This is a genomic window from Rhizobium sp. BK619, from assembly GCF_014195245.1.
Lineage (GTDB): Bacteria > Pseudomonadota > Alphaproteobacteria > Rhizobiales > Rhizobiaceae > Rhizobium > Rhizobium acidisoli.
Genome location: NZ_JACIBH010000002.1, coordinates 397,729 through 451,312 on the forward strand (window position 1 = coordinate 397,729; position 53,584 = coordinate 451,312).

Sequence of the window (53,584 nt, forward strand, 5' to 3'; positions counted from 1 at the left end):
TACACTGCTTTGTGATCTGCGCTCTCTACGGTCTGTCCACGGCACTTGCGCTTTCGGTGATGACCGTTCCGTATGGCATTCTTGTGAGTGTTGCGAAGCCGAAGCCAGGATGGATGGTGCTCGCGATGCCTCCATTGGACTCGCGATAGCAGTACTAGCCGCATTCGTTATGATGGGGGTCGCAGGGTCTGCTAATGGTGGGGTTTCTGCACGACTATCGACCTTAGGCCCACCGCCCGCTCATTGATCGGCGCGGGCACCAGCCTGGGCGATAATCTCAGTATTATGCTGATGTCAGCTGGGGATTCCAAAACGGCCGCCACCATGTTATAGTGGCGGCCGATGATGATGGAGCGCCCGACAGGATTCGAACCTGCGACCCACCCGCTAGCAACGGAATGCTCTATCCTCTGAGCTACGAGCGCAATGCGTTCGTCAGCCTAAGCCGCCTCCAATGGCTTTGGGGGCGGCTTTATTTTTTGTGGCCTCGATCGTCGGCTTGTTTAACGTCGAGGCCTGCAACTCTTCTCGTCATGCTTGACTCCGTGATTCGTACCAGTAGCCTAGCATGGATCAGGTATGGAGCAAGAAAAAAATTAGGTATGGAGTTAGAGTGTATCTTGTGGTTTCGGAGGAATGGCTTTAGGTTCTGATAAAGGAGATTGGACCGATGTCAGAGAATGATTCTAAGCCACGCTTTCGTAGTCCCCCCTATCCGGCCATAGACCTAAGCAAGGCCATCGAACGAGCGAAGCAACTCTATTCGAAAGCGATGCATCATCCCGCAGGCACTGCAGTGCTCGCCGAGGCATGGGGTTATGGTGAGAAGAGTAGCGGGCTCTGGGCGACTGCCGCAGCGCTAATCCATTTTGGTCTTATACGCGATGAGGGAACAGGCCCGAAGCGTAAGTTCACGTTGAGTGATACCGCCGTGCGAATCATAAGGGATGCAGACCCGGATTCTGAGAAGCGACGAGACGCAATCAGGCGAGCAGCGCTTTCGCCAACAATCCATAGTGAACTGCGCGAAAAATTCGGTATTGATCCAGGTCTCTCCGACATCGTTCTGAAAAACTATTTGACGCTCGATCGCGCAGACGAAGGCAAAGCAGCTTTCAGCGATGGTGCGGCGGATGATGTAATCCGCATTTACAAAGATAGCATGGCATTCGCTGGGATCGCTATTTCTGCCAACCTACCTCCTCTTGAAGAAGGTATGGGTGACGAAGATGATGACGACGATTTCGATATCGCCGCGATTCGGGCGAAACGCGAAACAATGAAGTTGGCATCGAGTCCGGTCGCTCCAAAACAACCGACCGCACCCCAACACGGCGAGCGCGTTTTGCAAGATGGAATTCTGTCTCGCGAGACCACCTATAGGATCATCGTCAAGGGCAAGATCGGCCCCCGCGAGATCGATCGCCTGATCAAAAAGCTGGAACTCGACAAAGAGATTTTGGCGGATGCCGAGGGGGAGGACGGCGAGGAAGAAAACATCTTCAGCTGAGCATGGTGATCCCGACGCGATTCGAACGCGTGACCCCCAGATTAGGAATCTGGTGCTCTATCCTGCTGAGCTACGGGACCACTGAAGCCATGCATACAAAAGGCTTGGCGCGAAGCCAAGCCTTAATTGTTGTCAGAGGCCGAGGCGTTGTTCGGCGAGGCGGACCCAGTAGGAGATGCCGTGGGCGATGGCTTCGTCGTTGAAGTCGTAGGCCGGGTTGTGCAGGCCGGCGCTGTCGCCGTTGCCGATGAAGATGAAGGCGCCGGGGCGGGCGTTCAGCATGTAGGAGAAATCCTCGCCGCCCATCATCGGATCGATCTCGGCGTTGACGTTGCCCTCGCCGGCAATTGCGCTGGCGGTGGCCACCGCATGTTCGGTCTCGTCGGGATGGTTGACGGTGACGGGGTAGTTGCGGTGGAAGCTGATCTCGGCCTCGGCGCCGTGGGCGGCGGCGACGCCCTCGACGATCTGGCGGAACCGCGTTTCGGCCAGCGTGCGCACCTCGGGGTCGAGGGTGCGCACCGTGCCGGCGAAGGTCGCGTCGTTCGGGATGACGTTATGGGCGAAGCCGGCATTGAACTTCGTCACCGAGACGACGACCGAGCTGATCGGATCGGCGGTGCGCGAGGCAATCATCTGCAGGTTGGCGACGATCTGGGCGCCGATAGCGATCGGGTCGATCGTCCGGTGCGGCTGGGCGGCGTGGCCGCCGCGACCCTTGATGGTGACGGTGAATTCGTCGGTCGCCGCCATGATCGCGCCCTTGCGGGTGGCGAATTGTCCCACAGGCAGGCCCGGCAGATTGTGCATGCCGTAGACTTCTTCGATGCCGAAGCGCTCCATCATGCCGTCCTTGACCATCAGGTTGCCGCCGCCGCCGCCCTCTTCGGCGGGCTGGAAGATGACGGCGATGTTGCCGTTGAAATTGCGGGTTTCGGCCAGGTATTTCGCAGCGCCGAGCAGCATGGCGGTGTGGCCGTCATGGCCGCAGGCATGCATCTTGCCCGGCGTCTTCGAGGCCCAGGGCTTGCCGGTGATTTCGGTCAGCGGCAGGGCGTCCATATCGGCACGCAGGCCGACGGTGCGGCGGCCTTGGCCCTTGCCCTTGATCAGGCCGACGACGCCGGTGCGGCCGATGCCGGTGACAATCTCGTCGACGCCGAATTCCTTGAGCTTTTCAGCAACGAAGGCGGCCGTGTTCTCAACCGCGAAGAGCAGCTCGGGCCGGGCGTGGATATGACGGCGCCATTCGGCGACTTCGTCCTGCAATTCGGCGGCTCTGTTCAAAATCGGCATGTTGGCGTTCCTGTTATGAAATCCCGGCAATCGTTCATCGCATCACAAGGGCGTGAGGCGGGGGGTGTGAGGCGGCTGGGGCGTGAGCCTGTGGAAATTACTTAGTCAATGACCTTTGCCATGTCATAGCCATATAGGCTAAATAGGGGAAGGTTTCGAGATTTTCCTGATATCCGAAGGACAAAGCGTGTCGACGAGCCACTTCCGTTTGTTTGCCGCCTTGCGGCCGTTGAGTTTCGCGGTCGCCGCGACGGCTGGTTTTCTTGCCTCGGTTCCGTTCGCCGCGGCCAATCCGCATATTCTCGTCGATGTGCAGACCGGCCGCGTGCTTGAGCATGAAGAAGCGTTTCGCAAATGGTATCCGGCCTCGCTGACCAAGCTGATGACCGTCTATACCGTGTTCGATGCGATCCGGGCCGGGCAGATCAGCCTCGATACGCCTGTCGTCATGAGCAAACGCGCCGCCGCGCAGCCGGCCGCCAAGATGTATTTCAAGCCGGGCCAGAAGCTGACGCTCGACAGCGCGCTGAAGATCCTGATGGTGAAATCGGCCAACGACATTGCCGTTGCTGTCGCCGAAGCCATCGGGGGCACGCAGGAAGGCTTCGTGACGCGGATGAACGGCGAGGCGCTGAAGCTCGGCATGACGGATTCGCATTTCGTCAATCCGAACGGCCTGCCGGGCAAGGGGCAGTATACGACGGCGCGCGATCTTGCGGTGCTGACCGTGGCGCTGCGCCGCGATTTTCCGCAATATGCCTCCTATTTCGCGCTTGAGGGTTTCACCAACGGCCAGCAGAACGTGCCGAGCCTCAACATGCTGATCGGCCGCTTCGCCGGTGCCGACGGCATGAAGACCGGCTTCATCTGCGCCTCGGGCTTCAACCAGATCGGTTCGGCGACCCGCAACGGCCGCACCATCGTCTCGGTCGTGCTCGGCACCGACAGCCTCGCGGCGCGCGCCGATGCGACGGCGAACCTTCTGCAGAAGGGTTTCACCACCCAGTTTCCCGGCAATGAGACGCTGGGTTCGCTGCGGCCCTACGGGCAGGGACAGGACCAGGTGACCGACATTTCTGCGGACATCTGCAGCGCCAAGGGCGCCAAGATACGCAGCGAAACGCGCGACGAAGTCGGCCGCATGCGGGTGCAGTCGCCCTATATCCAGGAAATGGATCACGATCCGCGCTTCGTCTTTGCCGGCCTCATTCCCGGTCAGGATCCGCAGCCGGCGGCACAGCCGGAAAAGGTGGCGACCGGCGATACGGCGGGCGGCATCGCCAACGTGCCGGTGCCGATGCCGCGCCCGACATCCTTCTAAGATAGGCTTTCAAGGTCAAACGATATGAGCGCGCTCAACGACAGGATTCCGGTCACCATCCTGACCGGCTTTCTCGGCGCCGGCAAATCGACGCTGCTCAACCGCATCCTCAAAGATCCTGCGATGAAGGATGCGGCTGTCATCATCAATGAATTCGGCGATGTCGGCATCGATCATCTCCTGGTCGAAAGCTCCGGCGATTCGATCATCGAACTCTCGGACGGCTGCCTCTGCTGCACCGTGCGCGGCGAGCTTGTCGACACGCTGGCAAACCTGATGGACGCCGTGCAGACGGGCCGCGTCAAGCCGGTGAAGCGTGTCGTCATCGAAACGACCGGCCTTGCCGATCCTGCCCCGGTGATGCAGGCGATCATGGGCAATCCCATCATCGCCACGAATTTCGAACTCGACGGCGTCGTGACCGTCGTCGATGCGGTGAACGGGCTGCAGACGCTCGACAATCACGAGGAAGCGCGCAAGCAGGCGGCGGTCGCCGACCGGCTGATCGTCTCGAAAAAGGCGATGGCTGGGGCAACCGATGGGCTGGAAAAGCGGCTGCGGGCGCTCAATCCGCGCGCCGCGATGATGGATGCAGACAGCACTGAGGCCGGCAGCGCCGCGGTGCTCGTCAACGGGCTCTACGATCCGGCGACCAAGATCGCCGATGTCGGCCGCTGGCTGCAGGACGAGGATGCGAACGAGGCGCATCACCATCATGCTCACGGCCACGATCATCATCATGGTGGCGATCACCACGGCCATCACCATCACAATCATGATGGCGATCACGCGCACCAGGACCCGCATGACGTCAACCGTCACGATGCCTCGATCCGGTCTTTCTCGATCATCGAGGAGAAGCCGATCGATCCGATGGCGCTCGACATGTTCATCGATCTCCTGCGCTCCGCCCATGGCGAGAAGCTGCTCAGAATGAAGGCGATCGTTTCCGTCTCCGACCGGCCGGACCGACCGCTGGTGCTGCATGGCGTGCAAAGCATCTTCCATCCGCCGGTGTGGCTTGCCGCCTGGCCGGATCCCAACGACCGGCGCACGCGCATGGTACTGATCACCAAGGACCTGCCGGAAGCCTTCGTGAAGGATCTGTTCGACGCCTTTCTTGGCAAGCCGCGCATCGACATGCCGGATCGCGCGGCGCTGTCCGACAATCCGCTCGCCATTCCTGGTATGCGGATTTAGCCCTTTTTAATCAGGAAGCGGTGGCCGGTTTCGGTCTTTTCGGTCTCGACCAGCTCGTGGCCGTCCTCATTGCAGAAATGCGGCATGTCGATCACCGCCAGCGGATCGGTGGTGTCGACGCGGATGAGCGTGCCGCTTGCCATGGCGGCAAGCTTCTTGCGTGTCTTGATCACGGGGAAGGGGCATTTCAGGCCGCGAAGATCGTAGAGAACGGGGTTCAAGCCGTTCAGTTCCGCGCCCAGAATTTCCAGAACGGCTTCCTCGCCGCGGCCTCAGCGGTTTCCTGCGGTTCGGGCGCGGTATAGGCCAGCGGGTTCGGCATCGGCACCGGCACGGCCGCAGGCGTCGCGGCCGCGACTGCCATTGGCTGGGCCTGCGCCTGCGGCTGGGCAGCGGCTGCAGGCGTGGCGCCCGGCGCGGTCTTGGCGGCGAGGCCCTGCGCGGTGCGCTTGGCCATTAGGTCTTCGAGTTCGGCGACCTTGACCATGCGGCCGGCTTCCAGCGAGGTGCCGGTCGGTGCGTAAGCGAGTTCGCGGCCCTTGCGCGTCTTGGCGACCACGGCCTTGCGCTCGGCTTCGGACGGATCGTACCAGGCCATGCCGTCGAATTTGCTCATCGCCTTGGCATAGTCGGCATCATAGGTCTTGCCGTAGGCGGCAAGGGCGGCCGTCAGCGCCGGCGGCGTCGACATGGCAGGGCATTTGCCGGCGGCATTGAAGGCGCCGCCATCGGTTGCCTGCTGGTTGAAGACGTATTTCTTCTCGCAGACGGCCACCTCGGGCGGGCGTTTCGTCACTTCGAAATTGTCGTAGCCGACCTTCAGCATCTTCCAGAAGTCGTAGCTTGAGTCGAGCCGATGCTTGACCATGTTTTCCGCCGTCATGCGGAAGGGGAAGGCCTGCAGCTGCACGGTCGCCTGGCCGCCCTTGAAGGCGTCGCGGGCGAAGGCGTAAATTTCAAGCACCTGCTGGTCGGTCATCGAATAGCAGCCGGAGGACGAGCAGGCGCCATGGATCATCAGATCGGAGCCGGTGCGGCCGTTCGCCGCGTCGTAGCGGTTCGGGAAGCCGGTGTTGATCGCCAGATAATATTTTGAGTTGGGGTTCAGGTTGGCGCGCGTCAGATCGTAAAAACCTTCCGGCGCCTGCCGGTCGCCGGTCTTTACCTTCGGGCCGAGACGGCCCGACCAGGCGCAGATCTTGTAGTCGGCGATCTTGTCGAAACGGTTGTCGGTCTTCGCCTTCCAGATCTCCATGGCACCTTCTTCCTTGAAGATGCGGATCATGATCGGCGAATTGCGGTCCATGCCCTTGGCGGACATAGAGGCAAGGATATGCGGCGGAAGCGGCTGCTCGACCTTGTTCTTGACCTTGGAGAGATCGACCTGCGCGGTTTCCAACGCGTCATTGCAGCCGGTCAGAGCCAGCGCCATGAGGGAAACATAGGCAAAATAACGTATGCGCATCCAAACTAGCCCATAAAGATAATGCGACCCGGTCCGCCTATGGAGTTCGGGCATTAGACGGAATCATAGGCGGCTTATACTTTATAAATCCTTACCAGCCTATGACGTGCCCTGAACATCCCCGCAAGCGCGAATGCTACAGATAATATCAATGTGGCCAAGATTTGGCCCCAATCGCCGAAAGCCGAACTTGTCTCGGACATGATGCCGAAAAGTATCAGCGATTTTCGGGCTGTTTTTAGAGATTGCGGCCCATATTGAGGAATTTCTGGCGGCGCTCGTTGCGCAGCTGTTCGCCGGAACGGGATGCCATTTCGCCGAGCGCATTGGCGATCACATCGCCGGTTGCGGCGATGACGCTGTCGGGATCGCGATGCGCACCGCCGAGCGGCTCGGAAATGATGCCGTCGATGACGCCGAGCGATTTCAGGTCTTCGGCGGTGATCTTCATATTGGTCGCCGCTTCGCGGGCGCGGGTGGAGTCGCGCCAGAGGATGGAGGCGGCGCCTTCCGGCGAGATGACGCTGTAGATCGAATGCTCCAGCATATAGACCTTGTTGCCGGTGGCGATGGCGATGGCGCCGCCCGAGCCGCCTTCGCCGATGACGACGGAAACGAGCGGAACCTTGACGCCGAGACACATTTCCGTCGAGCGGGCGATCGCCTCGGCCTGGCCGCGCTCTTCGGCGCCAACGCCCGGATAGGCGCCAGCGGTATCCACCAGCGAAATCACCGGCAAGCCGAAACGATCGGCCATTTCGAGAATGCGGATCGCCTTGCGGTAACCTTCCGGCCGCGGGCTGCCGAAATTGTGCTTCAGGCGGGTCTTGGTGTCGTTGCCCTTTTCCTGGCCGACGACGGCGACGGGCTGGCCGCGGAAGCGGGCGAGGCCCGCCTGGATCGCGGCATCCTCGGAAAATTTGCGGTCGCCGGCGAGCGGCGTGAATTCCTGGAACAGCGTCTTGGCGTAGTCGACGAAATGCGGGCGCTGCGGATGGCGGGCGACCTGGGTCTTCTGCCAGGGATTGAGCTTGGAATAGATTTCGACGATCGCCTCGCGGACGCGAACCTCCAGCCTGCCGATCTCATCGGTGGTGTCGATGCTCTCGTCTTCCGTTGCGAGCTTCTTCAGCTCGATGATCTTGCCTTCGAGGTCGGAGATCGGCTTTTCGAAGTCGAGATAATTGTGCATGAGGTGCGTTTCCGTTTCCTTGTGCCCGGGGCGTTTTCCTGGCTCCGCCCCTTGTCGCCGGTCCTATTCGTGCTTTTTCGCCTGTTTGGCAAGGGGGTGATGCGTCTGGACGAGCTGCTGCAGCCTCTCTTCGAGGACATGCGTGTAAATCTGTGTGGTCGAAATGTCCGAATGGCCGAGGAGTTCCTGCACGACGCGCAGGTCGGCGCCATTGGCAAGCAGGTGGCTGGCAAAGGCGTGGCGCATCACATGCGGCGAGATCATCGACGGCGTCAGGCCGGCGCGGATCGCCAGGTTCTTGAGGTCGCGGGCAAAAACCTGGCGCGGCAGATAGCCCTCCTTCGAGGCGGCGGGAAACAGCCAGGGACTTTCCTGCGGATTCTTGGCCGCGGCATTTTCCGCCGCCAGCAGGCGGCCGTAGGATTTCAACGCCGATATCGCCGATTGCGACAGGGGCACCAGCCGCTCCTTGTTGCCTTTGCCGCGGATCATCAGGAAACGCCCTTCCTGATCGAGCACGCGGGCGGGAAGCGAAACCAGTTCGCTGACACGCATGCCGGTGGCATAGAGCAGCTCCAGCAGCGCCAGCATGCGCAGGCGCTGCAGCTGGCCGGGTGCTGCATCGCCTGCCTCGGCCTCAGCCTGGGAAAGCAGCTTGCCGACCTCCTCGACGCCCATCGTCTTCGGCAGCGGGCGGCCTTTCTTCGGCGCGTCGAGAATGCCGGTGGGGTCGTCGGTCCTCAGCCCCTCGGCGTAGAGGAACTTGTAGAACTGCCGCATGGCGGCAAGCCGGCGCGCCTGGGAAGAAGCTTTGAAGCCCTTTCGGGCGAGCGAGGCGAGATAGGCGGCCAGATCGGCGGAGGCGGCTTCGGTCAGCCGCACGCTGCGCTCCGTCAGGAACGAATGGACGTCGTCGAGGTCGCGCTCATAGGATTGCAGCGTGTTGACGGCTGCGCCGCGCTCGGCGCTCATCATCTCCAGGAAGGATTCCACATGGACGCGGCTCAGATCCACCATGCCGGTCACTTCCTGGTCGTGTTGATCGTGCCCGTCGCCGGCGGATTGACCCGCTCGGACGGAATACGGATGGTCACGTCGCGCGGCTCGGGCTCGACGAAGGTCACAAGCGCCCACATCGCTCCGTAGACCGTCCCGGCGAGGATCGCGCAGACGAACAGAAAACGGAACAGGGTCGGCATCCGGCAACTCCTTCATGCTCTGCTTCTGTTATAAGAAGCGTATCTGCAAGTGCAAGAAGCGGTATTCAAGCCATGATTCCCTTGTCCGCGACTTGACGCTCCAGCTGCATTTGTCGATACGGTTTGCAAACAAAGTGTGAATGGACCGATGAGTGAACCACTGCTGACCGTTGCTGACAGCTTGAAAGACAGAGCTCGCGCCGCGCTCGGTTCACGCAATCTGATCCTCGTCGGCCTGATGGGTGCGGGAAAATCCGCCGTCGGCCGCATCGTCGCCAGCCAGCTCGGCATTCCCTTCATCGACAGCGACCACGAAATAGAGCGCGTGTCGCGCATGACGATCCCCGAACTTTTCGCGGCCTATGGCGAGGATGAATTCCGGGCGCTGGAAACGCGGGTGATGAAGCGGCTGTTAAAGGGCGGGCCGCGGGTCGTCTCCACCGGCGGCGGCGCCTTCATCAACGAGCGGACGCGCAGGCATATCATCAAGGGCGGCGTCTCCGTCTGGCTGAAGGCCGATCTCGACGTGCTCTGGGAGCGGGTCAACAAGCGCGACAACCGTCCCTTGCTCAAGACCGAAAACCCCAAGCAGACGCTCGAAGGCCTGATGAATGCGCGCTACCCGATCTATGCGCAGGCCGACCTCACCGTGCTCTCGCGCGACGTGCGCAAGGAAATCATGGCCGACGAGGTGCTGAAGGCGATGATCGAAGCTCAGAAGGAAAAAGCAGCGTCATGAATGCGATACCCTCCGCCTCATCAGTCCAGACGGTGCATGTGCCGCTCGGCGAGCGCGCCTACGACATCCTGATCGGGCCGGGGCTGATCGCGCGGGCCGGCGCCGAAATCGCCTCCCGCCTCAAGGGCCGCAAGGCGGCTGTCGTCACCGATGAAAATGTCGCGCCGCTCTATCTCCAGGCGCTCGTCGCAAGTCTCGATGAAGCGGGCATCGCCTCGGCCGCGGTCGTCCTGCCGGCCGGTGAGAAGACCAAGAGCTTCGAGCATCTGATGACCGCCTGCGACAAGGTGCTCGAAGCCCGCGTCGAGCGTAACGATTGCGTCATCGCGCTCGGCGGCGGCGTTATCGGCGACCTCTCGGGATTTGCGGCCGGCATCGTGCGGCGCGGCGTGCGCTTCGTGCAGGTGCCGACCTCGCTGCTGGCGCAGGTCGATTCCTCCGTCGGCGGCAAGACCGGCATCAATTCCCGCCACGGCAAGAACCTGATCGGCGTCTTCCATCAGCCGGACCTGGTCCTGGCCGATACCGATGTGCTGAATACGCTAAGCGAGCGCGAATTCCGCGCCGGTTACGCCGAGGTCGCCAAATACGGGCTGATCGACAAGCCGGATTTTTTCGCTTGGCTGGAAGCCAACTGGAAGGCGGTTTTCACAGGCGGCGCCGCCCGCATCGAGGCGATTGCCGCCAGCTGCCAGGCGAAGGCCGATGTCGTCGTTGCCGACGAGCGCGAGAACGGTCCGCGGGCGCTGCTCAACCTCGGCCATACGTTCGGCCATGCGCTTGAAGCGGCGACAGCCTATGACAGCTCCCGTCTCGTGCATGGCGAGGGCGTTTCGATCGGCATGGTGCTGGCGCACGAATTCTCTGCGCGGATGAACCTTGCAAGCCCCGACGATGCGCGGCGCGTCGAGCGGCATCTGCAGGAGGTCGGCCTGCCGACCCGTATGTCCGATATTCCGGGCGAGCTGCCGCCGGCCGAAACGCTGATGGATGCGATTGCCCAGGACAAGAAGGTCAAGAGCGGCAAGCTCACCTTCATCCTGACGCGCGGCATCGGTCAGTCCTTCGTCGCCGACGACGTTCCTGCCTCCGAGGTGATCAGCTTTCTCAGGGAAAAACACCCCTAATGTCCGTCGAAGGCGCTCTGGCATTTCTTGCGACATATTGGCCGGAGATCCTTTCGATCACGGCGCTCGTGCTGATGTCCGCCTTCTTTTCCGGCTCGGAAACCGCGCTGACCGCCGTGTCGCGCAGCCGCATCCATACGCTCGAGGTCAACGGCGACGAACGCGCCGGCCTTGTCCGGCAGCTGATTGAGCGGCGCGACCGGTTGATCGGCGCGCTGCTGATCGGCAACAATCTCGCCAACATCCTGTCCTCGTCGATCGCCACCAGCCTGTTCCTCGGGCTGTTCGGCAATTCCGGCGTGGCGCTGGCGACGCTGGCGATGACCGTCATCCTGGTCATCTTCGCCGAAGTGCTGCCGAAGAGCTGGGCGATTTCGACACCCGACCGTTTCGCGCTTGCGATCGCGGTTCCCGCCAGGCTCTTCGTTCTCGTCGTCGGCCCGATTTCCTCCTTCGTCAATGCGATCGTCCGGCGGATCCTGGCGCTGTTCGGCATCAATCTCTCACGCGAGGTATCGATGCTGACGGCGCATGAGGAGCTGCGCGGCGCCGTCGACCTGCTGCACCGCGAGGGATCGGTGGTGAAGGCCGACCGCGACCGGCTTGGCGGCGTGCTCGATCTCGGAGAACTCGAACTCTCCGACATCATGGTCCACCGCACGGCGATGCGGGCGATCAACGCCGACGATCCGCCTGAGGCGGTGGTGCGCGCCATTCTCGAAAGTCCCTATACGCGCATGCCCTTGTGGCGCGGCACGATCGACAACATCATCGGCGTCGTTCATGCCAAGGACCTGCTGCGGGCGCTGGCCGAACCAAACATGGAGCCGCAGAACCTCGACATCGTGAAGATCGCCCAGAAGCCGTGGTTCGTGCCCGACAGCACCAATCTCGAAGATCAGCTCAACGCCTTCCTGCGCCGCAAGCAGCATTTCGCCGTCGTCGTCGACGAATATGGCGAGGTGCAGGGCATCGTCACGCTGGAGGATATTCTCGAGGAAATCGTCGGCGATATTTCCGACGAGCACGATATCGAGATCCAGGGCGTGCGCCAGGAGGCCGACGGTTCGGTCGTCGTCGACGGTGGCGTGCCGATCCGCGACTTGAACCGCGCGCTCGACTGGAACCTGCCCGACGAGGAGGCGACGACGATTGCCGGCTTGGTCATCCATGAATCGATGACCATTCCGGAAGAGCGCCAGGCCTTCACCTTTTACGGCAAGCGTTTCGTCGTCATGAAGCGGGAAAAGAACCGCATCACCAAGCTGCGCATCCGCCCCGCCGGGGAAGACGGCGCAAAACCGGTCTGAGCCGGCTTGGACTATCAGCGATCAGTGACCATATAGGCTTTGTTACCAGCGGGTCGGCTCATCCGGTGCTGCCGGTTCGACGGCCAGCGCATGCAGGCCGGCATCGAGTTCCGGTTTCAACAGGTCGGTGATCGCCCTGTGGCGCGCCAGCCGCGACATGCCGGAAAATTTTGCCGAAACGATCCTCACCCGCATGTGGGTTTCGCCGGTGCCTGTGATATCGGGCTGATGGCCGGCATGCAGATGGCTTTCGTCGACGACGCTCAGGCGCTCCGGCGCGAAGGCTTCGACTAGTTTTTCTTCGATGCGGGTTCGCAGGGTCATCGTCCGGTCTTGCTTCGCGAAAAAGGTTCCCACCAAGCCAGCAACAAACCCGTTTGTCAATTCTTGTTGTCGCCTCGCGACAGCCTCATAATTAGCACCGCCATGAGACTTGATTCCAAATATTTCGATCGCATCCGAACACGCCGCAAACGCGAGCAGGAGACAGAGCAGGCGCCGCCTACCTGTCAATGGGACGGCTGTGACAAGAAAGGCTCGCATCGCGCTCCTGTCGGACGCAATGCGGAAGGCCAGTTCTTTTTGTTCTGCTTCGAGCACGTCAAAGACTACAACAAGGGCTACAATTATTTCTCCGGTCTGTCGGACGGCGAGATCGCCCGCTACCAGAAAGAGGCGATCACCGGCCACCGGCCGACCTGGACCGTCGGCGTCAACAAGTCGGCGAAGGACAGCCCGCTGCATTCGGAGGTCCGCTCCGGCGCCTATAGCCGCGTTCGCGATCCCTTCGGCTTCGTCAAGGAAGGCGGCAAGGGCAGCGGGCCGCGTTTTCCCCAGGCGCGCAAACTGAAATCGCTGGAAAGCAAGGCCTTCGATACGATGGGTCTCGATGCCAATGCGACCTCGGCGGAGATCAAGAGCCGCTACAAGGAACTGGTCAAGAAGCACCATCCGGATGCCAATGGCGGCGACCGCGGCTCGGAGGAGCGTTTCCGCGCCGTCATCCAGGCCTATCAATTGTTGAAGCAGAACGGTTTTTGTTAATTCCCGTCCTTGCTCTTGGGCTTCAATCGGGTATGGTCCAAATCGGCTGAGGCCGCAGGCAAACGCGGCTCATATTTGTGCGTTTTCCCGACATCGCCTCCGCCGACCTTCCGGACGCGGCGTTTCTTGTCCGGGACTCTTTCAAGAATGCTCGCACGCGGTCATTATCCCGCCGAGGTTTCGTTTCAGTCCCGGAGAAGCATCGCCGACGTTCCGACCTGGACGGGCGCGGAATAAAATCGCGGCGTCACGGTTGCGACATGGCCTGAGACAGTATGGCCGGGTGGCATCACCCGCCTTGGAGACATGATGAGCAAGATCGACCTCGATATTTCTGAACTGCCCGATACCACCGTTTCGGTCCGTGAGGCCTTCGGCATCGATTCCGACATCCGCGTTCCCGCCTACAGCAAGGGCGACGCCTATGTGCCGGACCTCGACACCGATTACCTGTTCGACCGCGACACGACGCTCGCCATTCTTGCAGGCTTCGCCCATAACCGCCGCGTGATGATCTCCGGCTATCACGGCACGGGCAAGTCCTCGCATATCGAGCAGGTCGCGGCGCGCCTCAACTGGCCCTGCGTGCGCATCAACCTCGACAGCCATGTCAGCCGTATCGATCTCGTCGGCAAGGATGCGATCGTCGTCAAGGACGGGCTGCAGGTCACCGAGTTCAAGGACGGCATCCTGCCCTGGGCCTATCAGCACAATGTCGCGTTGGTCTTCGACGAATATGATGCCGGCCGCCCCGATGTGATGTTCGTCATCCAGCGCGTGCTGGAATCCTCCGGCCGCCTGACATTGCTCGACCAGAGCCGCGTCATCCGGCCGCACCCGGCCTTCCGCCTGTTTGCGACCGCTAATACGATCGGTCTCGGCGACACCACCGGCCTCTATCACGGCACGCAGCAGATCAACCAGGCGCAGATGGACCGCTGGTCGATCGTCACGACGCTGAACTATCTGCCGCATGATCACGAAGTGAATATCGTCGCCGCCAAGGTGAAGAGCTTCGGCAAGGACAGGGAAGGCCGTGACACCGTTTCGAAGATGGTTCGTGTCGCTGATCTGACGCGCGCCGCCTTCATGAATGGTGATCTCTCCACCGTCATGAGCCCGCGTACCGTCATCACCTGGGCCGAGAATGCCGAGATCTTCGGCGATCTCGCCTTCGCCTTCCGCGTCACCTTCCTCAACAAGTGCGATGAATTGGAGCGTCCTCTGGTCGCCGAGCACTATCAGCGCGCCTTCGGCGTCGAGCTGAAGGAAAGTGCCGCCAATATCGTTCTCGGAGCCTGAGACCGACCGATCATGGCAGCTCGCGGTGACAATTCGAAAGCAAAGCCCGGCGCGCCCGTCGACGTCGAGCCATTGCGCCGGGCGATATCCGGCTGCGTGCGCTCGGTCGCCGGCGATGGCGATGTCGAGGTGACCTTCGCCAATGAACGGCCTGGCATGACCGGCGAGCGCATCCGGCTGCCGGAGCTTTCCAAGCGGCCGACGGCGCATGAGCTGGCGGTCACCCGCGGGCTCGGCGATTCCATGGCGCTGCGCCTTGCCTGCCATGACGAGAAGATGCATGCGACGATGGCGCCGCAGGGTTCGGACGCCCGGGCGATCTTCGATGTCGTCGAGCAGGCGCGCGTCGAATCGATCGGCGCTCTGCGCATGGAGGGCATGGCGACCAACCTGCGCTCCATGACCGAAGAGAAATATTCCAAGGCGAACTTCACCGGCATCGAGCGTCAGGAAGACGCACCGGTTGGCGAAGCCGTCGCGATGATGGTGCGCGAGAAGCTGACCGGTCAGCGCCCGCCTGAAACCGCCGGCAAGGTGCTCGACCTCTGGCGCGGCTTCATCGAGGAGAAGGCGGGCGCCGAACTCGACAATCTGTCGGGCGCGATCAACGACCAGCAGGCCTTCGCCAAGGTCATCCGCAACATGCTGTCGGCCATGGAAATGGCCGAGGAATACGGCGATGACGATAACGACGCCGACAATGACGACCAGTCGGATCAGGAAGACCAGCCGAGCGGCGACGAGCAGGATCAGGACGAGGTCGACGAGGATGCCGGCACCGATGCCGCCCCGGTCGAAGACAGCGAAGTCGCCGACGAGCAGATGGAGGACGGCGAGACCGAAGGCGCCGAAATCTCCGACGACGACATGATGGAAGAGGGCGAGGACGATTCGGAAACGCCGGGCGAGACCCGCCGTCCGAACACGCCTTTTGCCGATTTCAACGAGAAGGTCGATTATCACGTCTTTACCGCAGAGTTCGACGAGATCATCACCGCCGAGGAACTTTGCGACGCCGCCGAGCTCGAGCGTCTGCGCGCCTTCCTCGACAAGCAGCTGGCGCATCTGCAGGGCGCGGTCGGCCGTCTCGCCAACCGGCTGCAGCGCCGCCTGATGGCGCAGCAGAACCGCTCCTGGGATTTCGACCTGGAAGAGGGTTATCTCGATCCGGCCCGGCTGCAGCGCATCATCATCGATCCGATGCAGGCGCTGTCCTTCAAGATGGAGCGCGACACGCAGTTCCGCGACACGGTCGTCACCCTTTTGATCGACAATTCCGGCTCGATGCGCGGCCGGCCGATCACGGTTGCCGCCACCTGCGCCGATATTCTCGCCCGCACGCTGGAGCGCTGCGGCGTCAAGGTCGAGATCCTCGGCTTCACCACCAAGGCCTGGAAGGGCGGGCAGGCGCGGGAAAGCTGGCTTGCCGGCGGCAAGCCGCAGACGCCGGGCCGCCTCAACGACCTGCGCCACATCATCTACAAATCGGCCGACGCGCCGTGGCGGCGGGCACGCGCCAATCTCGGGCTGATGATGCGCGAGGGCCTGCTTAAGGAAAATATCGACGGCGAGGCGCTGATCTGGGCGCATAACCGCCTGCTCGCACGCCGCGAACAGCGCCGCATCCTGATGATGATCTCGGACGGGGCGCCGGTCGACGATTCGACGCTGTCGGTCAACCCGGGCAATTATCTCGAGCGGCACCTGCGCGCCGTCATCGAACAGATCGAGACACGCTCGCCGGTGGAATTGCTGGCAATCGGCATCGGTCACGACGTGACGCGCTACTATCGCCGCGCCGTGACGATCGTCGATGCCGACGAACTTGCCGGCGCGATGACCGAGCAGCTCGCCTCGCTGTTCGAAGACCAATCCACCCAGCCGCGTGGCGGCCGGCTCCGCCGTGCCGGCTGACGCCGCTGGAAGGAATCGCCCGGAATGACCGTCAGGCGCCTCTGCCGCCTGGCGGCGATCGTCCTCAGCACCGCCGCCGCAGGCGCTTCCCCGTCACGGGCTGGCGGCGAAGTTCCGGTCATTAGCCGGCAAATCTCCGACTTCAGGATCGGCTCTTCCGAGACGCGCTTCGGTTCGCTGGAATTTCTCGGCGGGCTGGAGATGGTGTCCAGCAGGGCGCTGTTCGGCTCGCTTTCCGCCATCCGCTTCCGGCCGGACCAGAAACATTTCGTCGTGGTCCTCGATACCGGCCAATGGCTGACCGGCAGCATCGAGCGCGACATCAAGGGCAGGCTTTCCGGCCTTTCCACTGTCGAGATCACCCCGATGAAAAACAGCGCCGGGCGGAGCTTCGAGGGCAAGGGGCATATGGATGCCGAAGGCCTGGCGTTTGATGGCGACAGGATCCTGGTCTCCTTCGAGCAGGATCACCGCGTCGATGTCTATCCCGATCCGGGCTTTGCCGAATCTCGCGCGATCGGCACTTTGCCGATCCTCATCCCGCGCAAGATGCTGAGCGACAATCGCGGCATCGAGACCATCACGGTGGCGCCGGCATCGAGCCCGCTCAAGGGCGGCGTGGTCATCGTCTCCGAACGCGGTCTCGACAGCGACGGCAACCGGCTGGCGGCCATTCTGAGCGGGCCGCTGAAGGGGCGGTTTGCGGTCGCGCGCGACGGCAGCTTCGACGTCACCGATGGCGCCTTTCTGCCGAACGGCGACCTGCTCCTGCTGGAACGCCGCTTCAATATGGCCGAAGGCATCGGCATGCGCCTTCGGCGCGTCAAGGGCGCCGATATCAGGCCCGGGGCCATCGTCGACGGCGAACTTTTGCTCGAAGGCAATTTCAACTCGCAGATCGACAATATGGAAGGGCTCGACGCCTTCCAGGCCGCCGACGGCACGACCCATATCATCCTGGTGTCGGACGACAATCATTCGATCCTGCAGCGCAATCTGATGCTGGAGTTCCGGCTTTCCGAGCCGGCCGAACATAAAGCGTCAAACTGATGTCATAGGTCTCGGCTATCCCGCCCCGCGGCATAATGGCTAGAACAGGATGATTTTAGGCTCGGCCTAAAATCTGAATCCTGTTCTAAATTAAAGAGTTAGAGCATGATGTCGCCCGAAAACCGCTGACACTTTTCGGCATCATGCTCTGCCTTGCGGAGGAAATCATGGTGCATATTCACGTCATGGGCGCGTCCGGTTCCGGCACGACATCGCTCGGCCTTGTGCTCGCCGAGAGGCTCGATATCGCCCATCTCGACACCGACGATTTCTTCTGGCTGCCGACAGATCCGCCCTTCACGACGACGCGGGATGCCGACCAGCGCATCCGGCTGCTGCTCGAGGAGACGAGCCGGCCGGGTGGCTGGGTGCTTTCCGGATCGGCGCTGAAATGGGGCATGCCGCTTGAGCCGCTCTACGATCTGATCGTCTTCCTCAGGATCGAGCCGGAGCTGCGGATGGCGCGGATTCGCGCACGGGAGGTCGCCCGATACGGAGACAGGATCGGGCCGGGCGGCGACATGGAGGTGAAAAGCGGACAATTCCTGGAATGGGCGGCAAGTTACGACACGGCCGGGCCCGAACGCCGCAGCCTTTGCGCGCATGAGCAGTGGCTGGAAACGCAGACGGCGCCGGTTCTGCGGCTCGATTCATCGCATGAGATTGACGACCTGGCTGCGCAGGTGCTTCTGCATCCTGCCATCGCCGCCGGAGCGGTCCGGCGGCGTCGGTGAGCTGAATCAGCTGGCGCGGGCGGCCTGCATCGGCCGCAGCACATTCATCAGCGCGCCATAGGGCAGGAGCATGACGAGGCCGACGATCATCTTGACGGCGAAATCGCCGATCGCCCAGGAGATCCAGCGCGGTGCCTCGGCGGCAAAGACGCCGAGGATGGGGGCCGCTTCAAGCGCGAAGGGCTCGTTCGGGCCGAGGAAGACGAAAAACGCGGCGAAGGACAGCGAGAAGAACATCACCGTATCGAGCGCCGAACCGATCAGCGAGCCGACGAGTGGCGCGCGCCACCAGGCCTGGCGGCGGAGGCGGTTGAAGACGGCGATATCGAGCAGCTGGCCGGCGAGATAGGCCGAGCCGGAGGCGATGGCGATGCGCGGCACTGACGTGAAGAAGGACAGTGTCACGCCGACGACGAAGCCGGCAAAGACGACCTTGCGGGCTGCCTGCGGGCCGAACTGGCGGTTGGTCAGATCGGTGATCAGGAAGGCGACCGGATAGGAAAAGGCGCCCCAGGTCAATATATCGGCAAGGTTGATGCCGGCGACTTCGGCGTTCAGCGGAAACTGGACGAGGAAGTTGGAGGCGACGACGACCAGCGTCATCAGCGCGACATAGGCGATGGTATAGCGGGTCTTCAGCATTTTTTTATCCTGGGTGATGCCACCAGTTGGAGTGCTCAGGCAAAACAAAAGGCTTGACCGGAGGTCATCCGTGCAAGCCTTTCGAAGCCGTATGAAAGAAGGCGGAAGCTTAGGCAGCAACAGCCGCTTCAGCGGTCTTCTTGACGATCTGGCGGCGCAGCAGGCGTGCGCGCATCGACAGTTCGGTTTCGCTGGCCTTCAGCAGGAAGGCATCGAGGCCACCGCGATGCTCGACCGAGCGAAGGGCAGCAGCCGAAACGCGAAGACGGTAACGCTGGTTGAGAGCGTCGGAAATCAGCGTGACCTGGCACAGATTCGGCAGGAACCGGCGCTTGGTCTTGTTGTTGGCATGGCTGACATTGTTACCAGTCAGGACGGCCTTGCCGGTCAATTCGCACACGCGGGACATGGAACACCTATTCTTGTTTTTCTCGGGCCATCGAATTGCCATTCCCGGCAAAACCGGGCGCGCAATCCAACGGGCATGATTGGAAAGTTGCGGTTCTATAGTCAGACAGGCTGGCCGCGTCAAGCCAAACCTTGGGCTTTCCCGCAATTCTGTCAAAAAGCTGCTGTTTTCTTCCCATCACGGCAGGAGTATAGAGCGCTCTAGCAAAGGCTGCCGGCGCGCGGCAAGACAAGGCTTGATTCATGGCTCATTCGGGCAGACGGATTTTCATTTCGGCCATCGCAGCGCTGCTTGCCATACCGGCATCGGCGGCCGAAATCCAGCATCGGACGGAATACCGGGTGACGCTTGCCGGCCTGCCGATCGCGCGCGCCGCGTTTCTGACGAAGATCGAGGACGATCACAGCTATAACATTGCCGGCAGCATCAGCTCGGCCGGTCTAGCCGACCTGGTGACGACGATTTCGGCCAAAACCAGCGTCACCGGCGTCGTGCGCGATGACCGGCTGCAGGCGCAGAATTATTCGCTCTACTACAAGAGCGGCAAGAAGGCCCGCGTCTACGAGGTCAGCTACCGCAACGGCAACATCGTCTCGGCGACGACGACACCGCCGCCGAAACGTCCGAAGAACTGGATCGACGTGACGCCGCGCGACATGCGCTCGGTGCTCGATCCGATCTCCGGCCTGGTCTTCACCGGCGACACCAAGGTCTGCTCGCAGACGCTGCCGATCTTCGACGGCGAGACGCGCATGGATCTGGTGCTGTCGCCGAAGGGCGACGAGGACTTTTCGACCAACGGCTTCAAGGGCAAGGCGGTGGTCTGCGGCGTGCGCTTCGTGCCGCGCTCGGGCTACAAGAAGGGCCGCAAGGATATCGTCTATCTCAGCAAGAGCGACCGGATGGAAATCTGGTTTGCCAAGTCGGATGCGGCAAATGTATACGCTCCCGTCTATGTGCGCATTCCCACCGAATATGGGATGGTGACGATCACTGCCGTCAAATACGGCAGCAGCTGACGGAGTTGATGCCTCCGTCAAAGGGGGACGGGTGAAACTTCGCGCGACATTGATCGGTTTTACCGCCATCCTGATGTGGTCGTTCCTGGCGCTGTTCACCGCCGCCTCCGGCAAGATGCCGCCGTTCCAGCTTTCGGCCGTCTGCTTTGCGATCGGCAGCCTGCCCGGCCTCGCCGTGCTTGTCGTCAACCCTTCGCGGCTGGCGCTGCTGAAGCAGCCGGCCAAGGTCTGGATCACCGGCATCTCAGGGTTGTTCGGCTATCATTTCCTCTATTTCACCGCGCTCAGGAACGCGCCTGCCGTCGAGGCGGGGCTGATCGCCTATCTCTGGCCGCTGCTGATCGTCGTCGGCTCGGCGTTGTTGCCGGGCGAACGGCTTCGCTGGTATCATGTTACCGGCGCTCTTGCCGGGCTCTGCGGCACTTTCCTGATCGTCGGCCGCAACGGCATCGATTTCAACGGCGCCTATGCCGTCGGCTACGGCGCCGCCTTCCTCTGCGCCTTCACCTGGTCCGGTTACTCGCTGCTGACCCGGCGCTTCGACGCCGTCTCCACTGATGTCGTCACCGGCTTCTGTCTGGCGACCTCGATCCTGTCGCTCCTCTGCCATCTCGGCCTGGAGACGACCGTCTGGCCGGCAACGGCTTTCGAATGGCTCGCCGTCGCCGGGCTCGGGCTGCTGCCGGTTGGTGCCGCCTTCTACGCCTGGGACCACGGCGTCAAGAACGGCGATATTCAGATCCTCGGCGCGGCCAGTTATGCCGCACCGCTGCTGTCGACGCTGATCCTGACGCTGTTCGGCTTTGCCGAGCCGAGCTGGCGCATCGCGGCTGCCTGCCTGCTCGTCACCGGCGGGGCGGTGCTCGCTGCCCGCGATATGTTCCGCCGCAAGATCCAGCCGGCCGTTGCGGCGGAATGATTTCAGCCGCCGGGCGTCCAGCCTGCCGGCGCCATCTCGAAGCTCGAAAATTCGAAGCCGGGTGAGACGGTGCATCCGACAAGGGTGAAATCGCCGAGGCTTTCGGCCGCTTGCCACCAATTGGCGGGAACGATCGCCTGCGGCCGCTCGCCGGCGGACAGATTGGTTCCGAGCGTCAGGGTCTCGCTTGCCGTTCCGTCTTCAGAGCGGTGCAGCGAGAGCGGCGCGCCGGCGTAATAATGCCAGACCTCTACCGCGTCATGGACGCGATGCCAGTGCGAGCGCTGCCCTTTGGTCAGGAGGTAATAGATCGCCGTCGAATGGCCGCGTTCTCCGCCTGCCGTGTCGCGAAAGGTCTCAGCGTACCAGCCGCCTTCCGGATGCGGTTGCATGACGAGTTCGCGGATGATGTCCTCAGGCGACATCAGAAATTATCCTTGCGCTTGCGGATCTCGGCAAAGACTTCCTCATTGGTCTTGCCTTCCATCAGCAGATTGCGGCGGATCGCCGGATCGGCGGCGCGCAGGAACGGGTTGGTTTCCTTTTCCAGCCCCAGCGTCGTCGGAATGGTGAACTTGCCGTCGGCGCGCAAGGCCTCGATCTCGGCGGCACGGCCCTTCAGCCGTTCATTGCCGGGATCGACCGTCAGTGCGAAACGGGCGTTGGAGAGCGTATATTCGTGACCGAAATAGATGGCGGTCTCATCGGGCAGCACGGCAAGCTTCTGCAGCGAATGCCACATGTCGGCGGCGGGGCGTTCGAACAGGCGGCCGCAGCCGAGGGCAAACAGCGTGTCGGCGGCAAAGAGCAGCTTGTCGTCGACGAAGTGATAGCAGATGTGGCCGGCAGTGTGGCCAGGTGTCTCGATGACATTGATCGTGTGATCGCCGAAAAGGAAGCTGTCGCCATCGGCCATCGTCCGGTCGAGGCCGGGAATGGCAATGGCTTCGTTGATCGGGCCGATGATCTCGCAGCCGAACTGCTCCTTCAGCGCCAGATTGGCGGCGACATGGTCGGTGTGGTGATGGGTGGTAAAGATATGGGTGATCTTCCAGCCGCGGCGGGTGGCCGCTTCCAGGATGGGCGCCTCCTCCGGCGCGTCGATCGCCGCGGTAAATCCTGTTTCCGGGTCGTGGACGAGAACGCCGAAATTGTCGGTGCGGCAGAGAAAAACGTCCAATTCCAAAGGTTTCATCGTGCAATAGTCCCTTGTCATGCGAGTCTCGCGGAAATGTAGAGGGTCCGGCCTTGAAGTCCAACCGCCCGCTGATAACATTTGTCGCAATGCACGCCGATATCGTCGACCTACGCCAGTTCTACCACTCCGAGCTTGGGCGTCTTGCCGAGCAGTCGATCGCCATGGCGTTGTCGTCGCTCTGGGTGCGGCTGCCGCAGGAGCGGCTGGTCGGCCTCGGTTATGCCGTGCCCTTCCTCGACCGCTTCCAGGCCGACACCGAGCGCACCTTCGCCTTCATGCCGGCCGGGCAGGGCGCGGTGAACTGGCCGATGGGCTCGCTCTCGTCGACGACACTGGTCTTCGATGAGGAATTGCCGCTGCCGGATTCCTCGATCGACCGGGTGCTGATGGTGCATTCGCTGGAATTCGCCGAAAGCCCGCGCGAGACGTTGAAGGAACTCTGGCGGGTGCTGGCGCCCGGCGGACGGCTGGTCATCGTCGTGCCGAACCGGCGCGGCGTCTGGGCGCGGATGGAACATACGCCCTTCGGCTCGGGCCGGCCCTATTCCCGCGGGCAGCTGACGGCTCTGCTGCGTGAGACGAATTTCACCCCGGGCGCGACGGCCGAAGCGCTGTTCTTCCCGCCCTCGAAGCTCAGGACCATCTTGCGGCTTCGCCGCGCCTTCGAGCGGATCGGCCGGACGCTGTGGCCGGCCTTTTCGGGCGTCATCATCGTCGAGGCGCAGAAGCGGCTCTATCAGGGGCTGCCGGTCGCCGCGCGCGCCTCCCGCCGCGTCTTCGTGCCGGTTCTGGCACCCCATGGCGTGCCGACCACACGCAATCGCTGACGCCCTCCCGGCTCTCGACAAGAACGGCATTCCGCTTTAATGCCACGTCATCATTTCCGGCAATTCCAAGGTCGACCCATGAGCGTTGAGATGAGCAAGCCCGTTCCGCGTCCCGGTATTCTCGATATCGCATCCTATGTGCCGGGCAAGGAACATGCGCCGGGGGTTGCCCGCGTCTACAAGCTTTCGTCCAACGAAACGCCGCTCGGCGCCAGCCCGAAGGCGATCGAAGCCTGCAAGGCGGCTGCCGACCATCTGGGGCGTTATCCCGACGGGCAGGCGGTGGAATTGCGCGAGGCGATCGCCGCCGTGCACGGCCTCAATCCGGCAAACATCCTCTGCGGCAACGGTTCCGACGAGGTGCTCGGCCTGCTCTGCCACGTTTATCTCGGCGCCGGCGACGAGGGCATCATCACCGAGCACGGTTTTCTCGTCTACAAGATCCAGATCCAGGGCGCCGGGGCCACGCCTGTCGTCGTCAGGGAAAAGGATCACACCGTCGATGTCGATGCGATCCTTGCCGCGGTGACGGAGAAGACGAAGATCGTCTTCATCGCCAATCCCGGCAATCCGACAGGAACCTATGTCCCGGTCAGCGAGATCCGCCGCCTGCAGGCCGGGCTGCCGAAACATGTCGTCCTGGTGCTCGATGCCGCTTATGCCGAATATGTGCGCCGCAACGATTATGAAGCCGGCATCGAGGTCGTGTCTTCCAATGCCAACGTGGTGATGACCCGCACCTTCTCGAAGGCCTACGGACTGGCGGCGCTGCGTGTCGGCTGGATGTATGCGCCCGCCGAGATCGTCGACGCGGTGAACCGCGTGCGCGGGCCCTTCAATCTGAACGCGCCGGCAATCGCCGCCGGGGCCGCGGCCATCCGCGACCAGGCCTTCGTCCAGCAGGCCGTCTCCTTCAACCAGACGTGGGTAGAAACGCTCACCCAGGCCCTCGAAGCGATCGGTCTGAAGGTGACGCCGTCGGTCGCCAATTTCGTCCTCATCCATTTCCCCGAGATCGACGGCAAGCGCGCCGCCGATGCCGACGATCTGCTGACGAGCCGGGGCTACATCCTGCGCGCCGTGCGCAGCTACGGTTTTTCCAATGCGCTGCGCATGAGCATCGGCCCGGAAGAGGCCAATCGCGGCGTCATCGCCGCCCTCACCGAATTCATGGGACATAAGGCATGAACGTGCAGTTCGATCGTATCGCGCTGATCGGCATCGGTCTGATCGGCTCTTCGCTTGCCCACGACATCCGGCGGCTCGGCCTTGCCAGAGAGATCGTCGTCGCCACTCGCAGCGCCGAGACGCTGAAGCGAGCCGAAGAGCTTGGCCTCGGCGACCGCTACACGACCTCTTCGGCGGATGCAGTCGAGGGTGCCGATCTGGTGATTGTCTCGGTGCCGGTCGGCGCTTCGGAAAGTGTGGCGAAAGAGATCGCGGCTAGCTTGAAGCCGGGGGCCATCGTTACCGATGTCGGCTCCACCAAGGCCTCAGTGATCGCGCAGATGCAGCCGCATATTCCGGCCGGTGTGCATTTCATTCCCGGCCATCCACTGGCCGGCACCGAAAAATCCGGCCCGGATGCCGGCTTTCCCGGCCTTTTCGAGAGCCGCTGGTGCATTTTCACGCCGGTCGCGGGCACCGACGAAACGGCGTTGAAACGGCTGCGCAGCTTCTGGGAAGCGCTCGGCTCGAAGGTCGACGAAATGGATGCGCAGCATCACGACAAGGTGCTGGCGATCGTCTCTCACCTGCCGCACCTCATCGCCTACAATATTGTCGGCACCGCCGACGATCTGGAGACAGTGACGGAATCTGAGGTCATCAAGTATTCTGCCTCCGGATTTCGCGATTTCACCCGCCTTGCGGCCTCCGACCCGACCATGTGGCGCGATGTCTGCCTGCACAATCGCGATGCGATCCTGGAAATGCTGGCGCGTTTCTCGGAAGATCTCGCCTATTTGCAGCGCGCGATCCGCTGGGGCGAAGGCGACAAGATTTTTGAACTCTTCACCCGCACCCGCGCCATCCGCCGTTCGATCATTCAGGCAGGCCAGGATGTGGATGCACCCGATTTCGGCCGGCCGCATCCACTGGAAAAGAAATAGCGATGGTGGAAATCGCGAAGCCCGGCCTGACGGACAAGGACTGGCTGTTTTGCGAGGACAATCATGTGGGCAAACAGTGGGTTTTGCGCTGTATCGATCTCGGCGAATACTTCGTCGCCCGCAAACAAGGTGAGATTGTCGGCTTCCTGCGGTTTTCCCGCTTCTGGGGCAGGATTCCCTATCTGGAAATGATCCGTGTGCGGGAAGGCCATCGCCGGTCCGGCGTCGGTACGGCGCTTTATCGTGCCTGGGAAGGTGAGATGCGTGAGAGCGGCGCGCGTCTGCTTATGACATCGAGCGAATGCGACGAAAGCCGTCCACAGGACTGGCATCGCCGCAACGGTTTTTCCGAAACCGGATCGATCGAGCTTCCCGGCATCCAGACGGTGCCGGAAATCTTCTTCCTCAAGAAACTTGACTAAAGCGCGTCGCATCAATTTGATTCATGCGACGCGCTTTAGCCTTTTGTTTTGCATGTCGTTGTCCGGAACCGCTGCACACTTCCGGGCGACATGCATTAGATCGGCGGGATCCTGCCGAGCGGAATGAAGCCGCTGACGGTGGCGTTGCCGCGATCGACAACGAGATCGACCGAGACCTTGTCCTTGCCGCCGGCCAGCGACTGCAGCAGCTTCGTCGCCGTCTTGACGGTCGGGGCGATATCCGGGAAGGCCTGTTTCAGGCTGTCGCCCCAGGGGCCGAGCTGTTCGATCTCCAGCTTGAATTTTCCCGAGAGGAGACCGTGCTCGTCGAAGGAGAAGGGACCGGTGAGCGTCATCACCTTGCCGTCGCCGATGTCGGCGACGATGCGACGCAGTTCGCCAGCGGCACCATTGAGGCCGCTGGGGTCGCTGCCGTCGATCAGGCCGGCCTTGCCGGCCAAGGTCAGATCGATGCTGGCAGAGAATTTCGGAAAGATCTGCGGCCAGTCCTTGATCGCCGTATTCGCATCCTGCACGGAGATCGCGCCGTCCAGATCGGCGTCGTTCTGGCGCAGATGGATCTCGGTGCGAGCCGCATCGAAGCTGATGGTCTGGCCGGTATAGGAGGAAACCGCCGTCGCCTTCAGGCCTTCGATCACGGTCGAGCTGCGATTGATGCCCTGCAGTTTGGTCGCCAGACTTGCCTGCAGGTTTGCCCATTGGGCCGAGATCGAAAGGCCGTTGCTGGTGCGGATTTCAGCCGGCGAATCGAGCTCCCAGACGATATTGCCGGGCGCATAGACCTGGGCTGCCGAACGCAAGGCGCCGAAGGTGGCCGAGACGCCGTTGGCAGTGTCGTCGACATCGATCTTCGAGCAGAACAGGCCGATTCGGAAAGGATAGCCGCGGAATTCGATATCGGAGCATTCGCCGCTGACGCCTGCCTGATCGCGCGGCGCGATCGCCTTCAGCACCGTGGTCTTCAGCGCCGAGGCTGCATAGAACCAGCCGCCGGTATAAAGCGCGATCACCAGGAGTATGCCGCCGCCGAGCAGCCAGAATTTCTTACCGCTGCCGGATTGGCTGCTACCGGATTGGCTTGACGCTGCCATGATGTTCTCCAATGGTGAATCGCAAAGTGATTCCGGTCTGGCGTGCGATATGGACGAATTTTGGGTATTTGGCTACGGCTCGCTGATGTGGAATCCGGGCTTCGAGTTCATGGAGCGGGCAGAGGCTCTGATCTACGGCTACAGACGCTCGCTCTGCGTCCGCTCCTTCGTCCATCGCGGCACGCGCGACAATCCGGGCCTGGTTCTCGGCCTAGACAGAGGCGGCGCCTGCCGCGGCATGGCTTTCCGCATTTCCCCGGAAAAATGGGATGAGGTGATCGATTATCTCCGGGCCCGCGAGCTGGTGACCAATGTCTATCTGGAGCGCCGGGTGCGGCTCCAACTTGCAGGAGGCCGTAGGGTGGAGGCGGTTACCTACATTGCCGATCGCGACCATGAGCAATATGCCGGTACGCTTGACGCGCTAGAGGCGGCGCGCGTGGTGAATGAGGCCCAGGGCCAATCGGGGCCGAACGATGCCTATGTCTTCAACACGGCAATGCATCTGAAGCAGATGGGCATTCGCGACCATTGGCTGGAGCAGGTCGTCGACGAAGTGGAGCGGCTGCGCGCCGCGTGACTTCAGGCGGTCGCCGCCTTCAGCTTACGAAGCTCCGCCAGCCTTTCGACCGCCGTCGGCGGCAGCGGCACATGCGGGTTTGCCTCGACGGTCTCGAGCAGAAGCTCGTCGCTTGCCCGCTCCGATACCTCGATCAGATGGGCGAAAAACGCGTCCGGATCCATTCCCGGCATAATCGGCGGGAGAATCCTCACCTTGAAATGGCCGGGATAACGACGAATGCTCCGGCGCGGCCAGAATAGGCCGGGATGCATGACGATCGGCACCACGGGGATGGCGAGATCGCGGTACATGCGAGCGATGCCGTATTTATAGACCGGTTCGGCGCCCGGCGGACGGCGGGTGCCCTCGGGATAGATGATCAGCTGGCGGCCGGTCGAAAGCTCTTCCTTGGTGCGCTTCAACACCTCCACCATCACTTTGCCGCGGGCGCCGCGATCGACGGGGATCACCCGCTGCTTCTTGGCATACCAGCCGAACAGCGGAATCCACATCAGCTCGCGCTTCAGAATGTAGACCGGGTCTTTCAGCCATGGCAGCAGGGCATAGGTATCCCAGAAGGACTGGTGCTTCGGCGCCAGGATATAGCTGCCATCCGGCAAGTTCTCCAGACCCTCGATCTCAAAGGTGGTGCCGACAATCACCCGCATCAGCCAGTGGTTGGAGCGCGCCCAATTCTTCGGGATCGCATAGGCGGTCAGGCGCGGCGCCAGGAAATAGTATGGCGAGAGCACGATCATCCGGATGATGAGGTTGGCGTAGAAGATCGTGTTGAAGAGGACGGAACGCAGGGCGATCATGAAACTTTCCCGAGGCATGCTCACGCGACCGGCCTACACGATATTGCCCGTCATAAAAAGCGTTTGATGATGCTCCAGAACAGGATTCAGATTTTCGGCCGGGCCTGAAATCTGAATCCTGTTCCGGATTAAAGAGTTAGAGCATGATGTCATGAGAAAACCGCTCACACTTTTCGGCATCGTGCTCCAGCAAAAGCGTCAATTCTCGCCCGACGCGCTTGCCGAGCGCAGCCCGGTGTGGCGGCCAAAGCCGGTAATGTTGCGGGCGCCGGTCAGCAGCACTTTTGCATATTCGGCCAGCATGACGCGCATCGCATTCGGGTCGGTGAACCAGTTTCGGCTCTTCAAATCCGAATTGACCACGGGATAAGCGATGAACTCGATGTCGGGATCGACATAGGAGAGCTCGGCCAGGCTTCGCGGCATATGATAGTTGTTGGTGACGATCAGAACGCTGCGGTATCCCTTGGCGTGGATCCAGTTCGAAGCCTCTTCGGCATTGCCGATCGTATCGATCGCATCGTAGCCGATATCGACACAGCAGGAGAACAGATCGGCCGAGCCCTGCGTCATCTTGCGGATCTGCGCCGGCGTCGTCGTCGGGTGGACGCCTGAAATCAGCAAGCGCTTGCCGGCACCTTTCTGCAACAGCTCCACCGCCTGGTCGATGCGCTGGTAGCCGCCCGTCAGCACGACGATCGCATCGGCCTTCGGCTCAGCCGGCGGCTTCAGTGTCGTGACCGAATCGGCGAAACGCAGGAAACCGCCGAACACCAGCGCGATCGCCAACACGCAGGCAAAACCGCCCCAGCGCAACAGGCGTCGGATCAGCCCGCGCCGCGGCGGCAAAACCACCGGGCGGTCAAGCCCCGGGTCCTGATGAATCGGGTTGGGTGTCGTATCTCCCATCGTCATGAATCGTGACTATACGCTGATTGCGGCGCGGAACAGACGCTTTCATCACAAAACGGCATGGTCACGATCAACTCACAATGCCGTCGGTGCGTGTCGGGTCCGAGCGCAATGTATCGATTTCATAGATCGTCCGCATGACGGTCAGGCGCGCGGTGAAGGTGGTCAGAAGGGCGATGACGATCATCGTTGCGAAGATGCCGGCATAACCGAGGACGCCGACGGAGAAGGTGCCGAAGAGCGCCGTCGCCTGATCGGTTTCCGGGGTGGCCAGCGTGCGGCTCTGCCAGAAACCGGCAGTGGCGAAGAAGAGGGCAGCAAGGGCGCTGCCGATCGCCGAGCCCTTGAGGCTGATCTTCAGGAAATGCTTCTGGAATTCGGTGGCGACGAAGGAGCTTTCGGCGCCGACGAAGTGCAGCACTTCGACGATGTGGCGGTTGCCCGACAGCGCGCCGCGCGTGGCGAAGACAACGGTCAGCACCATCGCCGAGAAGACCAGGAGCAGGATGCCGGTGCCGATCATGACGGTCGTATGCGCCATGGACACCAGCCGATCGACCCAGGTCCGGTGATCATCGAGGGTGGCCTGCGGGATACTGTCTTTGAGCAGCGCCCGCATGGAATCGAAATCCGGCGGATTGCTCTCGTCGATGGTGATGATGACGAGGCGGGGAACGGGCAGATCCTTGAGATCAAGGCCGGGGCCGAGCCAGGGTTCGAGCAGGCGGGCGGTCGCCGCCTCGTCGACGATCTGGCCGCTCTTGGTGCCGACGAAGGTCAGCGCCAGGTCGCGCGCCTGGGTCAGGGCCTTTTCCATGTCGAGATTGTCGTCCGGCTTGATCTGGATGGTGATCTCGCGGGAGATCTGGCTCTCCCAGCTTGCCGCCGTCGAGCGCACCATGCTGACGCCGCCAAGCGTCAGGCAGGCGAGAAAGGCCATGATCGAAATCACCACCATCAAGGCGCTGCCCTGGATGTTGGACGGCGGCAGGATCGGCGCGGTCGGACGCACGCGCATTTCCGGCCGCTTCGGTTCAGTCTTGGCCGGCGCCTTGTCCGGGTTTCTGGATGGGGGCTCAGTCATAGATATCGAGATGCCCCCCCGAGAGGATCATGCGGCGGGCTTCCACCTGTTCCATCAGCGCCAGGTCATGCGTGGCGATCACAACGGCGGTGCCGAGACGGTTCAGCTCGAGGAAAAGATTGAGCAGGCGCTTGGCCATCGGCGGGTCGACATTGCCTGTGGGCTCGTCGGCAAGCAGCACTTCCGGCCGGTCCATCAGCGCCCGGGCGATCGCGGCGCGCTGTTTCTCACCGCCGGAGAGCACGGGCGGCAGCACGTTGATGCGTTCGCCGAGGCCGACCCATTTCAACAGCTCCAGGACGTCGGTCTTGTAGGAGCTCTCATCCTTGCCGCGCACACGTAAGGGCAAGGCGACATTCTCATAGGTGGTCAGGTGATCGAGCAGACGGAAATCCTGGAAGACGATGCCGACGCGGCGGCGCAGCAGCGGCAGTTCGGGGCGGGGGATTTCGGAAATGTCGCGCCCGAACATGCGGATCAGGCCGCGCGTCGGCTGCAGCGACATGAAGAGCAGCCGCAGCAGCGAGGTCTTGCCGGCGCCCGATGGGCCCGTCAGGAACTGAAAGGATTTCTTCGGAATGTCGAAGGTCAGGTCCCGGAGGATTTCCGGGCCCATGCCATAGCGCAAACCGACATTCTCGAAGTGGATCAACGGGCAGCTCAGTCTGTTGTGGGTTTCACCGCGTGACTTGTTAACCAACACCGTTAACAGCCGGTAAATTTTGCCGGAAAGACGCCCGTTTGATGGCGATCTTTGCGAAGCATTAACCATTAAAATTTACGACTGAGCAGGATTCGTTTCAATGCCAAGATTGTCCCTGGCAGCGAAACCATGTGGACATCTGCGAGGCAGCCACCATGGAAGCATCCTCCTTCAGCCGCCGGACGCCGGGCCAGGCTTATGATTTCCTGCCGCCGGAACCTGCAGCCCGCCAGTACCGGGCCGCGCGTCCCGCCGATATTTCCGACGCCGAATTCGTTACGCTCGGCAAAGTCCGACCGAAGGAATTTACCGCAAGGACCTATAACGACAACCGCAAGCGCGCGGCGCAAGCACGGGCAGCGCAGCCGCCGCAGAAACCGGCGATGGCAACTGTTCTGCGCGACGTGGAAACTTTCCTGCAGCGGGCGTCGATGCGGAGCTTCGCAGGCTTGGTGCTGGCCCTCGCCGTGCTCGTCTTCGGGCTTGCGGGCGGCTTTTCCGGCTTTTCTGCCGAGCCGGCCTATTCCGGAGCGACGCTGCATTTCACCCATGTGACGGTGGCGCCGCGCGATGCGAACGGCATGCGGGTGCTCGTCATCAACGGCATCATCGAAAACGACAGCGGCACGACGCAGACGGTACATCCGATCCGCGCCGATCTGGTGACCGACGAGCGACTGACCGCAAGCATTGTCATCAATCCGCCCTCCGATGTCATCTATGGCGGCCAGAGCCGCGGCTTCTCGGCACGCGTCCAGCATGCCGGCGGAAAACTGCCGGAGGTCCGGCTGTCGTTCTTGCCGTAGAAGCCAGCCGGATACGGAATGGCTGATTTTCCCGTGCGGGTCGCGCCAATCCGTTAATTTCATGGCTAACGAGGCTGTTTCAAGCTCGCATATGTGCTAACGGCTTACCCTTCTTTTCATGGAGCAAGCCCTTATGCCTGTCGTGCGCGGAAAAAATATCGAGCCGCTCTTCACTGCCGAGCAGATCGCCGAGCGCAATCATTCGATGGCGCGGGAGATCGCCAACGGGCCGACCAAGGACCTGCTCGTCATCGCCGTGCTCAAGGGCTCGTTCATCTTCGCCGCCGACCTGATCCGCGCCCTGCATGATAGCGGGCTTGCCCCGGAGGTCGAGTTCATCACGCTGTCGAGCTATGGCATCGGCACGGTCTCGCAGGGCGTGCGCATCGTCAAGGATATCGACAGTGACGTCCATGGCCGCGACGTGCTGCTGATCGACGATATCCTCGAATCCGGCCGCACCCTGCTCTTTGCCAAGGAACTGCTGTTCGAGCGCGGCGCGCGCAACGTCACCATCGCTGTGCTGCTCGACAAGCGCGTCAAGCGCAAGGAAAAGCTGGAGGCCGATTATGTCGGCTTCGAATGCCCCGACTATTTCGTCGTCGGCTACGGCATGGATGTGGCTTACGCCTTTCGCGAACTGCCCTTCGTCGGTGTGGTCACCGGCGACGCCTGAGCTGCTGCACAATTCCTTAAATGGAAAAATTGTGCAGCAATTCAAAGTGTTACAGCGTCCTTTGTGCGTCTTGTCAGACGCACGGCGCTGTCATGCTGTCGAGACGGGTTGTTAACCATTCCGTCCATCGCTTCGGCATCTTTACCGATCGAAAAGGAAAGTCTGGTGATTTCCGTCGTGGGCTGAAGACGGAGCAATGCACATATGGCAAGAATTCTGATTACGGAAGACGAGGACTCCCTGCGGTCTTTCGTAGCCCGGGCGCTCAGGCTCGACGGTCACGAGACCGATGAAGCGGCTGATGGCGCCGAGGGACTGGAGAAGCTGAAGGACGGGGCCTACGATCTGCTGCTTTCGGATATCCGCATGCCCGTAATGGACGGCATCGAACTCGCCCACCAAGCAAAAGACGCCTTTCCCGGCCTGAAGATCCTGCTGATGACCGGCTATGCCGAACAGCGCGAACGGGCCGACGATCTTGCCGAAAAGATCATCGACGTCGTCGCCAAACCTTTCGCACTTCCCGATATCCGCAAGGCGGTCGCCCGGGCGCTGGTCGCCTGAAGCATGCTGCCGAAACGCCTGAACGGGTTTCGGGCGACGTCATGCATGGTTTTGCGTGACACAGGTTTCGCACGCCGCCGATCGATTAGAGAGTTAGAGCATGATGTCGCCCGAAAACCGCTCACACTTTTCGGCATCATGCTCTAGACGGCGGCGTAAGACTTACTGAATATCCAGCAACCGTTCGAGATACCGCCGTTCCATTTCCTGCGGCGGATTGTTGCCGAGCTTTTCGCGGATCGCGTCGAGGATTTCCCGGGCACGCTGAACGTCGATCTCGTCGGGCACCTTCACGTCGTCGCCGAAATCCGGTCCCTGGTTCCGCCGTAGCCGGCCGAGCGGGTCGCGGCCATTCTGGTCACCGCCCTGGCTCATCTGGCCGTTCGGACCCTGCCCTTGCTGGCCCTGCTGGGCCTGCATCATCTGGTTCATCATGTCGCGGGCGCCCTGGCGAAGCGCTTCGAGCGCGCGGCCCTGGCCCTCGATGGCCGGCTGGCCGCGGCCCTGGCCGAGCTCACGGCCCGCACCTTCCATCTCGCGTTGCGCCTGGCCGAAGCCGGGGCCGGGCTTCATGCCCAACTCGCCGAGGCTCTTTTGCAATTCGCCGAGCTGCTTGCCGAGCGCATCCTGCTGGGCGCGCAGCTGTTTCAACGCCTCGCGCAGCTGCTCGGCGGTCATCTGATCGGAGGGCTGCTGGCCATCCTTGCCTTGCTGGCCCTGCTGCTGATCCTGCGGCTCGCCGTTCTCGCCAGGGTTCATCTCCTCGAGCAGCGGATCGTTTTCGCCCATGTCGGGTTCGCCGCGCTGCATGCGGTCCCGGAGCTGCTGATCGAGACGGAAGGTCTGTTCCATCAGCTTCTGCTGGTCGCGCAGGATCTCGCCGAGCTTGTCGATCTGTTTGCGGGCTTCGCTGTTTTCCTGGCTCTGCTGGCCGCGCTGCGGCCTGCCGGCCTGCAGGTTGTTCATCATGCGCTGCAATTCCGACAGCATCTGCTGGGCTGCGTCGCGATTGCCGGAGCGGGCGAGATTCTCGATCTGGTCCATCATCCGTTCCAGATCCTGCTGGCGCAGGATGTTCTGGGCGTTTTGGTTCGGCTGCATCGGCGCGTTCTGCATGCGTTGGGCAAGCTCGGTCATATAATCCTGCATCGCCTTGCGCAGCTCATCCATCAGCTTCTTGATCTCCTCGTCCGGCGCGTTGCGGTCCAATGCGTCGGCAAGTTTCTGCTGGGCCTCGCGCAGCTTGCGCTCGGCAAGCGAAAGATCGCCGTCCTCCATGCCGAGTGCGATCTCCCAGAGATACTGGGCCGTGTCCTTCAGTGCCTCGTCACCCTTTGCAAGCTTCATGCGCGTCAAGGCGGATTCCAGCAGCAGGTAATTGGTGAGCTTGGGAATGGTCTCCTCAGGCCGGATGGTCAGCGCCTCGTTCAGCGCGATCGCCTGCGGCATCTTGCGGGTGTCGAGCGCGAAAACCTGCCGCTCCTCGGCGACGGCCGCAGCAAGCGGCTCGTTGAAGGGCCGCGACGGCAGGATCATTTCATGCGGCGGGCTGCGGCCGGTCTGGCCGGCGCCATCCTTGGCGACGAGCGTCACGCGCACGCGCTTGCCGGCAAGCGGATGTTCGGTCAAGTTGCGGCTGGTCACGCCCTTGGCGTCGCGGGCGTTGCGGCGGGGAATATCCAGCCGGTATTCCGGCAGCGGATAGAGCGGCGTCGCCGTCGGATCGTTTTCCAGAGGAACGATCTCCGCATGCGCTTCCTGGACGCCGTAATCGTCCTTGACGGTAAAGCCGATTTCAAGCGCGCCGTTGACGCTGGGCTTCGGCAAATCGTCGAAGGCGATCTCCGGCGCCTTGTCGGGGAGGACATCGAAGCTCCAGCGGCGGCCGTTGACTTCGAGGGCGCCATTTTCTTCCAGCTTCATCACATGCGTCTGCGCCACAAGTGCCTGGCTGGTGGCGGCCTGGTCAGTGGGAGCTTGGCCGGTGGATGCCTGGCTGGTCGGGGCCGTCTTCGGCTGTTCGCTGCCTGACGCCACCTGCTGCGGCTTGGTATCCGCCTGCACGGCGATATCCTGCGCCTGGCCGTTCGCCTTGCGGAACACGACCTTTTCGGCGGTCTTTCCGCCGCTGACACGAACGGTGAGGCCTGAGAACTGCGGAATGCCGATCGGCGCCTGCTCGCTGCCGTCAGCGGTCAAGTAGACCGGGGCGCGGCCGGTATAGGAGGGCGGCGTCACCCAGGCGTCGATGCGCACCGCCGGATCGACGACCACCTGCTCGGGCGCTGACTGAAACGCGTCACCGAGCGAGCCGCCGTTGATCGACAGCGAATAGGCAAAGGCGGTGACCAGCAGCAGCGCCGGCACGGCGCGCAGCGCAAAACGGTCATACGCGGCGATATCCGGCCGCGGCAGTCCGGCATCGAGGGCTGCAATCTTTTCGGCCATGCGGGTCTGGTGCTCGCGCCAGAGCGCCCGGGCGAAGGGCGTATCGAAGGCCGGCTCGTCTTCCTGGACGGTAACCGGCTGATGCGGCAGGCCGTTGCGCTCTTCCAGCATGCGGTCGGCTTCGGCGACGCCGGGCCAGCGCAGATTGCGCAAGGGCAGCAGCGAGACGAGAAAAGCGGCGACAAAGGCGATCAGCAGCAGGATGCGCAGCCAGTCCGGCACACTGCGGAAGAGGCCGAACCAGGAGGCTGCGAGATAAAAGGCGATGACCGCCAGAACCGGCATCAAGGGCGGAAGCAACTGCTCGAAAAACAGCACCACGCGCGCCAGCAGGCGTTTTGTCGTCACCAGCCGGGCAAGCGAGGGGCGGAGCGCAAACGCACCTTTCCTCTGCCTTGAGGGGCTTGTCATCGGTCCGGTCTCCGCGATCTGGCGTTCTGGAACAGAGGGCGCTTCCGGCGATTGCAGGGCAATACGCTCATGACTGACAAGGATAACACTCTTTGTGGCGAAGGCGAGGGCGAGCGGCCGGCAATACCGGCTTTTCACGTTTATTCGCCAAAAAGTGATGGCTGCTTAAAGCGCCTCGCGATCGTTCAGATTGCTGCTGGCGCTTCAAGTTTTTGTTTTACGCAGGTCGTGATTGCAAAACGGCTGCACCGTTTTGCGCCACGTACTTTTAATCGAGCCAGGCGGGAACGGAGTCCAGGCCGATCAGTTCGGCATAGGTTCTGCGCGGGCGAATCGTATGGAAATCGCTGCCTTTGACCAGAACCTCGGGCACCAGCAGCCGGCTGTTATAGGTGCCGGCCTGCACCGCGCCATAGGCGCCGGCCGTGCTGACGGCGATCAGGTCGCCGGGCTTCGGCATCGCCATCTCGCGGTCGAGCGCCAGGTAATCGCCGGTCTCGCAGACCGGCCCGACCACGTCGGCGCGGATGCGCGGGGCGTTCGCCGCCGAAATCGTTACCGGGCGGATCTCGTGATAGGCCTCGTAAAGGGTCGGGCGGATCAGATCGTTCATCGCGCCGTCGACGATGACGAAGGTCTTCTCGCCGCCGTCCTTCACATAGAGGACTTCGGTGACCAGGATGCCGGCATTGCCGACGATCAGGCGGCCGGGCTCGGTGATGATCTTGCAGTTGAGGCCGCGCAGCTGGTTCTTGACGATCGCCGCATAGGCGTCCGGCAGCGGCGGCGGATTGTTGTCGTCCTTATAGGGAATGCCGAGGCCGCCGCCGATATCGACGTGATCGATCGTGTGGCCGTCGGCGCGCAGCGTCGCGACAAGATCGTGCAGCAGTTTGAAGGCGTCGTCGAAGGGCTGCAATTCGGTGATCTGGCTGCCGATATGCATGTCGATGCCGGTGACCTCGATGCCCGGCAGCCTGGCGGCATGGGCATAGATGGCGCGGGCACGCTCCCAGGAGATGCCGAACTTGTTTTCCTTCTTGCCGGTCGAAATCTTCGAATGGGTTTTCGCATCGACATCGGGGTTGATGCGGAAGGAGACCGGGGCTTTCGTTCCGGCCTTGACGGCGCGCTGGTTGAGGATTTCGAGCTCGGGCTCGGATTCGACGTTGAAGCAGTAGATGCCGGCCTCGAGAGCGAAATCCATTTCCTGCGGCGTCTTGCCGACACCTGAAAACATGATGCGGCTGGCCGGGATGCCGGCGGCGAGCGCGCGGCGCAGCTCGCCTTCGGAGACGACGTCGATGCCGGCGCCGAGGCGGCCGAGCGTCTTCAGCACGGCCTGGTTCGAATTCGCCTTCATTGCGTAGCAGACCATGGAGTCCATATCGGCGAAGGCTTCGGAGAAGACCCGGTAATGGCGCTCCAGCGTTGCGGTGGAATAGACGTAGAAGGGCGTGCCGACCGCCTTGGCGATCTCGGGAACGGGGACGTTTTCGGCATGCAGGACGCCGTCGCGGTACTCGAAATGGTTCACGGGCTTATGCCTTAAAGAAGGGGATCGAGGAGGAAGGGCTTGTCGACGGTTCCCGGCTGTTTCGTCGGCTTGGAAACGTCACCTTCCTTGGTTGCCGCAGCACTCGGCGGATCGAGGTCGCCCTTGCGCCCGCATCCGGCAACGGCAATGCCGATGACGGCGAGAACCGCCGTCAGGCGGATGAGATGCGGCAAGCTCTTCTGCATGGATATCCTCTTGGGCGGCATTTGATGGACATTGTCATAGCGAAGTTTATTCGCCTTGTGCACCCTGATTGTTGGGCGGTCTTTCCGCCTGTGCGGCGAGGCCGAGGCGGCTTGCGCCGCCTGATATTCTTCAGTTGCGGGCGCGCCAGAAGGCGATCTGCCTGCGGACTTCGGAGGGTGCGGTGCCGCCGAAGCTCTTGCGGCTGGCGACCGAGGCTTCGACGGTCAGCACGTCATAGACCTTGTCGGTGATCGAGGCATGGATCACCTGCAGGTCGGCGAGCGGCAGTTCGGCCAGATCGCAGCCTTTGCCTTCGGCAAGCGCCACGGCCCGACCGGTGACGTGATGGGCATCGCGGAAGGGCAGGCCCGCTTCGCGCACCAGCCAGTCGGCAAGGTCGGTTGCCGTCGAGAAGCCGGAGCCGGCCGCAGCCTTCATGCGCGCGGTGTTGACGGTCATGTCGCGTACCATGCCGGTCATGGCGGCGATTGCCAGTTCCAGGCTCTCGGCCGCGTCGAAGACCTGTTCCTTGTCTTCCTGCATGTCCTTTGAATAGGCGAGCGGCAGGCCCTTCATGATCGTCAGCAGCGCCACCAGCGAGCCGTTGATGCGACCGGTCTTGGCGCGCACCAGTTCGGCGGCATCCGGGTTCTTCTTCTGCGGCATGATCGAGGAGCCGGTCGAGAAGGCGTCGGACAGGCGGACGAAACCGAATTGCGGGGTCGACCAGATGACGATCTCTTCGGCCAAACGCGACAGGTGCATGCCGGTGATCGCGGCGATCGACAGGAACTCGATGGCGAAATCGCGGTCGGAGACCGTATCGATGGAGTTGCGGGTCGGCTCGCGGAAACCGAGCGCCTTGGCGGTCATATGGCGGTCGATCGGATAGCCGGTGCCGGCAAGGGCCGCCGCGCCGATCGGGCTTTCGTCCAGATGCTCGATGGCGTGGCGCACGCGCGAGCGGTCGCGGCCGAACATTTCGACATAGGCCATGCAGTGATGGCCGAAGGTCACGGGCTGGGCGGTCTGCAGATGGGTGAAGCCCGGCATGACGCTTTCGGCATGCTCGTCGGCGCGGTCGAGGAAGGCAGCGATCAGGCCGGTCAGCATCTTCTCGGTCTTCTCAAGCTCTTCCTTCACCCAGAGGCGGAAGTCGAGCGCCACCTGGTCGTTGCGCGAGCGGGCGGTGTGCAGCCGGCCGGCCGCCGGTCCGATCAGCGTCGCCAGGCGCGCTTCGATATTCATATGGATGTCTTCGAGCCGGCGCGAAAATTCGAAATTGCCGCTTTCGATTTCTGACAGGATCGTGTTTAGCCCGTGAACGATCTTGTCCTTATCCTCGGCCGATATGATGCCCTGATGGGCGAGCATGGTCGCGTGGGCGATCGAACCGCGGATATCCTGCGCGAAAAGCTTCTTGTCGAAACCGATCGAGGCATTTATCTCCTCCATGATCGCGTCCGGGCCGGAGGCGAAGCGCCCGCCCCACATCTGGTTTGAAGATTTGGTATCCGTGGTGTCGGCCATGAAGGTGCCCGCCTTGAATGCATGTCCTGGAGAATGAAATGACGACAAAGAAATCCCTTGGGCTGCCATCCGTGAAATGGATCGCGATAGCCGCCGTTGCGGGCGTCGTTGCCGGTGCGGCAGCGGTATACGTGAAGGAGACGGGGATTGGCAATGGCGGCGGTGAAACGGCTTCGGCCGAATGCAAGCTGGCCCGGGATCGCATCGCCAGCGTCACACCGCTGATGAAGGGGCAGGTGGCCGCTATGGTCGCTGCCTATGAGCCACGCAAGCTGACGGCGGTCTCCTTCAACGGGCCGGACGGCAAGCCGCTGACGCTCGATCATTTTGCCGGCAAGACCGTGCTCCTTAATCTCTGGGCGACATGGTGCGTGCCCTGCCGCGAGGAGATGCCGGCGCTGAACGCGCTCGAAAAGGAAATGGGCAGCGACAAGTTCCAGGTGGTGCCCGTCAATATCGACAGCGGCGACGACGAGAAGCCGAAGACCTTCCTGGCCGAGACCGGCGTCGATGCGCTGCAGCTCTATCGCGACAATACAATTGCAGTGTTCAACAGCTTGAAGAAGGAGGGTCTCGCCATGGGGCTGCCGGTGACGCTGTTAATCGACGACAAGGGATGCCTGATTTCGGCAATGAACGGGCCGGCTGCCTGGGACAGCGACGATGCCAAGGCCCTGATCAAGGGTGTGGTCGGTTCCTAAGTAGCCCGTCAGAAGTCTCCGTCTCCTTTGATGAGAAAGACGCCCGCAAGCCCGATAAGGACGCAGCATTGCAGCAGGAACATTGGTGTTTCAGTCGACATGGCGTTTCCTCCCATTCACGGCAAGGAAAGCATTTCGCGGGCGTTCGGTCCATTCGCCCTTTCTGATGATGTCTGATTACCGCGTCGGAACCGGCACTTCGCCGCGATAGTCGTAGAAGCCGCGGCCGGACTTGCGCCCGAGCCAGCCGGCCTCGACATACTTCACCAGCAGCGGGCAGGGGCGGTATTTCGAGTCCGCCAGGCCGTCATGCAGCACCTGCATGATCGAAAGGCAGGTGTCGAGGCCGATGAAATCGGCAAGCTGCAGCGGTCCCATCGGATGGTTGGCGCCGAGTTTCATCGCCGTGTCGATGGCGTCGACCGTGCCGACGCCTTCATAGAGCGTGTAGATCGCCTCGTTGATCATCGGCAGAAGGATGCGGTTGACGATGAAGGCCGGGAAATCCTCGGCGACGGTGATGGTCTTTTCCAGCGTGCCGACGAATTCCTTGGCGGCCGAGAAGGTCTTCTCATCGGTCGCAATGCCGCGCACCAGTTCGACCAGCTTCATCACCGGCACCGGGTTCATGAAATGAATGCCCATGAAGCGTTCGGGGCGGTCGGTGGCGGCAGCAAGCCGGGTGATGGAAAGGGAAGAGGTGTTGGTGGCAAGCAGCGCTTCCGGCTTCAGGACCGGACAAACCTGCGCATAGATCTTGCGCTTGACCGTTTCATCCTCGGTGGCGGCCTCAATGACCAGATCGGAGGGTGCGAGATCATTGACATCGGACGAGCCTGTGATGAGCGACAAGGTCGACTTGCGCTCCTCTTCGGTCATCTTGCTGTTCGTGACCAAACGAGCCAGGTTGCCGTTGATGGTGGCAAGGCCGGACTCGATGCGATCCTGTGAGAGATCGTAGATGTGAACCCTGTAACCTGCGGCGGCCGAAACATGCGCGATGCCGCAGCCCATCTGGCCGGCACCGATAATACCAATATTCTTCAACACCGCATTCATCTCCAAACCCCCGCACGGCATCTGCCCCCGCGCTGCCGCATTTTTTAGCAATGCTGCCGGACGAAGGATCGCCCGGCAGCAGTAGTAGCCCGATAAAAGATAATTTTCCAGTCATTCGCAAGTGCGAAAGAAAAGCATTTGAGGCGTTTGAAGCGCGCCGTGATCTTTCGGATTCGCTTCTCGCGCTTTCGGTCTTTGCGCGACGTGTTTTAAAGCGCCTTTTCCAATTCCGGCAGGGCTTCGAACAGATCGGCGACGAGGCCATAGTCGGCAACCTGGAAGATCGGCGCCTCCTCGTCCTTGTTGATCGCGACGATCACCTTGCTATCCTTCATGCCGGCCAGATGCTGGATGGCACCCGAGATGCCGGCAGCGATATAAAGATCAGGGGCGACGACCTTGCCGGTCTGGCCGACCTGCCAGTCGTTCGGCGCATAACCGGCATCGACGGCGGCGCGGGATGCGCCGACGGCAGCACCGAGCTTGTCGGCAAGCGGCAGGATGACTTCCTTGAATTTCTCCGCCGAACCGAGTGCCCGGCCGCCGGAAAGGATGATCTTCGCCGAGGTCAGTTCCGGCCGGTCGGAGGCCGACAGCGCATCCTTCACGAAGCGCGACAGGCCGGGATCGGAGACCGCCGCGATCGCCTCCACTGGTGCGGAGCCGCCTTCGGTGGCGGAAGCAAACGAGGCGGTGCGCACGGTGATCACCTTCTTGGCATCACTGGCCTGCACCGTCTGGATGGCATTGCCGGCATAGATCGGCCGCTTGAAGGTGTCGGATGAGATCACCTCGATGATCTCGGAGACCTGGGCGACATCGAGCAGGGCAGCGACACGCGGCAGCACGTTCTTGCCGACCGAGGTGGCGGCCGAGACGATCGTGTCATAAGAGCCGGCCAGCGAGACGATCAGGTCGGCCAGCGGTTCGGCCAGATTGTTGGCAAGCGCGTCGCTTTCGGCCAGCAGCACCTTGGAGACGCCGGAGAGCTTGGCAGCCGCATCGGCTGCAGCCTTGGCGCCCTTGCCGGCAATCAGCACATGGATATCGGAGCCGATCTGCGTTGCTGCCGTAAGCGCCTTGGCGGTCTGGTCGGAGAGGCTGACATTGTCGTGGTCGGCCAGAAGAAGAATGGTCATGATGGTGTTCTCTCTTTCCTGGCTTAAAGCACGCCGGCTTCGTTCTTCAGTCTGTCGATCAGTTCGGCGACCGATTTGACCTTGACGCCGGCCTTGCGGCCACCGGGCTCCTCGGTCTTCAGCACCTTCAGCCGCGGCGTGGTGGAGACACCGAAGTCAGCCGGCGACTTCTTGTCGAGCGGCTTCTTCTTCGCCTTCATGATGTTTGGCAGTGAGGCATAACGCGGTTCGTTCAGTCTGAGATCCGATGTGACCACCGCCGGCAGCTTGATCTCGATCGTCTGCAGGCCGCCATCGACCTCGCGGGTGACCTCAGCCTTGCCGTCGCCGATCTCGATCTTCGAGGCGAAGGTTGCCTGAGCCGAACCCAAGAGCGCTGCCAGCATCTGGCCGGTCTGGTTGCTGTCGTCGTCGATCGCCTGCTTGCCGACGATGATCAGGCCCGGCTGTTCGGCATCGGCGACACCCTTGAGGATCTTGGCCACAGTGAGCGGCTCGACCTGATCCTCGGTCTCGACCAGGATCGCCCGGTCGGCACCCATGGCAAGTGCCGTCCTCAGCGTCTCCTCGGCCTTGGCCGGACCGATCGAGACCACCACCACTTCCTCACACTTGCCGGCCTCCTTCAGACGCAGCGCCTCTTCCACCGAAATCTCGTCGAACGGGTTCATCGACATCTTCACATTGGCAAGCTCGACACCGGAACCATCCGGCTTTACCCGGATCTTCACGTTGTAGTCGACGACGCGTTTGACGGGCACGAGAATCTTCATGGTGTCCTTCCTTCAGGGGAAATTGGCTTCAACGAAAATGCGCGCTCGCGCGCCATTTCGATTGTCGAATGGCGACATGGATACGCGCTTTTCCTCCAATTACAACGCTTCCATGCCAGCGACGGGCGATTTGCCGGGCAATATATGGACGTTTACGTTCACGTCAATATTCTTGTCGGCGCCGCCCCCAGGGAAGGCGTTGAACCTTGCGCCCGGCTGCGTCGACGGCGATGGCCGGACCGGCGCCGGGATCGCTTCGCACAGCCCGGGGTGTGACGATTTCCCGGTCGAAGAGCGGCACACCCGGCCGGCGCAACACCAGGATCAGAAGCGCTCCGGCAAGGATGCCGCCGACATGTGCGCCCCAGGAAACGTCGCCGTCGGGTGCGACCGCCAGCATGAAGAATTGTTGGCCGATCCACAAAAGCAGCGGCACGAAGGCCGGCAGCGGCAGCGGCACGCGGAAGAAGACCAGAACCCAGACCTTGACGCGCGGATGCAGCAAGACATAGGCGGCAATCACACCGGAAATCGCCCCCGAGGCGCCGACCAGCGGCGCTTGCGATGTCATGGTCAGCAGGCCGTGGCAGAGCGCGCCGGCAGCCGCGCAAAGGAGATAGAAAATCAGGAAGCGCAGATGTCCCATGGCATCCTCGACATTGTCGCCGAAGACCCAGAGGAAGATCATGTTGGAGGCCAGATGCCAGAAGCCGGAATGGACGAAGGCATAGGTGAGGTAGGTCAGCGGCTCCGGCACGATTTCCAGCCCCTGCGCCAGCACCGCGTCGCCAAAGGCGATCGCCGGGATATAGCCGAGCCCGACGGTCGTTGCCTGGGCTGCTTGCTCGCTCTCCAGGCTGGTAAAGAGCCAGACCGCAATATTCAGCGCGATCAGTGAGAGCGTCACCCACTGCACCTTGATATATTTCAGCGTGTTGGCGTCATGAAAAGGTATGAACATCAAGCCCCCCGGCAATCGTGATCGCGGCAAGCCTATCTGTTTTTTCCCGGAACCCAAAGCACATCCGCATGACCTCGGTCATTTGCATGACGCGCGGCGACGAAGAGGAAATCGGAGAGCCGGTTGATATATTTCCTCGCCGGTTCGCTGACGATTTCGCCGTCGGTGCGGGCAAGCGCCACCATCAAACGCTCGGCGCGCCGCACAATCGTGCGGGCCAGATGCAGCTGTGCGGCGGCCGGGCTGCCGCCCGGCAGGACGAAGGACGTCAGCGGCTGCAGGCCGGCGTTCAGCCGGTCGATATCGTGCTCCACGCGGTCGACCTGCTTCTTGACAATCCGCAGCGGTTCATAGGCCGGCGGCTCGCCGGTATCGGGAGTGGCGAGATCGGCGCCGAGATCGAAGAGATCGTTCTGGATCGACATCAGCATGGCGTCGAGTTCGGGCAGGCCTGATGTATGCAGCCGCGCCAGCCCGATCGCGGAATTGGCCTCGTCGATCGTGCCATAGGCTTCGACGCGCAGATCGTCCTTCGCGCGGCGCGGGCCGGACACCAGCCCCGTGGTGCCGTCGTCGCCGGTTTTGGTGTAGATCTTGTTGAGTTTTACCATGTTGCACCCCCGGTGGGCGGGAGGGCTGAACCACCCCACCCTCCGTCATGCTCGGGCTTGACCCGAGCATCCACGCCGCATCCAGCAGCGGCTACGGGGATGGATCCTCGGGTCAAGCCCGAGGATGACGGAGGGTGGGGTTGGCCTTTTCGCCAAACTCGCCCCGGCATACTGACGCACACCGCGTCGAGGTGCTTCCTCAAGCCGGCGCTCACCTCTGCTCCTTCATTTCTGTCCGTCATCAAAATAGCCCTCCCACGGTCATGTCGGCCGACCGCCGCCGGTGATCCAGAGTGTCAGCATGATCAGGAAAATGGCGATTGCCTGTAACAGGACGCGAAGCTGCATCAGCTTGTTGGAACGATTGGCGTCGCCGCCCTTCATCATGTTGAAGAGGCCGCGGATCAGGACCAGGGCGACGCAGCCCATGACGATGATCGCGAGGATATAGGTGACCGTGGACATGGCATTCAGCTTTCTCAGTCCGTCCAGCGCATCAGGCGGTAGAAGAGGTCTGCCGGAAGCAGCCGCTTCAGGAACATGCCCTGCTTGGCCGGTGTCGTTACAGGATAATGTGGCCTCGGATTTTTCGAGTTCAATGCGTGTTTCAAGACGGAATAGACCGCTTCCGGGCCAAGCTTATGGCGGTTGACCGGGCCGGATCCGTCGAGTCTTGCCAGTTGCCTGACATAGTCGGCCGCGTGCGGCGAATTCTCGACGTCGATATGCTCCTTGATCTTGGCGAGCGCGTTGGTGGTGAAACGTGTGGCGATCGGTCCGGGCTCGATCAGGCTCACATGGATGCCGCTGCCCTGCAGTTCCATGCGCAGGGTGATGCTGAGGCCTTCGAGCGCGAACTTGGAGGCGGTATAGGCGCCGCGATAGCGATAGGGCACGACGCCGAGGATGGACGAGCATTGCACGATCCGGCCCTGGCCGTATTTGCGCATTGCCGGGATCACCTGCCGCGTCAATTCGTGCCAGCCGAAGAAATTCGCCTCGAACTGGGCGCGCAGCGTTGCCGTCGAAAGATCCTCGACGGCGCCCGGCTGGCCGTAGGCGCCATTGTTGAAGAGCGCGTCGATGCGGCTGCCGCTGCGTTGCAAGACGGTGTCGACCAGCGCGGAAATCGTCTCGGGCCTGGCATAATCCATCAGGAAGGCTTCGATGCCGTCGGCTTCCAGCGCCGGCAAATCTTCCGGTTTGCGCACCGTTGCGAAGACGCGCCATCCATCGGCTTTCAGCGCCCGCGCGCAATGCGCACCGATACCGGACGAGCATCCGGTCACGACGATGCTGCGCTCTGCCGCCATGGAATGATTCCTGTACAAAATGGGACTCGTTTCCCATATTCGGCCAGAGGATACAATCTGGAAAGCCGGGAACGGAATGCCGAAGGCGCTGCGCACGATCTATGACGTGGTCTATGACGCGATCTGTCACATGGTCGAGGATGACGGCTTCGCCATGGCGAGCCATGTGGCGCTGTCGAGCCTGCTTGCGGTTTTCCCCTTCCTGATCTTCGGTACCGCACTGGCAAGCTTCCTCGGCGCCGATCAATTCTCCTCGACTGCCATCCATCTGATCTTCGACACCTGGCCCGAGGCGATCGCCAAGCCGCTCGCCGACCAGGTGCTGCAGGTGCTGACCATTCCGCGCGGCGGGCTGCTGACGATCTCGGTGCTGGCGGCCGCCTATTTCGCCTCGAACGGCGTCGAGGCGCTGCGCATCTCGCTCAACCGCGCCTACCGGGTGCAGGAGACGCGGCCGTGGTATTTCACCCGTCTCGCCAGCCTCGGCTATGTGCTGATCGCGGTGATCATCTTTGCGGCGATCAGCATTCTGCTGGTCGCCGTGCCGCTGGCGCTCGATTATGCCCGGAACTGGTTTCCGCTGTTTGCCGATACGCTCGACATCGTCTTCAGCTGGCGCATCTACGGCACGCTCGTCGTGCTGACCGTCGGGCTGCTGGTCATGCATCTCTGGCTGCCGGCCGGCAAGCGGCGGGTCTTCGACGTCATTCCGGGCGTGCTGCTGACCCTGCTGCTCTGGCTCGCCGGGGCGCTGATCTTTGCCTACTACCTCGCGACCTTCGCCAATTATACCGCAACCTATGCCGGCCTTGCCTCGGTCATGATCGTGCTGATCTTCCTCTATATGGTCGGCGTCATCTTCATCATCGGCGCCGAGATCAATGCGGCGCTGATCAAGTTCCGCGTCTTCCGGATGTTTTCCCACACGCTTTCGATCGTCGGCAGGCAGCGTGTCGAAAGGCCATCAGAGCCCGACAAGGCGGCGAATATCGGCCCCTGACATGCCGCAGGCCCGCAATTCGCCAATGCCGCTGTCGCCCTGGCTTTTCGAAAGCTTGCGGCCGGCATCGTCGAGAATGAGACGATGATGATGATAAACCGGCTGCGGCAGGCCGAGCAGGACCTGCAGCAGCCGGTGCACCGATGTCGCGGGGAAGAGGTCGAGCCCGCGCACCACATGGGTGACATCCTGAAGAGCATCGTCGACCACCACCGAAAGATGATAGCTCGACGGGGCGTCCGAGCGCGACAGGATGACATCGCCCCAAACTTCCGGCTCGGCGGCGATCTCGCCCGATCTGCCGTCGCCGGTTTCGGTCCAGAACAGCAGCTCGCCGATCAGGTCGAGCGCCTTGCGCATATCGAGGCGCCAGGCATGTTTCTTCCCCGCGGCCAGCATCCCCCGCCATTCGTCTTCCGGGCGCCCGCGATCGCTCGCGGGGTAATGCGGCGTGCCGTCGGGATCGCGCGGCCAGGACCTGCCGGCCGCCTCATAGGCTATGACGCGCGTCTTCACCTCGCCGCGCGTCAGGAAGGCCGGATAGACCAGGCCGCGTTCGATCAGCGCGTTCAGTGCTACCTGATATTCGGGGAAATGTTCCGACTGCCGCCGCACCGGGCTTTCCCAGCCGATCCCCAGCCAGTCGAGATCCCTGAGGATGCCAGCCTCGAACTCGGGCGTGCAGCGCGTCTGGTCGATATCCTCGATGCGGAGCAGCAGGCGGCCATGTTCGGCCGCCGCCATGTCGTGGTTCAAGAGGGCCGAGAGGGCATGACCGAGATGCAGCTGCCCGTTAGGGCTCGGCGCAAAACGAAAAACAGGTTTTTGACGCTCGTTCGTGGTCATGCTTTCTTCTGCCATGGATTTGAGTTTCGAACCACTGCGAGGCGATGTGCAGATCATCCGCAATGAAGACGACGTCAGGCAAGGGCTCGAAGCGCTGCTTCGCCTCGATCCGCGGCTTGTGCCGATCGCGGCCGATGCCGGGCCTGTGCCGCTGCGGCTGCGTGAACCGGGTTTTGCCGGGCTTGCCCATATCATCGTCTCGCAAATGGTGTCGCGCGCCAGCGCCGAGGCGATCTGGCGGCGCATGCAGCCTGCGGACGGTCTCCTGACCGCCGAAGGTTACACGCTGCTTCACGCCGAGGCCTGGCGCGACTTCGGCCTGTCGCGCGCCAAGGCCGAGACCCTGTCGCGGATCGCCGAAGCCGTCGCCTCCGGCCGTCTCGATCTTTCCGGGCTCTGCCTGAAGCCGCCTGGTGAAGCGCTTGGCGAACTGACGGCGCTGAAAGGCGTCGGTCCGTGGACGGCGGAGGTCTATCTGATGTTCTGCGGCGGCCATGCCGATGTGTTTCCGGCCGGTGATGTCGCGCTGCAAAATGCCGTCGGTGCGGCATTCGGTCTCGCGGCGCGGCCTCAGGCAAAGGCGCTGACGGCGCTTGCGGAAGCCTGGTCGCCGTGGCGCTCGGTGGCGGCACGGCTTTTCTGGGCCTATTATGCCACGAAAACGCGCCGCGACATGGTGCCGACTGCCTGATCGGCCACACTCTTCAAATTGCCTTTATCCTCTGAATTTATTGGACTTCACAATCCTGTAACAACCGGCCTAATATACAGGTGCAGATGCCGAATCGATCAGGAGAGTCCCTTGACGATTGCAGTCTCCCCCCAGGCCCTGCCAGCGCTCGTTCTGAACGCTGACTACCGGCCACTGAGTTATTACCCCTTGTCGCTGTGGTCCTGGCAGGACGCGATCAAGGCGGTATTTCTCGACCGTGTGAACATCATTGCAGAATATGAGCATTCGGTTTCCTCGCCGAGTTTTTCGATGCGGCTTCCGAGTGTCGTGTGCCTCAAGACCTATGTTCAGCCGTCCCGCAATCCCGCCTTCACCCGGTTCAACGTCTTCCTGCGCGACCGGTTCGAGTGCCAGTATTGCGGCGCCCATGACGATCTGACTTTCGATCACGTCATCCCGCGCGCCCATGGCGGCGAGACGACCTGGGAGAATGTCGTGGCCGCCTGTTCGCCCTGCAATCTGCGCAAGGGCAGCAAGCTACCCAAGCAGGCCAGCATGTTCCCGGCGCAGAAGCCCTATCAGCCGACGGTGCAGGATCTGCACAATAACGGCCGGCTGTTTCCGCCGAACTATCTGCACGACAGCTGGCTCGACTATCTCTACTGGGATACCGAACTGCAGCCCTGATCAAACCGCCTTAGGCCGCCTTGCGAACGCCAACGAAAGCGAAGGCGGCAAGCAGGATTCCGGCAATCACGTTCCAGCCCGCAAAAGAGAGGCCCAGCACCCGGAGCGCCGCATTGGTGCAGGACGGACCCTTGATCGTGTTGAGCTCGCCGAGCAGATCGCCGGCATTGGTCGTCATGCTGCTTGCCGTCGTCGAGCAGGTGGCCGGGCCGGGCCAGAAATGCCATTCGACGCCGGCGTGATAGACGCCCATGCCGGCGGTGACCAGCATCAGCATGCCGGCGGCGAGAATGAGCGCGCGGGTGATCCAGTTCGGCAGGCCGACGAGTTCCGAAACCGCGGCGAGGATAGCGATCGGGATGGCGTAATAGTAGGGCTGGCGCTGCAACAGGCAGAGCGCGCAGGGAATATAGCCGCCGATATATTGGAAACCAAGCGCCGTGCCGACCGCCGCCGCCATGCCGATGGCGAGCAATATGGAATAGACGAAGCCGGGGCGGGCGAGCGGCGAGGAGGTGGCAGTCATGGCGGAACTCCGCGAGATTTAGTGAGCGAAAGAGCGGTAGCCGACATATAGCACGATCACCGCAGTGGCACCGATGCCGACGATCTGGCCGAGGCGCTTCTCGATGAAGTCACGGATCGGCTCGCCATAACGGCGGAGCAGCCAGGCGAGGAAGAGGAAACGCGCGCCGCGGGCGACGATCGCCGAGACGACGAAAAGGCCCAGATTGACGTGGATGACGCCGGAGAGGATCGTGACGATCTTGATTGGCGGCAGATGCGCAAGACCTGATGTGACGAGCAGCAACAGGATCGTCTCGTAGGTGACATAGGCCTTCATCTGCTCGAAGGCGTCGAGCTTGCCGTAGAATTCGAGAACCGGCCGCGCCACCGTCTCATAGGCGTAATAGCCGAGCGCCCAGCCGGCGATGCCCCCGAGCACGGAAGCGATGGTCGCGATCACCGCGTAGCGATAGGAGCGTTCCGGCTTGGAAAGCGCCATCGGCAGGAACAGTACATCGGCGGGGACGAGAAAGACGGAGCTTTCGACGAAGGCGATGACGGCGAGCCAGACTTCGGCCGATTTGCGCGCGGCCAGAGACATGGTCCAGTCGTAAAGTCTGCGGAGCATTCCGTTCCCTTCCTGTTGCGGTGCAAAAAAGCTTTAGGGGCCGTGGGCGGCGCTGTAAATGCTCGCCCGTGTCCTTCGTGCCACCGCCGCCTAAAAATTTCGTGATGCGGGCCCCGCCGCCCCTCCCAAGATTTCACGTGATGGCGAATCGGCCATTCTGCGGCAAGCTGTCTCAAAGCGTGATGCCGAAAACTGTGGGCGGTTTTTAGACGACATCATGCTCCAGCTGAATTGGGGCGACGTGCAGGGTGGCATGAGAATGTTCAAAGTGATCGAAGGCGGCCGCGGGCAGGCCGTGCAGATGGCCGACCGGTCCGAAGAGGGCGGCAGGCCGAGCAGGGAGGATGTGCGCCGGGAGGCCGCACGGCGGCTGAGCGAAAGCGGCTATCCTCCGTCGCGCATCCGGGAATTTGCGACCGGCGTGCCGATGCTGGCGTCGCTTAAATATTTGTCGCTGCAGATCGATTTTGCAGCCGAGACATTGTCGCGGCTCGACCCGATCCCGGAGGATTTCCGCGCTGACGGCTATTGGCCGGCTGGCTGAGGTAATCGCAATTCGCGGATGTACGTCGGTGTTGCCTCAGGAGAGGTCCATCGACTTTTCCCACTGCTGACGCAGGTCGTTCATCTCCGTGCGTTTCTGCGCCATTTCACTGACGGCGGCACGCAGATTGGGATGACGCGACATGAACATGTTGAAGTCGCGCCGTTCGAGTACTTCGAACTGGCAGAAATCGACGGCGATGACGTCGGCGGTGCGCCGACCGCCGGTCAGAAGCGCCATTTCGCCGAAGAAGGCGCCGGGCTCCAGGCGGATCGCGCCGCTGGCGAGGCGGACTTCCACCGCCCCCGACGAAATGAAATACATGCCGTCGCCGCGGTCGCCGCGACGGATGACGCGTTCGCCTGGTGGAGCGGATTTTGCCTTGAAGAGCAGCAGCAGTTCCTCTTGCGCGTCTTCGTTGACCTCGGAGAACAAGGGAAAAGTCTCGATCAGCTGCTGCATTTTCAGCTGATGCTCGCGTTCGCGCTCCTCGCCGAGCGCCCTGATCTTTTCCAGTTCCTTGCTGAGCGTTTTCTGCCTCTTCCTGCCGTAGCTTTCCCAAAGGGAGGGCCATCTCGAATGGACGAATTTCTTCAACCCGTCGGTCGCCAGGATCACGATCGGGTTGAGCGTGATCGACAGGATTGCGGCGGCAAGGATCAGATCCTGGCCCTCATGCGGCAAAAGCCCGAGCGATACGCCGAGGCCGGCGAGGATGAAGGAGAACTCGCCGATCTGGGCAAGGCCGCCGGCCAATGTCAGCCCCAGGCCGATCGGGTATCGCAGCAGTATGACGATCATGAAGGTGATGATGGCCTTGCCGAGGATGACGAGCGCCAGCGCGCCGATCACCGCCAGCGGCTGGCTGACCAGGATAGATGGGTCGAAGAGCATGCCGACGGAGACGAAGAACAGCACGGAGAAGGCGTTCTGCAGCGGCAGAGAGTCGGCGGCCGCCCTATGGCTGAGCTGGGATTCGCTCATGACGACGCCGGCAAAAAAGGCACCGAGCGCAAAGGAGACGCCGAAGATCGCCGCCGAGCCGAAGGCGATGCCCAGCGCGATCGCCAGGACCGTCAGCGTAAAGAGTTCACGCGAACCGGTGCGGGCGATCATCGTCAGCAGCCAGGGCACGATGCGCGGGCCGAGGAAGATCGCCATGGCGGCGAAGCCGGCCACCTTCAAGAGCGTCAGGCCGATCGTCAGCGCCAGGGAAAGCTCGCCGAGGCCGTGATTGTTCGTCGCAGCGGCGTTGCCGCCGAGAAGCTCTGCGAGCGCCGGCAGCAGCACCAGCGCCAGCACCATCACCAGGTCCTCGACGATCAGCCAGCCGACGGCGACGCGCCCGCTTGGCGCGTTGACGAGATTGCGCTCCTCCAGCGCCTTCAGCAGAACGACGGTGCTCGCCACCGACAGGCTGAGGCCCAAGACGATGCCGGCGCCGAGGCTCCAGCCCCAGAGTTTACAAAGGCCGATGCCCAACAGGGTGGCGAGGATGATGCGCCCGATCGCGCCCGGCACAGCGATCCCTCGGACGGCGAGCAGGTCGGATGCGGAAAAATGCAGGCCGACGCCGAACATCAGCAGGATGACACCCATTTCGGCGAGCTGGCCGGCAAGAGCGGTGTCGGCGACGAAACCCGGCGTGAACGGCCCCATCAGAATGCCGGCGAGGAGATAGCCGACGAGCGGCGGCAGCCGCAGCCGGTCGGCGCCATAACCCAGGATCGCGGCGAAAACGAAACTGACGGCAACCGTTGCGATAAGCCCTACTTCCTGATGCACGTCCGACCCTTCCTGTGATGGCGGCGGCCACTCTGTACGAAGTACAAGCAAAATTAAACAGTTGATTTGGCGGGTGGCGGACCTTGTTCTCAATCCTTGCGATCAGGCGTAGAACTGGTCTTCTGTCGTCTGCGGCCGGCCCGCGCGGTCGGCGATGTTGGAACCAGTTGCGTCTTGTCTCGTTGCCCTTTCATCCAGAAAGGAGAAACGACATGCGGAAGATCATCCTGAATTGTACTGTAGCGGCCCTTGCCGCCTGCTCGTTTGCAGCGCCTGTTCTCGCCGACAGTGTCTATGTCAGGGAACGTACCTATGATGACGGTTATCGTCATGAACGGGTCAGACCCGGCATCACCATCAGCGAGCGTGGCGTCACTTTCGGTGCGGTGCGCGAACGTGACCACCGCCGCTATCGCGACAACGGCTGCGAAACCAGAAGTGTCACCCGTCAGACCGACGAGGGCGAAGTGACCAAAACCGTCCGGCGTTGCAATTAACCGGAAATAAGCGACAATGACGAAGCCCGGTTCAAAGAGCCGGGTTTTCGCCTTTCCTGGCGCGCATACTCTCAATGCAGTGGTGAAACCCGTCCGTCGGTGTTATGAGCACGCCTTTGGTACAAGCGCATTCCCAGCGCAAACAACTCCTGCACAGGATCTTTTAGTATGATTGAGCTTACGCCGTCCCAGATCGCCGCACTGAAACTGGCCAGGGATGGAGACCTTTACCCTCAGCCTGCCAACAAATGGACGCATCAGAACGCGACGGTAACCTACGCGAAAAATGACCGTTGGAAAGAGCGCCCTCAGAAAATCAAATCGGTCACCGCCAAGACGCTGGGTGAGCTGAAGGAACCGGGTTTCCTCGAGCGGCGGCACCTGGATGACGATGTCTCGAAAGACGTCTACGGCATCACCATGGCCGGCAAGATGTGGCTGCTGAAGAACAAGTAGTTTCGGCTGGATTCGTGCTTTCGCGTCGGCTCTTGAAGCAAGGGCTACGCGGCGGCATTCAAGATGATGGTGCCACTATAATCG

General features: G+C 62.1%; 60 protein-coding genes and 2 tRNA genes (1 of these 62 cut by a window edge). 29 read left to right on the forward strand and 33 right to left on the reverse strand.

Translation table 11 applies throughout. The annotated features are described in order from the left end of the window. Positions 1-15: the end of a hypothetical protein gene (locus FHX14_RS05275; protein WP_184376500.1), read on the forward strand. It extends 138 nt beyond the left edge of the window; only the last 15 of its 153 coding nucleotides appear in the window; its start codon lies off the left edge, out of view; its stop codon occupies positions 13-15. Between the two features lie 334 nt (positions 16-349). Here the strand turns inward: FHX14_RS05275 and FHX14_RS05280 are convergent. Continuing rightward, positions 350-425 (reverse strand) — tRNA-Ser (locus tag FHX14_RS05280). Positions 426-670: 245 nt separating this feature from the next. Between FHX14_RS05280 and FHX14_RS05285 the strand changes: the two genes are divergently transcribed. After that, the gene (locus FHX14_RS05285; protein ID WP_184376501.1) at positions 671-1,510 is read left to right on the forward strand and encodes a hypothetical protein; all 840 of its coding nucleotides are present in this window, start codon (positions 671-673) and stop codon (positions 1,508-1,510) included. Between the two features lie 3 nt (positions 1,511-1,513). Here the strand turns inward: FHX14_RS05285 and FHX14_RS05290 are convergent. Further along, positions 1,514-1,590: transfer RNA gene (locus tag FHX14_RS05290), tRNA-Arg, on the reverse strand. 52 nt (positions 1,591-1,642) lie between these two features. Further along, a complete protein-coding gene (locus FHX14_RS05295; RefSeq protein WP_184376502.1) occupies positions 1,643-2,806 on the reverse strand; it encodes a M20 aminoacylase family protein in 1,164 nt (387 codons plus the stop codon). A 187-nt stretch (positions 2,807-2,993) separates the two neighbouring features. On the opposite strand from FHX14_RS05295, the gene FHX14_RS05300 reads away from it, so the two are divergent. After that, entirely contained in the window at positions 2,994-4,127 is a 1,134-nt protein-coding gene (locus FHX14_RS05300; protein ID WP_184376503.1) for a D-alanyl-D-alanine carboxypeptidase family protein, read from the forward strand. A 24-nt stretch (positions 4,128-4,151) separates the two neighbouring features. Further along, positions 4,152-5,327 carry a GTP-binding protein gene (locus tag FHX14_RS05305; RefSeq protein WP_184376504.1) on the forward strand — a complete coding sequence of 392 codons (1,176 nt, stop codon included), beginning with the start codon at positions 4,152-4,154 and terminating at the stop codon, positions 5,325-5,327. Here the strand turns inward: FHX14_RS05305 and FHX14_RS05310 are convergent. The 5 genes from FHX14_RS05310 to FHX14_RS05330 all read right to left on the reverse strand — a co-directional run bounded on the left by FHX14_RS05310 (position 5,324) and on the right by FHX14_RS05330 (position 9,183). Beyond that, the gene (locus FHX14_RS05310; RefSeq protein ID WP_012559148.1) at positions 5,324-5,548 is read right to left on the reverse strand and encodes a sulfurtransferase TusA family protein; all 225 of its coding nucleotides are present in this window, start codon (positions 5,546-5,548) and stop codon (positions 5,324-5,326) included. The two genes, FHX14_RS05305 and FHX14_RS05310, sit on opposite strands and share 4 nt — an antisense overlap. Before the next feature lie 5 nt (positions 5,549-5,553). Further along, positions 5,554-6,792: a murein L,D-transpeptidase family protein gene (locus tag FHX14_RS05315; protein ID WP_184376505.1), complete on the reverse strand. Its 1,239-nt coding sequence runs from the start codon at positions 6,790-6,792 to the stop codon at positions 5,554-5,556. A 238-nt stretch (positions 6,793-7,030) separates the two neighbouring features. Continuing rightward, on the reverse strand, positions 7,031-7,984 hold the full coding sequence (locus tag FHX14_RS05320) for an acetyl-CoA carboxylase carboxyltransferase subunit alpha (protein WP_003589922.1): 954 nt from the start codon (positions 7,982-7,984) through the stop codon (positions 7,031-7,033). A 63-nt stretch (positions 7,985-8,047) separates the two neighbouring features. Further along, a complete protein-coding gene (gene xerD, locus FHX14_RS05325) occupies positions 8,048-9,001 on the reverse strand; it encodes a site-specific tyrosine recombinase XerD (protein ID WP_184376506.1) in 954 nt (317 codons plus the stop codon). A gap of 5 nt (positions 9,002-9,006) precedes the next feature. Beyond that, positions 9,007-9,183, reverse strand: coding sequence for a hypothetical protein (locus FHX14_RS05330; RefSeq protein WP_003589926.1), 177 nt, complete (start codon positions 9,181-9,183; stop codon positions 9,007-9,009). Positions 9,184-9,331: 148 nt separating this feature from the next. Here FHX14_RS05330 and FHX14_RS05335 point away from each other — a divergent pair, with 148 nt between their 5' ends. From FHX14_RS05335 to FHX14_RS05345, 3 genes are read left to right on the forward strand one after another with little or no spacing between them, the layout of a single operon-like run. Beyond that, positions 9,332-9,922, forward strand: a complete 591-nt coding sequence (locus FHX14_RS05335; protein ID WP_184376507.1) for a shikimate kinase — start codon at positions 9,332-9,334, stop codon at positions 9,920-9,922. Further along, positions 9,919-11,049 (forward strand): 3-dehydroquinate synthase, encoded by a 1,131-nt coding sequence (gene aroB, locus FHX14_RS05340; RefSeq protein WP_184376508.1) that lies wholly within the window; start codon positions 9,919-9,921, stop codon positions 11,047-11,049. The genes FHX14_RS05335 and aroB overlap by 4 nt, the downstream gene beginning before the upstream one ends. Continuing rightward, positions 11,049-12,359, forward strand: coding sequence for an HlyC/CorC family transporter (locus FHX14_RS05345; protein ID WP_184376509.1), 1,311 nt, complete (start codon positions 11,049-11,051; stop codon positions 12,357-12,359). Before aroB ends, FHX14_RS05345 begins: the two co-directional genes overlap by 1 nt. A 42-nt stretch (positions 12,360-12,401) precedes the next feature. On the opposite strand, the gene FHX14_RS05350 is transcribed toward FHX14_RS05345, so the two are convergent. Continuing rightward, complete coding sequence (locus FHX14_RS05350; RefSeq protein ID WP_012559142.1) at positions 12,402-12,683, reverse strand: BolA family transcriptional regulator; 282 nt, start codon at positions 12,681-12,683, stop codon at positions 12,402-12,404. Positions 12,684-12,785: 102 nt separating this feature from the next. On the opposite strand from FHX14_RS05350, the gene FHX14_RS05355 reads away from it, so the two are divergent. The 5 genes from FHX14_RS05355 to FHX14_RS05375 all read left to right on the forward strand — a co-directional run bounded on the left by FHX14_RS05355 (position 12,786) and on the right by FHX14_RS05375 (position 18,403). Next, positions 12,786-13,403, forward strand: coding sequence for a J domain-containing protein (locus tag FHX14_RS05355; protein ID WP_003589932.1), 618 nt, complete (start codon positions 12,786-12,788; stop codon positions 13,401-13,403). A 309-nt stretch (positions 13,404-13,712) separates the two neighbouring features. Continuing rightward, on the forward strand, positions 13,713-14,705 hold the full coding sequence (gene cobS / locus FHX14_RS05360) for a cobaltochelatase subunit CobS (protein ID WP_003589933.1): 993 nt from the start codon (positions 13,713-13,715) through the stop codon (positions 14,703-14,705). Positions 14,706-14,717: 12 nt separating this feature from the next. Next, positions 14,718-16,619, forward strand: a complete 1,902-nt coding sequence (cobT, locus tag FHX14_RS05365) for a cobaltochelatase subunit CobT (protein WP_184376510.1) — start codon at positions 14,718-14,720, stop codon at positions 16,617-16,619. Positions 16,620-16,643: 24 nt separating this feature from the next. Next, the gene (locus tag FHX14_RS05370; RefSeq protein WP_003589935.1) at positions 16,644-17,669 is read left to right on the forward strand and encodes an esterase-like activity of phytase family protein; all 1,026 of its coding nucleotides are present in this window, start codon (positions 16,644-16,646) and stop codon (positions 17,667-17,669) included. 167 nt (positions 17,670-17,836) lie between these two features. Beyond that, positions 17,837-18,403 carry an AAA family ATPase gene (locus FHX14_RS05375; RefSeq protein WP_003589936.1) on the forward strand — a complete coding sequence of 189 codons (567 nt, stop codon included), beginning with the start codon at positions 17,837-17,839 and terminating at the stop codon, positions 18,401-18,403. A 6-nt stretch (positions 18,404-18,409) separates the two neighbouring features. Here the strand turns inward: FHX14_RS05375 and FHX14_RS05380 are convergent, their stop codons facing one another. Beyond that, the gene (locus FHX14_RS05380) at positions 18,410-19,045 is read right to left on the reverse strand and encodes a VUT family protein (protein WP_184376511.1); all 636 of its coding nucleotides are present in this window, start codon (positions 19,043-19,045) and stop codon (positions 18,410-18,412) included. 109 nt (positions 19,046-19,154) lie between these two features. Then, entirely contained in the window at positions 19,155-19,454 is a 300-nt protein-coding gene (gene rpmB / locus FHX14_RS05385) for a 50S ribosomal protein L28 (protein WP_003589938.1), read from the reverse strand. Positions 19,455-19,696: 242 nt separating this feature from the next. Here rpmB and FHX14_RS05390 point away from each other — a divergent pair, with 242 nt between their 5' ends. Both FHX14_RS05390 and FHX14_RS05395 read left to right on the forward strand, forming a co-directional pair. After that, positions 19,697-20,473, forward strand: a complete 777-nt coding sequence (locus tag FHX14_RS05390; protein ID WP_003589939.1) for a DUF3108 domain-containing protein — start codon at positions 19,697-19,699, stop codon at positions 20,471-20,473. 31 nt (positions 20,474-20,504) lie between these two features. Continuing rightward, positions 20,505-21,392 (forward strand): EamA family transporter, encoded by an 888-nt coding sequence (locus FHX14_RS05395; protein ID WP_184376512.1) that lies wholly within the window; start codon positions 20,505-20,507, stop codon positions 21,390-21,392. A 2-nt stretch (positions 21,393-21,394) separates the two neighbouring features. Here FHX14_RS05395 and FHX14_RS05400 read toward each other — a convergent pair whose 3' ends face one another. Further along, positions 21,395-21,817 (reverse strand): cupin domain-containing protein, encoded by a 423-nt coding sequence (locus tag FHX14_RS05400; protein WP_184376513.1) that lies wholly within the window; start codon positions 21,815-21,817, stop codon positions 21,395-21,397. Then, the gene (gloB, locus tag FHX14_RS05405) at positions 21,817-22,587 is read right to left on the reverse strand and encodes a hydroxyacylglutathione hydrolase (protein WP_012559134.1); all 771 of its coding nucleotides are present in this window, start codon (positions 22,585-22,587) and stop codon (positions 21,817-21,819) included. The genes FHX14_RS05400 and gloB overlap by 1 nt, the downstream gene beginning before the upstream one ends. 53 nt (positions 22,588-22,640) lie before the next feature. On the opposite strand from gloB, the gene FHX14_RS05410 reads away from it, so the two are divergent. The 4 genes from FHX14_RS05410 (at position 22,641) to FHX14_RS05425 (ending at position 25,950) form a co-directional block, all read left to right on the forward strand. Further along, complete coding sequence (locus FHX14_RS05410) at positions 22,641-23,417, forward strand: class I SAM-dependent methyltransferase (RefSeq protein WP_003589943.1); 777 nt, start codon at positions 22,641-22,643, stop codon at positions 23,415-23,417. A gap of 90 nt (positions 23,418-23,507) precedes the next feature. Further along, positions 23,508-24,605: a histidinol-phosphate transaminase gene (gene hisC, locus FHX14_RS05415; protein ID WP_184376514.1), complete on the forward strand. Its 1,098-nt coding sequence runs from the start codon at positions 23,508-23,510 to the stop codon at positions 24,603-24,605. Then, a complete protein-coding gene (locus FHX14_RS05420) occupies positions 24,602-25,528 on the forward strand; it encodes a prephenate/arogenate dehydrogenase family protein (protein ID WP_183692721.1) in 927 nt (308 codons plus the stop codon). The genes hisC and FHX14_RS05420 overlap by 4 nt, the downstream gene beginning before the upstream one ends. Positions 25,529-25,530: 2 nt before the next feature. Then, a complete protein-coding gene (locus FHX14_RS05425) occupies positions 25,531-25,950 on the forward strand; it encodes a GNAT family N-acetyltransferase (protein WP_183692723.1) in 420 nt (139 codons plus the stop codon). A gap of 95 nt (positions 25,951-26,045) precedes the next feature. Here the strand turns inward: FHX14_RS05425 and FHX14_RS05430 are convergent, their stop codons facing one another. After that, entirely contained in the window at positions 26,046-27,062 is a 1,017-nt protein-coding gene (locus FHX14_RS05430; RefSeq protein ID WP_183692725.1) for a DUF2125 domain-containing protein, read from the reverse strand. Positions 27,063-27,111: 49 nt separating this feature from the next. On the opposite strand from FHX14_RS05430, the gene FHX14_RS05435 reads away from it, so the two are divergent. After that, positions 27,112-27,642, forward strand: coding sequence for a gamma-glutamylcyclotransferase (locus FHX14_RS05435; RefSeq protein WP_183692727.1), 531 nt, complete (start codon positions 27,112-27,114; stop codon positions 27,640-27,642). Between the two features lie 2 nt (positions 27,643-27,644). On the opposite strand, the gene FHX14_RS05440 is transcribed toward FHX14_RS05435, so the two are convergent. The 4 genes from FHX14_RS05440 to ftsE form a co-directional block, all read right to left on the reverse strand. After that, positions 27,645-28,442: a 1-acyl-sn-glycerol-3-phosphate acyltransferase gene (locus FHX14_RS05440; protein WP_183692729.1), complete on the reverse strand. Its 798-nt coding sequence runs from the start codon at positions 28,440-28,442 to the stop codon at positions 27,645-27,647. Between the two features lie 198 nt (positions 28,443-28,640). Then, a complete protein-coding gene (locus tag FHX14_RS05445; protein ID WP_183692730.1) occupies positions 28,641-29,357 on the reverse strand; it encodes a YdcF family protein in 717 nt (238 codons plus the stop codon). Between the two features lie 67 nt (positions 29,358-29,424). Further along, entirely contained in the window at positions 29,425-30,438 is a 1,014-nt protein-coding gene (locus FHX14_RS05450; protein ID WP_183692732.1) for an ABC transporter permease, read from the reverse strand. Then, complete coding sequence (gene ftsE, locus FHX14_RS05455; RefSeq protein ID WP_003567051.1) at positions 30,431-31,090, reverse strand: cell division ATP-binding protein FtsE; 660 nt, start codon at positions 31,088-31,090, stop codon at positions 30,431-30,433. The genes FHX14_RS05450 and ftsE overlap by 8 nt, the downstream gene beginning before the upstream one ends. 206 nt (positions 31,091-31,296) lie before the next feature. Between ftsE and FHX14_RS05460 the strand changes: the two genes are divergently transcribed. From FHX14_RS05460 to FHX14_RS05470, 3 genes are all read left to right on the forward strand, one after another. After that, positions 31,297-31,947 carry a hypothetical protein gene (locus FHX14_RS05460; RefSeq protein WP_183692734.1) on the forward strand — a complete coding sequence of 217 codons (651 nt, stop codon included), beginning with the start codon at positions 31,297-31,299 and terminating at the stop codon, positions 31,945-31,947. Between the two features lie 133 nt (positions 31,948-32,080). Continuing rightward, positions 32,081-32,623 carry a hypoxanthine phosphoribosyltransferase gene (hpt, locus tag FHX14_RS05465; protein ID WP_003567049.1) on the forward strand — a complete coding sequence of 181 codons (543 nt, stop codon included), beginning with the start codon at positions 32,081-32,083 and terminating at the stop codon, positions 32,621-32,623. Between the two features lie 204 nt (positions 32,624-32,827). Next, on the forward strand, positions 32,828-33,187 hold the full coding sequence (locus FHX14_RS05470) for a response regulator (protein ID WP_054182490.1): 360 nt from the start codon (positions 32,828-32,830) through the stop codon (positions 33,185-33,187). Positions 33,188-33,349: 162 nt separating this feature from the next. Here FHX14_RS05470 and FHX14_RS05475 read toward each other — a convergent pair whose 3' ends face one another. The 4 genes from FHX14_RS05475 to argH all read right to left on the reverse strand — a co-directional run bounded on the left by FHX14_RS05475 (position 33,350) and on the right by argH (position 39,320). Continuing rightward, the gene (locus tag FHX14_RS05475; protein ID WP_184376515.1) at positions 33,350-36,046 is read right to left on the reverse strand and encodes a TIGR02302 family protein; all 2,697 of its coding nucleotides are present in this window, start codon (positions 36,044-36,046) and stop codon (positions 33,350-33,352) included. Positions 36,047-36,314: 268 nt separating this feature from the next. Continuing rightward, on the reverse strand, positions 36,315-37,583 hold the full coding sequence (gene lysA / locus FHX14_RS05480; RefSeq protein WP_003589959.1) for a diaminopimelate decarboxylase: 1,269 nt from the start codon (positions 37,581-37,583) through the stop codon (positions 36,315-36,317). 11 nt (positions 37,584-37,594) lie between these two features. Further along, the gene (locus FHX14_RS05485; protein ID WP_003589960.1) at positions 37,595-37,789 is read right to left on the reverse strand and encodes a lipoprotein; all 195 of its coding nucleotides are present in this window, start codon (positions 37,787-37,789) and stop codon (positions 37,595-37,597) included. 130 nt (positions 37,790-37,919) lie between these two features. Continuing rightward, positions 37,920-39,320 carry an argininosuccinate lyase gene (argH, locus tag FHX14_RS05490; protein WP_184376516.1) on the reverse strand — a complete coding sequence of 467 codons (1,401 nt, stop codon included), beginning with the start codon at positions 39,318-39,320 and terminating at the stop codon, positions 37,920-37,922. A gap of 38 nt (positions 39,321-39,358) precedes the next feature. On the opposite strand from argH, the gene FHX14_RS05495 reads away from it, so the two are divergent. Further along, positions 39,359-40,021, forward strand: a complete 663-nt coding sequence (locus FHX14_RS05495; protein ID WP_184376517.1) for a TlpA disulfide reductase family protein — start codon at positions 39,359-39,361, stop codon at positions 40,019-40,021. Positions 40,022-40,198: 177 nt separating this feature from the next. Here the strand turns inward: FHX14_RS05495 and FHX14_RS05500 are convergent, their stop codons facing one another. The 7 genes from FHX14_RS05500 to FHX14_RS05530 all read right to left on the reverse strand — a co-directional run bounded on the left by FHX14_RS05500 (position 40,199) and on the right by FHX14_RS05530 (position 45,877). Then, positions 40,199-41,080: a 3-hydroxybutyryl-CoA dehydrogenase gene (locus FHX14_RS05500; RefSeq protein WP_003589968.1), complete on the reverse strand. Its 882-nt coding sequence runs from the start codon at positions 41,078-41,080 to the stop codon at positions 40,199-40,201. Positions 41,081-41,289: 209 nt separating this feature from the next. Continuing rightward, on the reverse strand, positions 41,290-42,219 hold the full coding sequence (locus tag FHX14_RS05505) for an electron transfer flavoprotein subunit alpha/FixB family protein (protein WP_184376518.1): 930 nt from the start codon (positions 42,217-42,219) through the stop codon (positions 41,290-41,292). 23 nt (positions 42,220-42,242) lie between these two features. Further along, entirely contained in the window at positions 42,243-42,992 is a 750-nt protein-coding gene (locus FHX14_RS05510; protein WP_184376519.1) for an electron transfer flavoprotein subunit beta/FixA family protein, read from the reverse strand. A 163-nt stretch (positions 42,993-43,155) separates the two neighbouring features. Then, positions 43,156-43,953: a rhomboid family intramembrane serine protease gene (locus tag FHX14_RS05515; protein WP_003589973.1), complete on the reverse strand. Its 798-nt coding sequence runs from the start codon at positions 43,951-43,953 to the stop codon at positions 43,156-43,158. Positions 43,954-43,985: 32 nt separating this feature from the next. Continuing rightward, the gene (locus FHX14_RS05520; RefSeq protein ID WP_184376520.1) at positions 43,986-44,564 is read right to left on the reverse strand and encodes a cob(I)yrinic acid a,c-diamide adenosyltransferase; all 579 of its coding nucleotides are present in this window, start codon (positions 44,562-44,564) and stop codon (positions 43,986-43,988) included. Between the two features lie 261 nt (positions 44,565-44,825). After that, positions 44,826-45,029 carry a twin transmembrane helix small protein gene (locus FHX14_RS05525; RefSeq protein ID WP_003589977.1) on the reverse strand — a complete coding sequence of 68 codons (204 nt, stop codon included), beginning with the start codon at positions 45,027-45,029 and terminating at the stop codon, positions 44,826-44,828. A 14-nt stretch (positions 45,030-45,043) separates the two neighbouring features. Continuing rightward, positions 45,044-45,877, reverse strand: coding sequence for an SDR family oxidoreductase (locus tag FHX14_RS05530; protein WP_179612093.1), 834 nt, complete (start codon positions 45,875-45,877; stop codon positions 45,044-45,046). A gap of 76 nt (positions 45,878-45,953) precedes the next feature. On the opposite strand from FHX14_RS05530, the gene FHX14_RS05535 reads away from it, so the two are divergent. Further along, a complete protein-coding gene (locus FHX14_RS05535; protein WP_179612094.1) occupies positions 45,954-46,877 on the forward strand; it encodes a YihY/virulence factor BrkB family protein in 924 nt (307 codons plus the stop codon). Here the strand turns inward: FHX14_RS05535 and gluQRS are convergent. Beyond that, a complete protein-coding gene (gene gluQRS, locus FHX14_RS05540) occupies positions 46,842-47,723 on the reverse strand; it encodes a tRNA glutamyl-Q(34) synthetase GluQRS (RefSeq protein WP_184376521.1) in 882 nt (293 codons plus the stop codon). The two genes, FHX14_RS05535 and gluQRS, sit on opposite strands and share 36 nt — an antisense overlap. Between gluQRS and FHX14_RS05545 the strand changes: the two genes are divergently transcribed. Both FHX14_RS05545 and FHX14_RS05550 read left to right on the forward strand, forming a co-directional pair. Then, entirely contained in the window at positions 47,722-48,414 is a 693-nt protein-coding gene (locus FHX14_RS05545) for a DNA-3-methyladenine glycosylase (protein WP_184376522.1), read from the forward strand. The two genes, gluQRS and FHX14_RS05545, sit on opposite strands and share 2 nt — an antisense overlap. 111 nt (positions 48,415-48,525) lie before the next feature. Continuing rightward, positions 48,526-49,083 carry an HNH endonuclease gene (locus FHX14_RS05550; protein WP_003567029.1) on the forward strand — a complete coding sequence of 186 codons (558 nt, stop codon included), beginning with the start codon at positions 48,526-48,528 and terminating at the stop codon, positions 49,081-49,083. Between the two features lie 10 nt (positions 49,084-49,093). Here FHX14_RS05550 and FHX14_RS05555 read toward each other — a convergent pair whose 3' ends face one another. Both FHX14_RS05555 and FHX14_RS05560 read right to left on the reverse strand, forming a co-directional pair. Then, on the reverse strand, positions 49,094-49,609 hold the full coding sequence (locus FHX14_RS05555; RefSeq protein WP_184376523.1) for a disulfide bond formation protein B: 516 nt from the start codon (positions 49,607-49,609) through the stop codon (positions 49,094-49,096). Positions 49,610-49,627: 18 nt separating this feature from the next. Continuing rightward, a complete protein-coding gene (locus FHX14_RS05560; RefSeq protein ID WP_003589988.1) occupies positions 49,628-50,218 on the reverse strand; it encodes a YqaA family protein in 591 nt (196 codons plus the stop codon). 253 nt (positions 50,219-50,471) lie between these two features. Here FHX14_RS05560 and FHX14_RS05565 point away from each other — a divergent pair, with 253 nt between their 5' ends. Then, positions 50,472-50,762, forward strand: coding sequence for a hypothetical protein (locus tag FHX14_RS05565; RefSeq protein WP_172643305.1), 291 nt, complete (start codon positions 50,472-50,474; stop codon positions 50,760-50,762). 36 nt (positions 50,763-50,798) lie between these two features. On the opposite strand, the gene FHX14_RS05570 is transcribed toward FHX14_RS05565, so the two are convergent. Continuing rightward, positions 50,799-52,547 carry a cation:proton antiporter gene (locus FHX14_RS05570; protein ID WP_184376524.1) on the reverse strand — a complete coding sequence of 583 codons (1,749 nt, stop codon included), beginning with the start codon at positions 52,545-52,547 and terminating at the stop codon, positions 50,799-50,801. A gap of 212 nt (positions 52,548-52,759) precedes the next feature. On the opposite strand from FHX14_RS05570, the gene FHX14_RS05575 reads away from it, so the two are divergent. Both FHX14_RS05575 and FHX14_RS05580 read left to right on the forward strand, forming a co-directional pair. Next, complete coding sequence (locus FHX14_RS05575; RefSeq protein WP_012559111.1) at positions 52,760-53,044, forward strand: hypothetical protein; 285 nt, start codon at positions 52,760-52,762, stop codon at positions 53,042-53,044. Between the two features lie 168 nt (positions 53,045-53,212). After that, positions 53,213-53,500: a hypothetical protein gene (locus tag FHX14_RS05580; protein ID WP_003589997.1), complete on the forward strand. Its 288-nt coding sequence runs from the start codon at positions 53,213-53,215 to the stop codon at positions 53,498-53,500. Positions 53,501-53,584 lie beyond the last annotated feature (84 nt).

What these genes read in the sequence shown, in the direction of transcription:
- FHX14_RS05555 (WP_184376523.1), bottom strand. Translation starts at nt 49,609, where the DNA reads ATGACTGCCACCTCCTCGCCGCTCGCCCGCCCCGGCTTCGTCTATTCC.
- cobT (WP_184376510.1), top strand. Translation starts at nt 14,718, where the DNA reads ATGGCAGCTCGCGGTGACAATTCGAAAGCAAAGCCCGGCGCGCCCGTC.
- FHX14_RS05375 (WP_003589936.1), top strand. Translation starts at nt 17,837, where the DNA reads ATGGTGCATATTCACGTCATGGGCGCGTCCGGTTCCGGCACGACATCG.
- hisC (WP_184376514.1), top strand. Translation starts at nt 23,508, where the DNA reads ATGAGCAAGCCCGTTCCGCGTCCCGGTATTCTCGATATCGCATCCTAT.
- FHX14_RS05445 (WP_183692730.1), bottom strand. Translation starts at nt 29,357, where the DNA reads ATGACGATGGGAGATACGACACCCAACCCGATTCATCAGGACCCGGGG.
- FHX14_RS05495 (WP_184376517.1), top strand. Translation starts at nt 39,359, where the DNA reads ATGACGACAAAGAAATCCCTTGGGCTGCCATCCGTGAAATGGATCGCG.
- FHX14_RS05305 (WP_184376504.1), top strand. Translation starts at nt 4,152, where the DNA reads ATGAGCGCGCTCAACGACAGGATTCCGGTCACCATCCTGACCGGCTTT.
- FHX14_RS05510 (WP_184376519.1), bottom strand. Translation starts at nt 42,992, where the DNA reads ATGAAGATTCTCGTGCCCGTCAAACGCGTCGTCGACTACAACGTGAAG.
- FHX14_RS05435 (WP_183692727.1), top strand. Translation starts at nt 27,112, where the DNA reads ATGGACGAATTTTGGGTATTTGGCTACGGCTCGCTGATGTGGAATCCG.
- argH (WP_184376516.1), bottom strand. Translation starts at nt 39,320, where the DNA reads ATGGCCGACACCACGGATACCAAATCTTCAAACCAGATGTGGGGCGGG.
- FHX14_RS05390 (WP_003589939.1), top strand. Translation starts at nt 19,697, where the DNA reads ATGGCTCATTCGGGCAGACGGATTTTCATTTCGGCCATCGCAGCGCTG.
- FHX14_RS05295 (WP_184376502.1), bottom strand. Translation starts at nt 2,806, where the DNA reads ATGCCGATTTTGAACAGAGCCGCCGAATTGCAGGACGAAGTCGCCGAA.
- FHX14_RS05335 (WP_184376507.1), top strand. Translation starts at nt 9,332, where the DNA reads ATGAGTGAACCACTGCTGACCGTTGCTGACAGCTTGAAAGACAGAGCT.
- FHX14_RS05370 (WP_003589935.1), top strand. Translation starts at nt 16,644, where the DNA reads ATGACCGTCAGGCGCCTCTGCCGCCTGGCGGCGATCGTCCTCAGCACC.
- FHX14_RS05545 (WP_184376522.1), top strand. Translation starts at nt 47,722, where the DNA reads ATGCTTTCTTCTGCCATGGATTTGAGTTTCGAACCACTGCGAGGCGAT.
- FHX14_RS05320 (WP_003589922.1), bottom strand. Translation starts at nt 7,984, where the DNA reads ATGCACAATTATCTCGACTTCGAAAAGCCGATCTCCGACCTCGAAGGC.
- aroB (WP_184376508.1), top strand. Translation starts at nt 9,919, where the DNA reads ATGAATGCGATACCCTCCGCCTCATCAGTCCAGACGGTGCATGTGCCG.
- gloB (WP_012559134.1), bottom strand. Translation starts at nt 22,587, where the DNA reads ATGAAACCTTTGGAATTGGACGTTTTTCTCTGCCGCACCGACAATTTC.
- FHX14_RS05315 (WP_184376505.1), bottom strand. Translation starts at nt 6,792, where the DNA reads ATGCGCATACGTTATTTTGCCTATGTTTCCCTCATGGCGCTGGCTCTG.
- FHX14_RS05425 (WP_183692723.1), top strand. Translation starts at nt 25,531, where the DNA reads ATGGTGGAAATCGCGAAGCCCGGCCTGACGGACAAGGACTGGCTGTTT.
- FHX14_RS05400 (WP_184376513.1), bottom strand. Translation starts at nt 21,817, where the DNA reads ATGTCGCCTGAGGACATCATCCGCGAACTCGTCATGCAACCGCATCCG.
- FHX14_RS05355 (WP_003589932.1), top strand. Translation starts at nt 12,786, where the DNA reads ATGAGACTTGATTCCAAATATTTCGATCGCATCCGAACACGCCGCAAA.
- FHX14_RS05470 (WP_054182490.1), top strand. Translation starts at nt 32,828, where the DNA reads ATGGCAAGAATTCTGATTACGGAAGACGAGGACTCCCTGCGGTCTTTC.
- FHX14_RS05350 (WP_012559142.1), bottom strand. Translation starts at nt 12,683, where the DNA reads ATGACCCTGCGAACCCGCATCGAAGAAAAACTAGTCGAAGCCTTCGCG.
- cobS (WP_003589933.1), top strand. Translation starts at nt 13,713, where the DNA reads ATGAGCAAGATCGACCTCGATATTTCTGAACTGCCCGATACCACCGTT.
- FHX14_RS05575 (WP_012559111.1), top strand. Translation starts at nt 52,760, where the DNA reads ATGCGGAAGATCATCCTGAATTGTACTGTAGCGGCCCTTGCCGCCTGC.
- FHX14_RS05420 (WP_183692721.1), top strand. Translation starts at nt 24,602, where the DNA reads ATGAACGTGCAGTTCGATCGTATCGCGCTGATCGGCATCGGTCTGATC.
- hpt (WP_003567049.1), top strand. Translation starts at nt 32,081, where the DNA reads ATGCCTGTCGTGCGCGGAAAAAATATCGAGCCGCTCTTCACTGCCGAG.
- FHX14_RS05530 (WP_179612093.1), bottom strand. Translation starts at nt 45,877, where the DNA reads ATGGCGGCAGAGCGCAGCATCGTCGTGACCGGATGCTCGTCCGGTATC.
- FHX14_RS05485 (WP_003589960.1), bottom strand. Translation starts at nt 37,789, where the DNA reads ATGCAGAAGAGCTTGCCGCATCTCATCCGCCTGACGGCGGTTCTCGCC.
- FHX14_RS05515 (WP_003589973.1), bottom strand. Translation starts at nt 43,953, where the DNA reads ATGTTCATACCTTTTCATGACGCCAACACGCTGAAATATATCAAGGTG.
- FHX14_RS05450 (WP_183692732.1), bottom strand. Translation starts at nt 30,438, where the DNA reads ATGACTGAGCCCCCATCCAGAAACCCGGACAAGGCGCCGGCCAAGACT.
- FHX14_RS05440 (WP_183692729.1), bottom strand. Translation starts at nt 28,442, where the DNA reads ATGATCGCCCTGCGTTCCGTCCTCTTCAACACGATCTTCTACGCCAAC.
- FHX14_RS05505 (WP_184376518.1), bottom strand. Translation starts at nt 42,219, where the DNA reads ATGACCATTCTTCTTCTGGCCGACCACGACAATGTCAGCCTCTCCGAC.
- FHX14_RS05535 (WP_179612094.1), top strand. Translation starts at nt 45,954, where the DNA reads ATGCCGAAGGCGCTGCGCACGATCTATGACGTGGTCTATGACGCGATC.
- FHX14_RS05560 (WP_003589988.1), bottom strand. Translation starts at nt 50,218, where the DNA reads ATGCTCCGCAGACTTTACGACTGGACCATGTCTCTGGCCGCGCGCAAA.
- rpmB (WP_003589938.1), bottom strand. Translation starts at nt 19,454, where the DNA reads ATGTCCCGCGTGTGCGAATTGACCGGCAAGGCCGTCCTGACTGGTAAC.
- FHX14_RS05460 (WP_183692734.1), top strand. Translation starts at nt 31,297, where the DNA reads ATGGAAGCATCCTCCTTCAGCCGCCGGACGCCGGGCCAGGCTTATGAT.
- FHX14_RS05380 (WP_184376511.1), bottom strand. Translation starts at nt 19,045, where the DNA reads ATGCTGAAGACCCGCTATACCATCGCCTATGTCGCGCTGATGACGCTG.
- FHX14_RS05580 (WP_003589997.1), top strand. Translation starts at nt 53,213, where the DNA reads ATGATTGAGCTTACGCCGTCCCAGATCGCCGCACTGAAACTGGCCAGG.
- FHX14_RS05345 (WP_184376509.1), top strand. Translation starts at nt 11,049, where the DNA reads ATGTCCGTCGAAGGCGCTCTGGCATTTCTTGCGACATATTGGCCGGAG.
- FHX14_RS05475 (WP_184376515.1), bottom strand. Translation starts at nt 36,046, where the DNA reads ATGACAAGCCCCTCAAGGCAGAGGAAAGGTGCGTTTGCGCTCCGCCCC.
- FHX14_RS05500 (WP_003589968.1), bottom strand. Translation starts at nt 41,080, where the DNA reads ATGAATGCGGTGTTGAAGAATATTGGTATTATCGGTGCCGGCCAGATG.
- FHX14_RS05330 (WP_003589926.1), bottom strand. Translation starts at nt 9,183, where the DNA reads ATGCCGACCCTGTTCCGTTTTCTGTTCGTCTGCGCGATCCTCGCCGGG.
- FHX14_RS05430 (WP_183692725.1), bottom strand. Translation starts at nt 27,062, where the DNA reads ATGGCAGCGTCAAGCCAATCCGGTAGCAGCCAATCCGGCAGCGGTAAG.
- FHX14_RS05525 (WP_003589977.1), bottom strand. Translation starts at nt 45,029, where the DNA reads ATGTCCACGGTCACCTATATCCTCGCGATCATCGTCATGGGCTGCGTC.
- xerD (WP_184376506.1), bottom strand. Translation starts at nt 9,001, where the DNA reads ATGGTGGATCTGAGCCGCGTCCATGTGGAATCCTTCCTGGAGATGATG.
- FHX14_RS05565 (WP_172643305.1), top strand. Translation starts at nt 50,472, where the DNA reads ATGAGAATGTTCAAAGTGATCGAAGGCGGCCGCGGGCAGGCCGTGCAG.
- gluQRS (WP_184376521.1), bottom strand. Translation starts at nt 47,723, where the DNA reads ATGACCACGAACGAGCGTCAAAAACCTGTTTTTCGTTTTGCGCCGAGC.
- FHX14_RS05520 (WP_184376520.1), bottom strand. Translation starts at nt 44,564, where the DNA reads ATGGTAAAACTCAACAAGATCTACACCAAAACCGGCGACGACGGCACC.
- FHX14_RS05285 (WP_184376501.1), top strand. Translation starts at nt 671, where the DNA reads ATGTCAGAGAATGATTCTAAGCCACGCTTTCGTAGTCCCCCCTATCCG.